At 47.3% G+C, this 57,671-nt stretch carries 45 protein-coding genes, 1 tRNA gene and 1 pseudogene (1 of these 47 running past the window's edge); 32 read left to right on the top strand and 15 right to left on the bottom strand.

The window, feature by feature from the left end; translation table 11 throughout:
• Positions 1-36, bottom strand: the start of a protein-coding gene (locus ACN081_RS07500) for a TetR/AcrR family transcriptional regulator (RefSeq protein WP_419103599.1). Its footprint begins 627 nt before the window's first position; only the first 36 of its 663 coding nucleotides appear in the window; its start codon is at positions 34-36; its stop codon lies off the left edge, out of view.
• A gap of 111 nt (positions 37-147) precedes the next feature.
• Complete coding sequence (locus tag ACN081_RS07495; RefSeq protein WP_419107418.1) at positions 148-1,452, bottom strand: glutamyl-tRNA reductase; 1,305 nt, start codon at positions 1,450-1,452, stop codon at positions 148-150.
• Between the two features lie 157 nt (positions 1,453-1,609).
• On the opposite strand from ACN081_RS07495, the gene hemE reads away from it, so the two are divergent.
• The 8 genes from hemE to hemL all read left to right on the top strand — a co-directional run bounded on the left by hemE (position 1,610) and on the right by hemL (position 10,596).
• On the top strand, positions 1,610-2,731 hold the full coding sequence (hemE, locus tag ACN081_RS07490; RefSeq protein WP_419103561.1) for a uroporphyrinogen decarboxylase: 1,122 nt from the start codon (positions 1,610-1,612) through the stop codon (positions 2,729-2,731).
• Positions 2,732-2,736: 5 nt separating this feature from the next.
• On the top strand, positions 2,737-4,188 hold the full coding sequence (hemG, locus tag ACN081_RS07485) for a protoporphyrinogen oxidase (protein WP_419107417.1): 1,452 nt from the start codon (positions 2,737-2,739) through the stop codon (positions 4,186-4,188).
• Between the two features lie 109 nt (positions 4,189-4,297).
• Positions 4,298-5,071 carry a hydrogen peroxide-dependent heme synthase gene (gene hemQ, locus ACN081_RS07480; protein WP_419103559.1) on the top strand — a complete coding sequence of 258 codons (774 nt, stop codon included), beginning with the start codon at positions 4,298-4,300 and terminating at the stop codon, positions 5,069-5,071.
• The gene (locus tag ACN081_RS07475) at positions 5,068-6,381 is read left to right on the top strand and encodes a ferrochelatase (protein ID WP_419107416.1); all 1,314 of its coding nucleotides are present in this window, start codon (positions 5,068-5,070) and stop codon (positions 6,379-6,381) included. Before hemQ ends, ACN081_RS07475 begins: the two co-directional genes overlap by 4 nt.
• A gap of 5 nt (positions 6,382-6,386) precedes the next feature.
• Positions 6,387-7,346 carry a hydroxymethylbilane synthase gene (gene hemC, locus ACN081_RS07470; RefSeq protein WP_419107415.1) on the top strand — a complete coding sequence of 320 codons (960 nt, stop codon included), beginning with the start codon at positions 6,387-6,389 and terminating at the stop codon, positions 7,344-7,346.
• 5 nt (positions 7,347-7,351) lie between these two features.
• Positions 7,352-8,158, top strand: coding sequence for a uroporphyrinogen-III synthase (locus ACN081_RS07465; RefSeq protein WP_419107414.1), 807 nt, complete (start codon positions 7,352-7,354; stop codon positions 8,156-8,158).
• 52 nt (positions 8,159-8,210) lie between these two features.
• On the top strand, positions 8,211-9,209 hold the full coding sequence (gene hemB, locus ACN081_RS07460) for a porphobilinogen synthase (protein ID WP_419107413.1): 999 nt from the start codon (positions 8,211-8,213) through the stop codon (positions 9,207-9,209).
• A 55-nt stretch (positions 9,210-9,264) separates the two neighbouring features.
• Positions 9,265-10,596 (top strand): glutamate-1-semialdehyde 2,1-aminomutase, encoded by a 1,332-nt coding sequence (gene hemL, locus ACN081_RS07455; RefSeq protein ID WP_419107412.1) that lies wholly within the window; start codon positions 9,265-9,267, stop codon positions 10,594-10,596.
• A gap of 114 nt (positions 10,597-10,710) precedes the next feature.
• Here hemL and ACN081_RS07450 read toward each other — a convergent pair whose 3' ends face one another.
• Both ACN081_RS07450 and ACN081_RS07445 read right to left on the bottom strand, forming a co-directional pair.
• A complete protein-coding gene (locus ACN081_RS07450; RefSeq protein ID WP_419107411.1) occupies positions 10,711-12,066 on the bottom strand; it encodes a threonine/serine ThrE exporter family protein in 1,356 nt (451 codons plus the stop codon).
• Between the two features lie 59 nt (positions 12,067-12,125).
• On the bottom strand, positions 12,126-12,812 hold the full coding sequence (locus ACN081_RS07445; RefSeq protein ID WP_419103553.1) for a 3'-5' exonuclease: 687 nt from the start codon (positions 12,810-12,812) through the stop codon (positions 12,126-12,128).
• A gap of 227 nt (positions 12,813-13,039) precedes the next feature.
• On the opposite strand from ACN081_RS07445, the pseudogene ACN081_RS07440 reads away from it, so the two are divergent.
• The 3 genes and pseudogenes from ACN081_RS07440 to ACN081_RS07430 all read left to right on the top strand — a co-directional run.
• Positions 13,040-13,849, top strand: a pseudogene (locus tag ACN081_RS07440) (UvrD-helicase domain-containing protein); the annotation flags it as partial.
• A gap of 78 nt (positions 13,850-13,927) precedes the next feature.
• Positions 13,928-16,288 carry a PD-(D/E)XK nuclease family protein gene (locus ACN081_RS07435; RefSeq protein WP_419107429.1) on the top strand — a complete coding sequence of 787 codons (2,361 nt, stop codon included), beginning with the start codon at positions 13,928-13,930 and terminating at the stop codon, positions 16,286-16,288.
• Between the two features lie 18 nt (positions 16,289-16,306).
• On the top strand, positions 16,307-19,891 hold the full coding sequence (locus ACN081_RS07430) for an ATP-dependent helicase (RefSeq protein WP_419107410.1): 3,585 nt from the start codon (positions 16,307-16,309) through the stop codon (positions 19,889-19,891).
• A 74-nt stretch (positions 19,892-19,965) separates the two neighbouring features.
• Here ACN081_RS07430 and ACN081_RS07425 read toward each other — a convergent pair whose 3' ends face one another.
• Positions 19,966-20,937, bottom strand: a complete 972-nt coding sequence (locus tag ACN081_RS07425) for a phosphotransferase (protein ID WP_419107409.1) — start codon at positions 20,935-20,937, stop codon at positions 19,966-19,968.
• A gap of 217 nt (positions 20,938-21,154) precedes the next feature.
• Between ACN081_RS07425 and ACN081_RS07420 the strand changes: the two genes are divergently transcribed.
• Positions 21,155-22,981 (top strand): ATP-dependent helicase, encoded by a 1,827-nt coding sequence (locus tag ACN081_RS07420; RefSeq protein WP_419107408.1) that lies wholly within the window; start codon positions 21,155-21,157, stop codon positions 22,979-22,981.
• A 26-nt stretch (positions 22,982-23,007) separates the two neighbouring features.
• Here the strand turns inward: ACN081_RS07420 and dcm are convergent, their stop codons facing one another.
• Entirely contained in the window at positions 23,008-24,186 is a 1,179-nt protein-coding gene (dcm, locus tag ACN081_RS07415; RefSeq protein ID WP_419107407.1) for a DNA (cytosine-5-)-methyltransferase, read from the bottom strand.
• 111 nt (positions 24,187-24,297) lie between these two features.
• On the opposite strand from dcm, the gene ACN081_RS07410 reads away from it, so the two are divergent.
• Positions 24,298-25,212, top strand: coding sequence for a type II restriction endonuclease (locus tag ACN081_RS07410; RefSeq protein ID WP_419107406.1), 915 nt, complete (start codon positions 24,298-24,300; stop codon positions 25,210-25,212).
• 48 nt (positions 25,213-25,260) lie between these two features.
• Positions 25,261-25,467: a M48 family metallopeptidase gene (locus ACN081_RS07405; protein WP_419107405.1), complete on the top strand. Its 207-nt coding sequence runs from the start codon at positions 25,261-25,263 to the stop codon at positions 25,465-25,467.
• A 24-nt stretch (positions 25,468-25,491) separates the two neighbouring features.
• Here the strand turns inward: ACN081_RS07405 and ACN081_RS07400 are convergent, their stop codons facing one another.
• A complete protein-coding gene (locus ACN081_RS07400; protein ID WP_419107404.1) occupies positions 25,492-26,901 on the bottom strand; it encodes a zinc-dependent metalloprotease in 1,410 nt (469 codons plus the stop codon).
• 213 nt (positions 26,902-27,114) lie between these two features.
• Here ACN081_RS07400 and ACN081_RS07395 point away from each other — a divergent pair, with 213 nt between their 5' ends.
• Positions 27,115-28,218 carry a PDZ domain-containing protein gene (locus tag ACN081_RS07395; RefSeq protein ID WP_419107403.1) on the top strand — a complete coding sequence of 368 codons (1,104 nt, stop codon included), beginning with the start codon at positions 27,115-27,117 and terminating at the stop codon, positions 28,216-28,218.
• Positions 28,219-28,323: 105 nt separating this feature from the next.
• Here the strand turns inward: ACN081_RS07395 and ACN081_RS07390 are convergent, their stop codons facing one another.
• Positions 28,324-29,928 carry a helicase HerA-like domain-containing protein gene (locus ACN081_RS07390; protein WP_419107402.1) on the bottom strand — a complete coding sequence of 535 codons (1,605 nt, stop codon included), beginning with the start codon at positions 29,926-29,928 and terminating at the stop codon, positions 28,324-28,326.
• Positions 29,929-30,144: 216 nt separating this feature from the next.
• On the opposite strand from ACN081_RS07390, the gene ACN081_RS07385 reads away from it, so the two are divergent.
• Both ACN081_RS07385 and ACN081_RS07380 read left to right on the top strand, forming a co-directional pair.
• Complete coding sequence (locus ACN081_RS07385; protein WP_419107401.1) at positions 30,145-33,159, top strand: UPF0182 family protein; 3,015 nt, start codon at positions 30,145-30,147, stop codon at positions 33,157-33,159.
• A gap of 177 nt (positions 33,160-33,336) precedes the next feature.
• Positions 33,337-33,413: transfer RNA gene (locus tag ACN081_RS07380), tRNA-Met, on the top strand.
• Here the strand turns inward: ACN081_RS07380 and ACN081_RS07375 are convergent.
• Together ACN081_RS07375 and ACN081_RS07370 are read right to left on the bottom strand one after the other, a co-directional pair.
• Entirely contained in the window at positions 33,370-33,714 is a 345-nt protein-coding gene (locus ACN081_RS07375) for a helix-turn-helix transcriptional regulator (RefSeq protein ID WP_419107428.1), read from the bottom strand. The two genes, ACN081_RS07380 and ACN081_RS07375, sit on opposite strands and share 44 nt — an antisense overlap.
• Before the next feature lie 205 nt (positions 33,715-33,919).
• Positions 33,920-34,165 carry a hypothetical protein gene (locus ACN081_RS07370; protein WP_419107400.1) on the bottom strand — a complete coding sequence of 82 codons (246 nt, stop codon included), beginning with the start codon at positions 34,163-34,165 and terminating at the stop codon, positions 33,920-33,922.
• Between the two features lie 105 nt (positions 34,166-34,270).
• Here ACN081_RS07370 and ACN081_RS07365 point away from each other — a divergent pair, with 105 nt between their 5' ends.
• Positions 34,271-34,720, top strand: a complete 450-nt coding sequence (locus ACN081_RS07365; RefSeq protein ID WP_419107399.1) for a hypothetical protein — start codon at positions 34,271-34,273, stop codon at positions 34,718-34,720.
• A gap of 107 nt (positions 34,721-34,827) precedes the next feature.
• On the opposite strand, the gene ACN081_RS07360 is transcribed toward ACN081_RS07365, so the two are convergent.
• Together ACN081_RS07360 and nagB are read right to left on the bottom strand one after the other, a co-directional pair.
• Positions 34,828-34,950 carry a hypothetical protein gene (locus ACN081_RS07360; RefSeq protein ID WP_419107398.1) on the bottom strand — a complete coding sequence of 41 codons (123 nt, stop codon included), beginning with the start codon at positions 34,948-34,950 and terminating at the stop codon, positions 34,828-34,830.
• Between the two features lie 1,024 nt (positions 34,951-35,974).
• Positions 35,975-36,769 carry a glucosamine-6-phosphate deaminase gene (gene nagB, locus ACN081_RS07355; protein WP_419107397.1) on the bottom strand — a complete coding sequence of 265 codons (795 nt, stop codon included), beginning with the start codon at positions 36,767-36,769 and terminating at the stop codon, positions 35,975-35,977.
• Positions 36,770-36,841: 72 nt separating this feature from the next.
• On the opposite strand from nagB, the gene ACN081_RS07350 reads away from it, so the two are divergent.
• Genes ACN081_RS07350 through udk form a run of 3 tightly spaced genes read left to right on the top strand, consistent with a single transcriptional unit; the run spans position 36,842 to position 39,452 of the window.
• Entirely contained in the window at positions 36,842-37,609 is a 768-nt protein-coding gene (locus ACN081_RS07350; RefSeq protein WP_419107396.1) for a GntR family transcriptional regulator, read from the top strand.
• Between the two features lie 9 nt (positions 37,610-37,618).
• Positions 37,619-38,734 (top strand): N-acetylglucosamine-6-phosphate deacetylase, encoded by a 1,116-nt coding sequence (gene nagA, locus ACN081_RS07345; protein ID WP_419107395.1) that lies wholly within the window; start codon positions 37,619-37,621, stop codon positions 38,732-38,734.
• Positions 38,735-38,786: 52 nt separating this feature from the next.
• Positions 38,787-39,452, top strand: a complete 666-nt coding sequence (gene udk / locus ACN081_RS07340; RefSeq protein WP_419107427.1) for a uridine kinase — start codon at positions 38,787-38,789, stop codon at positions 39,450-39,452.
• Between the two features lie 86 nt (positions 39,453-39,538).
• Here udk and ACN081_RS07335 read toward each other — a convergent pair whose 3' ends face one another.
• Positions 39,539-40,255 carry a PspA/IM30 family protein gene (locus tag ACN081_RS07335; RefSeq protein WP_419103539.1) on the bottom strand — a complete coding sequence of 239 codons (717 nt, stop codon included), beginning with the start codon at positions 40,253-40,255 and terminating at the stop codon, positions 39,539-39,541.
• Between the two features lie 132 nt (positions 40,256-40,387).
• Positions 40,388-42,337 carry a TPM domain-containing protein gene (locus ACN081_RS07330; protein WP_419107394.1) on the bottom strand — a complete coding sequence of 650 codons (1,950 nt, stop codon included), beginning with the start codon at positions 42,335-42,337 and terminating at the stop codon, positions 40,388-40,390.
• 284 nt (positions 42,338-42,621) lie between these two features.
• Here ACN081_RS07330 and ACN081_RS07325 point away from each other — a divergent pair, with 284 nt between their 5' ends.
• Positions 42,622-44,052: a S1C family serine protease gene (locus ACN081_RS07325; protein WP_419107393.1), complete on the top strand. Its 1,431-nt coding sequence runs from the start codon at positions 42,622-42,624 to the stop codon at positions 44,050-44,052.
• A 99-nt stretch (positions 44,053-44,151) separates the two neighbouring features.
• Here the strand turns inward: ACN081_RS07325 and ACN081_RS07320 are convergent, their stop codons facing one another.
• Positions 44,152-44,619: a tRNA (cytidine(34)-2'-O)-methyltransferase gene (locus ACN081_RS07320; RefSeq protein ID WP_419103536.1), complete on the bottom strand. Its 468-nt coding sequence runs from the start codon at positions 44,617-44,619 to the stop codon at positions 44,152-44,154.
• A gap of 151 nt (positions 44,620-44,770) precedes the next feature.
• Between ACN081_RS07320 and ACN081_RS07315 the strand changes: the two genes are divergently transcribed.
• The 10 genes from ACN081_RS07315 to secA all read left to right on the top strand — a co-directional run.
• The gene (locus tag ACN081_RS07315) at positions 44,771-46,006 is read left to right on the top strand and encodes a cysteine desulfurase family protein (protein ID WP_419107392.1); all 1,236 of its coding nucleotides are present in this window, start codon (positions 44,771-44,773) and stop codon (positions 46,004-46,006) included.
• 74 nt (positions 46,007-46,080) lie between these two features.
• Positions 46,081-47,283 carry a tRNA 2-thiouridine(34) synthase MnmA gene (gene mnmA / locus ACN081_RS07310; RefSeq protein ID WP_419107391.1) on the top strand — a complete coding sequence of 401 codons (1,203 nt, stop codon included), beginning with the start codon at positions 46,081-46,083 and terminating at the stop codon, positions 47,281-47,283.
• A gap of 48 nt (positions 47,284-47,331) precedes the next feature.
• Entirely contained in the window at positions 47,332-47,721 is a 390-nt protein-coding gene (locus ACN081_RS07305; RefSeq protein WP_419103533.1) for a chorismate mutase, read from the top strand.
• 49 nt (positions 47,722-47,770) lie between these two features.
• On the top strand, positions 47,771-48,799 hold the full coding sequence (locus ACN081_RS07300) for a methionine synthase (RefSeq protein WP_419107390.1): 1,029 nt from the start codon (positions 47,771-47,773) through the stop codon (positions 48,797-48,799).
• 80 nt (positions 48,800-48,879) lie between these two features.
• Complete coding sequence (mtrA, locus tag ACN081_RS07295; RefSeq protein WP_419103531.1) at positions 48,880-49,569, top strand: MtrAB system response regulator MtrA; 690 nt, start codon at positions 48,880-48,882, stop codon at positions 49,567-49,569.
• A gap of 8 nt (positions 49,570-49,577) precedes the next feature.
• Positions 49,578-51,287: an MtrAB system histidine kinase MtrB gene (gene mtrB / locus ACN081_RS07290; RefSeq protein ID WP_419103530.1), complete on the top strand. Its 1,710-nt coding sequence runs from the start codon at positions 49,578-49,580 to the stop codon at positions 51,285-51,287.
• On the top strand, positions 51,288-53,012 hold the full coding sequence (locus ACN081_RS07285) for an LpqB family beta-propeller domain-containing protein (RefSeq protein ID WP_419107389.1): 1,725 nt from the start codon (positions 51,288-51,290) through the stop codon (positions 53,010-53,012).
• A 102-nt stretch (positions 53,013-53,114) separates the two neighbouring features.
• On the top strand, positions 53,115-53,921 hold the full coding sequence (locus ACN081_RS07280) for a ComF family protein (protein ID WP_419103528.1): 807 nt from the start codon (positions 53,115-53,117) through the stop codon (positions 53,919-53,921).
• A gap of 181 nt (positions 53,922-54,102) precedes the next feature.
• On the top strand, positions 54,103-54,747 hold the full coding sequence (gene hpf, locus ACN081_RS07275) for a ribosome hibernation-promoting factor, HPF/YfiA family (protein ID WP_419107388.1): 645 nt from the start codon (positions 54,103-54,105) through the stop codon (positions 54,745-54,747).
• A gap of 308 nt (positions 54,748-55,055) precedes the next feature.
• On the top strand, positions 55,056-57,671 hold a 2,616-nt coding region (secA, locus tag ACN081_RS07270), incomplete at its 3' end, for a preprotein translocase subunit SecA (protein WP_419107387.1).

Genomic DNA, 57,671 nt, shown 5'->3' with positions numbered 1-57,671 from the left:
ATGTGAATCTGGTTCTTGGAGTGGCTCAACGGTCACAGAACTCAACGCTTGTTCCTGAATCTATCTAAATAACGGACGAGTGATAAGGGCATAGACATCTACCGTGAATGGCTGATACCTCTGTATGAGAGGTATCGTCCATGACAGTTAGGAGGCGTCCTTATGTTTTTGCTCCATCTGAAGATGAGAGGGCTCTGCGGTGTTTACCTCAATACCGTAGAGCGCTTCAAGAGCTGCAACGTAATCAGCTTCACGACCGTCTTTGGCTAAAGAACGTGCACGGACCGTAGGGGTGTGAAGTAGTGATTTCACCATACGCCGCATCGTAAGCTCTAACTGGTCTACGGCAGCACCACACCCATACTGGTTGCGAACCTTCTGCAGTTCATTGTCCAAAATAGACATCGTATGTTCCCTGAGAGCTACAATAGCAGCATCTACGTTGCGAGCCTTCTCTTGTACCGCAAAATGAGCAGCTTCATTGTCCACAATTGCGTGGGCAAGTTCAATAGAATCTTGAGTTTCGTTGGGGGCAGCCAGACGAACAGTCTCCAACGTAATCAACTCAACATCTGGCATATCTGCAACATCTGGAGCGAAATCTCTACTCAACGCCAAATCGAGAATAATGCGTTTCCCTGCAGGAACCTCATCAGCGCTCAACGGAGCGGCAGAACCAGAACACCCAATGAGAATATCTGCTTCTTTGAGAGCTTCGTGAAGAGCGCCCTCAGGAACAGCTCGTATGGAGCGCTTGTCGGCAAAAGTAGCTGCACGACCAGAGGAAGAATATACACTAATATTTTGACAACCACGCTCTCTCAGAGCCGCAACTGTAGCACCAGCGTAAGCGCCAGTACCAATAATGAGTGCGCGACGGGCATCCCACGCTAACTCTGATAGCTCATACGCTAAATCGAGAGCGACCGAAACAACTGAACGCCCTTGAGAACCAAGCAGAGTCTGCTGACCCACCTCTCGAGCAGTGCGAGCAGCACGATCAAAAAGCCGCACTAAATTACCGGTGGCTGTGCCTTCTTCGCGTGCAGTAGCAATAGCTCGACGTACCTGTCCGGTAATCTCTCGCTCTCCAACCACTGCCGACTCTAAACCAACCGCTACCGTAAATAAGTGTTTGACGGCCCCATGCTGAGTGAACACTTCAAAACTGCTTGCAACAAGTTCGTACGCTAAAGAAGACTGGTCGGCAATGCCACGATATATTTCCTGTGAAGTTTCTTCTAATATCAGCTGTATTTGCTGAGACGTTGCACCGGGGGATACAGCAAGCTCCCCATAAATCTCTAAACGGTTACACGTCGAAAGAACAACGCTTCCTCGAACCCGCTGCGCCGAAACATTTTTGAGCGCAACACTAGCACCGTTGGCCAATAATGCCACGGTGTTCAAATCTACAGTCTTGTGTGATGCAACGAGCGTAAATATAGTCACGACTGACTTATCATAAACATGTTTGCCCCTCAGACGCGAATAAAAACGGGAAATATCACTATTTTTCCTCGTAGATTCCCCTCTCAACCAGCAGATACCAGCAAAGAATGACATGGTGTCGGCAAACAATGCGCAATAATTTGGCACAATGGGAAACATGAGTAGCACTTTGAATCAACGAGAACTACTGAACACACACCAGCTAGATTCTCTTCCCACCACTCACCCACTCAAAACTACAGGCGTGGCAGAGTCACCAATGCTCAAAGCCCTCACCGGACAAAAAGGCTCACACCACCCCGTATGGTTCATGAGGCAAGCCGGACGCTCCCTACCCGAATACCGAAAAGTACGTGAAGGTATTCCCATGCTAGAGGCATGTTTAACCCCAGAACTTGCCTGCGAAATTACATTGCAACCCGTACGACGCCACAACGTAGACGCCGCAATCTTCTTCTCCGACATCGTCGTCCCCATGAAGCTAGCCGGTGTAGACGTAGACATCGTCCCTGGCAAAGGCCCCGTACTATCCCAACCAGTACGCACCGCTGAAGACGTCAAAAACCTCCCCGAACTCGAAGACTGCGCACTCGACCCCATCCGAGAAGCAGTCAGCCTAACCGTCAAAGAACTCGGCGACACACCGCTCATCGGTTTCGCCGGAGCACCATTTACCGTCGCCGCTTATATGGTTGAAGGCGGACCCTCCCGAGACCATCTACGACCACGCACCATGATGCACTCAGACCCCGACACTTGGCATGCACTCGGACAATGGGCAGCCCGAACCGCAGGACAATTCCTTCAAGCACAAATCGAAGCAGGCGCCAGCGCCATCCAACTCTTCGACTCTTGGGCAGGGTCCCTCTCCGAAAGCGATTACCGCACCTACATCCAACCCCACTCCGCCCACGTTCTTCAGAGCGTGGCACATTACGGTGTTCCTAGAATCCACTTTGGTACCGGAACTGCACAACTGCTCAAAGCTATGCACGAAGCCGGAGCCGACGTCATCGGCGTAGATTACCGTCTCGACCTGACCGAAGCCCAACACCGTCTTGGTGGGGGAGTACCACTTCAAGGAAACATCGACCCTGCACTACTTAGCGCAGGATGGGACGTCCTCAAAGAACACGTAGACCACGTCCTCGCTGAAGGCGCTTGTGCCCCATCGCATATCGTCAATCTTGGACACGGCGTGCCACCAGAAACAGAGCCTGAAATACTCACCCGCCTCGTGGAATACATTCACACTCAAACTGCTCGGGAAGTAGCCTAAGAACAATGTCACCTGTCGATACTCGTTCCCCTAAAGAAACCGCAATCGTCGTCGGCGGTGGAATCTCCGGACTACTCGCCGCCCGAGAACTCGCTCAACAAGGACTCAAAGTCACCCTGGTCGAAAAAGAAGACCATCTCGGTGGTGCAGTAGGCGCACACCAACTCGATGGACTCGTTCTCGACTCCGGCGCAGAATCCTACGCAACAAGAACCACCGCCGTCAGCGAGCTACTCGAAGAACTCAATATCAGCGAAAAAATCGTCACGCCACGGCAAGACGGCTCTTGGCTTTGCCTCCCCAACGGGACACATAAAGCACCAAGAACAGGGATTCTCGGCATCCCCGGAGACCTCAACGACCCTGACTTCAAAAAAATTATGAATAGAAGCGGTCTACGACGTGCTAAACTCGACCGTTTCTTACCCGCCTCCGCAGGGGAAAACGCGCGTACCCTTGGCGACCTTGTACGCGTGCGCATGGGACAACAAGTGCTCGACAGACTCGTCTCACCCATCGTTTCTGGCGTCCACTCCACACACCCCGACCACCTCGACATCGATTCTGTTGCACCAGGACTCAAAAAAGCGTTAAGCACTTACGGTTCTCTTGCTACCGCGGCAGCATCACTACGTAAAAGCTCCCCAGCCGGAGCACAAGTCGCAGGACTCATCGGCGGTATGCACCAGCTATCCGAAGCGCTCGTTGACGATATCCTGCGACGTAAAGTACGTATCCTCACCGGCTACGACGCCATCGCCGTCGACCGCGATCACTGCCATAACCTCTGGACACTTATCCAACGCCAACCCGAAATCGGTGAAAAAGCTGCCGCCATCCACGGAAAATACCTCGTCATGGCATCAGACGGGCCTTCAACTCTTCGAATGCTCGGATCACACCTGAACAACGCAGACCTACCCCAAATTTCAGCAGGACCAGAAGTCGCCCTCGTAACACTCATCATCGAACAACCAGAGCTCGACTCCCGACCACGCGGCACCGGAGTGCTCGTTAGCGAAGAAGTCACCTCAGTACGAGCCAAAGCGCTCACCCACGCCAGCGCTAAATGGGAATGGATGAGCGAAAAACTAGGACCACACCGACACGTATTACGCCTATCCTACGGCAGAGGACAAGACACCAGCCCACTACAAGAAGTCAAACTCTACGACGACCAACTCATCACCTTGGCCATCCACGATGCCCAAAAACTTCTTGACGTCTCCATCTCACGAAACCAGCTCCTCGCAGCAGACGTCGTGCGATGGAAAGGGTCCTTACCTACAGCCAGCCCCGAACACCGTACAACAGTACAAAGCTTCCGCAGCGCACTCACCGAACTAGATAATGTCACCGCTGTTGGCGCATGGCTCAGCGGAAACGGGTTAGCTGCCGTCACCGCAGACACCCGCAAAACCCTCAAAAACTTTATTGAACAAAACAACATCGGATAGAACCTCAACGCTACAACTACCTAACGCCACGAGATTCACCGTAAAACACACAACAACTAGGTTTCTCCCCATCACACCTGATAGAGAGGAACCTCTGAGGAAGGAAAACATGTCACACCAACATGGCTCACATGGAAACTACTCCCACACACACGGCTCAGATGCAACCTCATCAAAAATTCAAGGTCAAGTTCCGGGAGCACCAGCTGAAGGAGACGATAAACTCTACTACGCGCTATACACCGTATTTGCACGTACCGGAGCCACAAACACCCAAGCACAAACTCCCGAAGCTGAAGAAGAACTCAACCACGTAATCTCAGCTCTTGAAGAACAAGGCGTAACCATTCGCGGATTCTACGACGTATCAGCCATGCGTGATAACGCAGACATCCTCGTATGGGCTCACTGCGAAGTCCCCGAAGACCTCCAAGAAGCAATCCGCAAACTTCGCCGTACCAGCGTTTTCTCTGAAACAAAGATTGTATGGTCCACTATGGGCGTACACCGCGATGCAGAATTTACACGCCGCCACGCCCCAGCATTTGCACTCGGTAAAGAAGCACAAGACTGGGTCTGCGTATACCCCTTTGTTCGCTCCTACGAGTGGTACTACATGAACCCCGAAAAACGTGCTGAAATGCTCAAAAATCACGGCATGAAAGGCTACGACTTCCCCCAAGTACTAGCCAACACCATCGCAACATTCGGACTCAACGACTACGAATGGGTTCTCGCCCTTGAAGCACCCGAACTCGTCGACCTCGTCGACCTTATGCGTCATTTCCGAAACACTGAAGCCCGTCTACACGTCCGCGAAGAAACCCCCTTCTACACCGGACGCCGTATTCCCTCCCACGAAATTGCAGGAGTTCTTGCATGAGCACCCGACTACCACATGACGTAGCCCCCAACGTCACCGACCCCAACAACACTGCTAGCAACGGACCTGCCGTACTCGATGCAACAACCATCGAAACATTCCACGGCGAAGAAAAGATCTCACGCCCTCGTAACAAAGCACCACAACCCTACGATATGGTGATTCTTTCATCCTTTGGTGGCCCTGAAGGGCAAGAAGATGTCATCCCATTCCTGAGAAACGTCACGGCAGGACGAGGCATCCCCGACGAACGACTCGAAGAAGTCGCAACACACTACCGCGCCAACGGCGGTATCTCACCTATCAACGAACAAAACCGTGCACTCTTGAATGCCCTTGAACAGGCCCTTCAAGAAAAAGGCCCACACATCCCCATCACATGGGCTAATCGTAACTGGAAACCCTACGTCAACGACGTAGTACAAGAAGCCTACGATAACGGTGCACGAAAAATTTTGGTACTTGCCACAAGCGCCTACCCTGGTTATTCTTCATGCCGTCAATACCGTGAAGATTACGGTATGGCATTAGAAAAACTTGAACTAGAAGGAAAACTTCAGATTGATAAAATCCGTCAGTTCTATGATGCACCAGGGTTCGTGCAAGCCTTCGTCGATGGACTTGTAGACGGACTACGAGAAGTTCACCAAAAAATTGCGCAGAACACCGACCCTGCTGCTGGAAACGGCGCTATTCGCATCATGTTCTGCACCCACTCCGTACCAACCAGCGCAGCGAACGAAGCCGGACCACGAGATGTCGACTACGAAGGCGGCTCCGCCTACGTCGAAAAACATCTTCAAGTGGCTCGACGAGTCCTCGAAAAAGTCTCTGAACTTGACTCAAAACTCCTCGAAAACGTTGATTGGGAACTGGTCTACCAGTCCCGTTCGGGCCCCCCATCGATGCCATGGCTAGAACCAGACGTCAACGACGCCCTAGAAGCCCTCGAAGGTCAAGTTGATGGCATCGTCCTCGTACCTCTGGGCTTTGTCTCTGACCATATGGAAGTCAAATGGGACTTAGACACCGAAGCTCTAGACACTTGTAAAAATCTCGGCTTTGAAGCGGTACGCACACCAACACCCGGAACTCATCCGGCCTACGTTGAGTCTTTGCGTCAGCTCATCCAAGAACGCGTACAATCTGCAAACTCAACACCGTTTACCGCACCCAAAGAGCCACTTTTTGGTGGTTGCTCTAACCGCGGATGGTTCGACGAATGCGACCCTCAATGCTGTAAACCAGCACGTGCTCAACAACATCGAGCAACGATTGCAACCTACCATATGAAGACTACGGAGGACTAAAACCTATGGGCTACACCGTTGGCACCCGAGGCTCGGCGCTAGCACTCACTCAAACAGGTATGGTTGCTGACGCCATCGGACGTATCTGCAACCAAAACATCGAACGAGTAACCGTCAAAACTGAAGGCGATATCCTGACCGGTCCGCTTTCACAGATGGGTGGTACCGGTGTATTCGCTGCAACGTTAAGACAACGAGTACTGGACGGCAGTGTCGACATGGCTGTTCATTCCCTCAAAGATTTGCCCACCCAGCCCTGCCCTGGACTCAACATTGCGGCAATTCCTGAGCGCGAAGACCCACGAGACGCACTATGCGCTCGCGATGGACTCACCTTAGAGACACTGCCAGAAGGTGCAAAAGTTGGTACTGGATCTCCTCGACGAGCAGCCCAGATTAAGGCGTTACGCCCAGATATCAATATCGTTGATATTCGAGGTAACGTGGGCACACGTCTTGCACGAGTCCCCGGTCTAGAACATTATGGCAATGCAGAAGCGGTAGGGGACTGCGATGCAGTTATCCTTGCGGCTGCTGGTTTGCACCGGCTAGGTTATGAATCTGCTATTTCTGAATATCTTGACGTTTCTCGTGTGCTTCCTGCCCCTGGGCAAGGTGCCTTGGCTGTAGAAATACGTGAACAAGACGTCCACAACAACACTGAGCTAGCTCAAGCTGTCGTTACCGTAGACCACCTACCAACACGTTACGCGGTTATCGCTGAGCGTGCTGTGCTACGTCGTCTAGAAGCAGGTTGTGCTTCGCCCATTGGAACATACGCGAGATATGAACAAGACCAGCTGATTCTTGATGCTGTAGTGGCTTCTGCTGATGGTTCTCAGGTGCTAAGACATCATGCAGCAACCGTACTTTTGAGTCAAGAAGCAGCTGAACAGCTTGGTATTCAAGTAGCAGAAGACCTCCTGCAAATGGGCGCTGACCGTTTAAACGGATTGAATAGTTAGTGTCCATGGCCAACGCAATGACCTCTACTCGGCTGCTCATCACTCGTTCGTTTGAACAAGCACAACCGTTTGTTGAGCTTTTGTCTCATACGTCTTTAGCGCCGGTAGAGGTCGATTGTGTCCCTATCCGCCAAGCTGTCGCTCATACACCAGATAGTGAGCTCATGAGCCGTCTGCCTCATGGTGGCTTTTCTTGGGCTCTTATCAGTAGCGCGAATGCTGTGCTTTCTTTGAAAAAATATGCTGTTGAATCTCAGCGTACGTTGCCTCAATTACTAGCAACAACAAAAGTTGCTGCTGTTGGTGCCTCCACGGCACAAGTTTTGGCTGATAACGGTGTTGTGGTGGATTACATTCCTTCGGTGATGGACGCCCAACATTTGGGGCAAGAACTTCCGTATGACGACGATCAACCTGTTCTGTGTGTTTTGGGAAAGACGTCACGGCCGACTCTCAACCATGTTCTAGCATCACGGAATATACCTACAGAAACGGTGATTCTTTACGATATGGAACCTTACCCCGCTACAAACCCGTTAACGCCGTTGAGAGCACCCGAAAAATCTTTTGCTTTGGGGCAGGTGAGAGAGCGTTGGCAAGAATATGCGGGTGTTATCGCAACGGCTCCTTCTCTATTAGAAGAACTCGTCACCTATATTTACGGTGAGGAATCTCCGGTATCTTTTCCCCCTCTTATTGCGATGGGAAGAACAACCGCATCTCATGCGCAGCGTTTAGGTTTGGATGTTTATATTGCGCCTGCTCCAACCCCTGGCGGATTATGCGAAGCGGTTCATCATTATTTTTTGTAATTTTTTGGTTATCACGCAAAGAAAATACATGTTTTATGAGAGGAGAACTCCTATGACGGCACTCAACCTTCAGTATCGTCCACGGCGTCTACGCGCAACTCCTGCGTTGCGTAAACTGGTATCTGAAACACAACTACGCCCAGAGCACCTCATTCAGGTTCTCTTTGTGCGAGATGGAATTGAGGAACCTCAGCCTATCGCGTCTATGCCTGGACAATATCAGCACACGTTAGATTCTCTGCTAGAACAGGTAGAACAAGCCGTATCAGCAGGGATTCAATGTATTGATCTTTTCGGTGTTCCTCGTGAAGAAGACAAAGATGCAGATGGAACTCACGCATGGCTACCGGAGGGTATTTTAAACCGTGCTATTGCACAGGTTCGTCAACGTTTTGGGGATACCATTACGATTATGGCGGATACCTGTCTTGACGAGTTCACCAGCCATGGACATTGTGGGCCTCTTTCGACAGACCGGTTCGGTCAGCCGATTGTCGATAACGATGCCTCTGTACATGCTTATTCTCAGATGGCGTTGGCTCAGGCTCGTGCCGGTGCACATATTGTGAGCCCATCGGGCATGATGGACGGGCAAGTACAAGCAATTCGTCAGGCGCTTGATGCAGAAGGGTTCTACGACGTCGCTATTATGGCGTATTCGGCAAAATACGCTTCAGCATTCTTTGGTCCTTTCCGTGATGCTGTCGGTTCTTCATTAGAAGGCGACCGTAAGAGCTATCAGCAAGACCCAGCTAACCGTCGTGAAGGTCTACACGAAGTACGGCTAGATATTGAAGAGGGCGCAGATTTCGTTATGGTTAAACCGGCGATGGCGTACCTTGACATTGTGCGTGAAGTCGCTGATTTCTCTCCGGTGCCGGTAGTTGCCTATCAAGTTTCTGGAGAATATGCCATGATTGAGGCTGCCGCTGCAGCAGGGTGGGTCGACCGTGAAAAGATTGTTCTTGAATCGTTGACAGGTATTCGTCGTGCCGGCGCTGACATTATTTTGACGTACTATGCAACAGAAGTAGCCTCTTGGCTTTCATAATGTTTTGTAGACTAGAGAAAACATTACGCAACAGATATGAAGAAAGTTCTCACCTATGAGTAGTATCTCCGAAGACTTATTTAACCGTTCTCGTGCTGTCATCCCTGGGGGAGTGAACTCACCGGTTCGAGCCTTCAACTCCGTTGGCGGTGTACCCCCCTTTATGGTTGAAGCACAAGGCCCTTATCTGACCGATGCTGATGGCAGAAACTACGTTGATCTTGTGATGAGCTGGGGCCCTGCACTTTTAGGACACCGCGATTCGTCTGTAGTTGAGGCAGTTCACGAAGCTGTAGAGCACGGTTTATCTTTTGGTGCCTCTACCGAAGCCGAAGCTGAACTTGCTGAGCTTGTTATTGAGCGTATCAACGCTGTGATTCCAGGAAGTATTGATCAGATACGTATGGTGTCTACGGGTACCGAAGCAACCATGACGGCTATCCGTCTAGCTCGCGGTTATACCGGACGAGATAAAATCATTAAATTTGCTGGTTGCTATCACGGACATGTTGATGCTTTACTCTCTGAAGCTGGTTCTGGCGTAGCAACCTTAGCAATGCCCGGTTCAGCAGGAGTAACAGCTGCAACAGCAGCTGAAACTATTGTTCTCCCTTATAACGATACCCAAGCAGTTCAACGTGCTTTTGAACAGCACCATGGACAGATCGCGGCTATTATCACCGAAGCAGCACCGTGCAATATGGGTGTGGTAACACCCGAGGCCGGATTCAACCGGTTCTTACACGATACTGCCCATGAGAATGGTGCATTGCTCATTTTTGATGAAGTCTTAACAGGTTTCCGTGTATCTTCTGCCGGCTATTGGGGATACACCACAGAAGATGAGGGAGGCTGGGCTCCCGATATCTTTACCTTCGGAAAAGTTATTGGTGGCGGTATGCCCATTGCCGCATTGGGTGGTAAACGAGAAGTGATGGAGTACCTTGCCCCGTTAGGGCCAGTCTATCAGGCAGGTACGCTCTCTGGTAATCCCATCTCTCTTGCTGCAGGCATCGCAACGCTCAAAGCCGCAACAGAAGACGTCTACCAGACTATTAATCAGCGTAGTGAAGAACTTCAAAAAGCTATCCACTCCTATGGCGGAAAACTTGGTTTAAACTACTCGATTCAACGCGCCGGAAACCTGTTCTCTCTATCATTTGGTACAGCTGAGCACGGCGTACATCATTATGACGATATCAAAGCAAGTGAAACGTTCCGTTATCAGGCATTTTTCCATAGCATGTTGAACTCTGGGGTGTACCTCCCACCAAGTGCTTTCGAAGCATGGTTCTTATCTGCCTCACATAACGACACCGCTATGGACCGTATTCTTTCTGCACTGCCTGAGGCCTTAGAAGAAGCTGCTCAGGCTCAACCCGCATAAATAATACTATTTAGTGTTCTCTTCACTGAAAAAACCTTTGGGGTTGTATCCTCCACATCAGAGGATGCAACCCCAAAGGTTTTTTGATGTTATATAGGTGATAACGTATTCGCCTTACCGTAGATGATAGTCAATATTAAAATGACGAACTTTTTGCAAATCTCGGTTATAGAACCAGTTCTTATCCATGAGGAAACGAGCAAATACAAGCCCCATACCAATGGCGAAGAATAATAACCATACCTCTACCATCCCAACCGCGGCTTCTGCAATATCACCATCGGAGAGGTGAGCCATGGAACGATAGAACGTCACCCCGGGAACCATCGTGACAACCGCTGGGACAGACAACGAAACACGCGAATACTTCCGGTGATATAACGGCGCGATAATTTCAGCAAGAGTCGCTGCCAAAAGAGCACCTGTAAATACTGCCAGTTGCGGGGCCAAACCCACATCAGTAGCAAGGATACGAAGAGGGTTCACCACAGCAGCAATAATTCCTGCCCATAAACAGCTCGTGGGCATTGCCGAGAAAAGCATTGCAAACCCATACGCTGCAATAAAAGACGCCGCAACTCGCAACGAATATAACGTCATAGGCGAAAACTCTAGGGGAACAGCTTTTTGCAGAGGAAGCTCAAACGTAAAAGCAAGAATCCACACCGCAAAAGAAGCACTTGCAAGTAACAACCCCACGTAGGTAAGACGTCCAATAGCCGCCGAAAAATCAAAACGAGCTAAATCTAACATCGCGGTTACCAGCGGGAAACCCGGCACTAAAAACAAGATAGCAGAGATGAAACCTACAAGATGATCAGAAGACGTTAACCCTAAAGCAGTCAGCGCACTAACTGCGCAAATATATGTTCCTGCAGAGAACACTCCACATAAAAACCATATCGCAAGGTGATTAACCTCTTTACTGAGCAGAAAAGAACGTAATAATTGTCCTAGACCTGAACAGAAGAAAACAATACTGCACTCAACAACACCACCATTATTGAGAAAAGCAAATCCCGCACATGCAAAAGCGGCAGCAAGAGAAAGCAACCATTGAGGGTATAGGTGCGGCAATCGTGCAATACGATCAATCTCCTGACCTGCTTCAAAAGGAGAAATCTTTTCAGGGAGGTTCGAGACAAAATCGCTGAGCAAATCAATACGATAAGCGCTAATACCCATCGCCCTCTGCTCACCAATTTCGGTACGAAAATTACCAGCAGCATAAGCAGTTGTGGTGAGCTCCGTAAACGTCACCTGCGAATGATGTTCCTCTAAACCTACAGCTCTTGCCAGACGTGCCATTGAAGTTTTCACACGGAAAGCACTAGCCCCCGACTTCAACATAAGCAAACCAAGCTTCATCACCACAGCAGACTGCGATACAAGATATTGATGTTGGCGTCGTGAAGAACCTAGATAGATACTATTAGTGGGCGGCTCTGCAGAGAGATTCTCAGACATCATGCACCTTAGAAAATATATTGAGTAAAAATATTTATGAAAACGCTCCGCACAAGAACGAACTAACCATGGCGTATAGGCCACGAACCATCAATGACTTGATTCTTACCTTGACGCTTGAGATATTCTTGAAACTCCGCAGCCTGCTCTTGCGCCCACAGAATCTGCTGCTGATGTAAGAACCTCGCATCTTGGGCAAGGTCGGGGAAAGAAGCTGCCATAGCCGTGAGCAGGCGTTCTGCTGCTATCGCATCATCCTTAGATGTATGAGCATTCTCTAAGTTCACACCATATTCTTCGCTGAGTACCTCTAGAGTACGTTTGCCTCGTTTAAACTGATGAAAATGCTTATTCAAAACATAAGGATCTAGCACCGGCTCACACATCAACTCTGGGTACCCATACCGTTGCAGTTCATAATGCAATACCGAAAAATCATAGGCAGCGTTGAAAGCAATAACGGGGATACCATCATGAAAGAGAGAACCCAGAGCAGACGCCACCTGAAACACGACGGTAGAAGCATCCTGTCCATGTTCTTGCGCATATTCAGTGCTAATACCGTGAACTGCTGAAGCCTCTGCTGGGATATCAATACCAGGGTTCGCTAACCACTCTCCAGCGCGAATAACCTGTCCATCTGCCCCCACCAAAACCAAAGAAGCCGTCACAATACGTGCCGTACGAGGATCAACCCCCGTCGTTTCTAAATCAAAAGTTGCCCGAGGATTATCTAGCCAAGAAGTCATACTCCACACTATATCGCTTTTTCGATAAGCCCAATAACCCCACCCCATGTATCAGAGACTTACCGCTATCAAATGTGATAACACTCCTTCCACCCAAGACATATCGCAGAGCATCGACATCTTTTAAACCTCTGAGATACATCGTTCCCCCTATAACATAAAAATCGTTAAACTTATGGGGGAGAGGCTAATTACTAAAACCTCGATAAACAACGCAAGAAGGAACCCAAACGATGAGCAACACACCACGGATCATTCTTGGTGCAGCAGGAACGGGCAAAACCACCCAACTCCTTGAACACGCCCAAAACTACCTTGACTCTGGTGCCGAAGCTGATGGCATGATGTTCCTAACGCCCTCCCGTACCAGTGCTACAAGAATGAGAGAACTCATCGCCAACCACACTCAACGAACCCTCTCAACCGTACCAACTCGCGCATGGCAGTCCTATGCTTTCGACATCTTACGACGCGCCCAAATCCAAGGCCTACTACCGGGGGTAGAACTATCACCCAAACTTATCTCAGGGCCAGAACAAGACGTCATCATCTCAGAACTGCTCCAAGGACACACACAAGGTTACGGAAAAATAATTATTTGGCCCCAAGAGCTTAAAGAGGCCGTACACACTGAAGGATTCCGCCACGAAATACGCGACTTCTTCGACCGCATTGCAGAATACGCTATCGACACACAAGACATCGAAAACTATGCCCAACAGCTCAATATCCATACATGGGCTCTAATCGCTCAACTATATAAGGAATACCAACAGATTCGTCGTCTACGGATGCCCAATGCCTTCGACCCCGCAACCCTCATCCATGAAGCTCAACAGGTTCTGACCCGCAACCCAACCTTTCTCGCAGAAGAACGCGAACGTTTCAAACTCTTACTCATCGACGATTTCCAAGAGGCAACACCCTCCATCTACCGTCTACTCGAAACACTCTGTTCACCTGAAACCTCACCAGCTCCAGCACCCCAAACAGTTATCGCTTTATGCACCGATACTGTGGTTCAAGGTTTCCGTGGCGCTCGCCCCGATAAAGCAAAAGAGCTTCCTCGTATCCTCGGCGACTATGAGACCCTATCTCTCAATCTCTCCCATAGGATGCCCAAAGATATTGTTTGTGCCTATTCCACCGTCACAGAACGTATTCCGCCGGTTGCCCACATGCGCTACGACCGTCAACCACAATGCGCACTAGCTACCGAGCCTACCGCAACAGCGGAAGAAACCTCTCAACAAGAACCTGCTGTGGATGGGTATCTTGTTCAGAACGTTCAACAAGAAAATCGACTGTTAGCACAGATGATTCTTGAAAAACACCTATATGAGAACGTCCCCTATCACCAATGCGCCATTATTGTGCGCAACACCGGCGCAATAGCACGTATTGAACGTACCCTCATGAGCCACGGCATCCCTGTATCGAGCGCTCGCACCCTTAACGTGCTGAGTCAAGAACCTGCAGTACGCCCCTTCCTTGACGCATTAGCTATAGCGATACACCTATACGAACAAGAGCAGGACCTCAACAGTGATGCCCACCCTGTTAGTGAGTCTGGAATATCTACGGATATTATCTTGTCGTTATTACAGTCTCGCCTAGGTGGCGCTACCGCAATGGACGTGCGTCGCCTACGACAACAGTTACGCGCTGAAGAACTAAAATCTGGTGGAACACGCCCCAGCGATGAGCTGCTCCTTGAAGCGCTCTACCAACGTCCTCATATCGCTGCTAGGGGAGCAGACCGTGCCGTACACCGTATCCACCATGTGCTCTCTGCCGGTGTCAAAGCACTCTCACAAGAAGGAGCAACAGCTGAAAGCGTTCTGTGGGCGTTATGGGAGTCTTCAGAACTTGCCCACACTTGGCGTCAAGAATCATTAAACGGTGAAGGATTGAACGCGCAACGTGCTCACCGAGATTTAGATGCCATGCTTGGTCTTTTCGAGGCTGCCTCACGTTATACCGAGCAGATGCCTGGTGCGAGTGCCTTCCAATTCTTGAACTACATGATGGCTCAAGACATTCCGATGGACACACTGACCCGAACAACACGCGTACAAGGGCACGTTGAAATATTGACTCCAGCTTTAGCTGCAGGACGTGAATGGGACTACGTTTACATTGCAGGATTACAAGAAGGTATCTGGCCGAACACTACTGTGCGCGGTTCTCTACTTGAGACGCATAAACTCACCGATATTCTTGATATCGGGTTAGACGCTGCACGACACATAACTCCCACTGATCGTGTGCGACAAACCCGTCACGATGAACTACGCATGTTTGCCACTGCGCTCTCACGAGCGAAGAAACAGGTTCGGTGTACAGCAGTGATGTCTGAAGACGAATTTCCTAGTGAGTTTTTTGACCTTGTTGTTCCAGGCTCTCATGAGGGACGAACAACTACTGAGGTTCGACGTCCGATGACTCTTCGTGCGCTGGCGGCAGAGTTACGTCAATGGGCAGAACAATATGAGCAAAGCCCCGAACCCGCTCACCACGCGATACAGATTCTTCGCAAGTTCAACGACCTAGGACAAACACGCGGGTATATTGTGCCCGGTGCCTCACCTGATAGCTGGTGGGGGCTGAGCCCTCTCTCCTCTCAAGGCAGTGCCTTTGGAGAAGAGGCACCTATTCCGATGTCACCTTCACGACTAGAGACGGTGCACCGTTCCCCGCTGGAATGGTTCGTTTCCGAATCACGTGCAGAAGCTGCTACCGATGCTTCACGTTCTTTAGGAAACGTTGTACACGAACTTGCAGAACAGTACCCTCACGGGCCAGGTTATGTTTTGGAAGAACAACTTGCTCAGACCTTCCAAAAAATGAATCTTCCTGATACCTGGGAAACTCAAAAAATCTATGAACGAGCACAAAAGATGGTACGAAAATTTGCCTCCTATGTGGCTGAGCTATCCCAGCATCAGCGGGAATTGAGTAATGTTGAAGGCAGTTTTAAAGTTTTTGTTCCAGGAAAAACACGTGACGCGTTATTGGTCGGCAGAATTGACCGTTTAGAGAAAAATCAAGAAACTGGACGCTACGCCATCATCGATTTGAAAACGGGGAGAACTGCGCCCTCTCAGAAAGAGAAAATACCTCGTCACCCACAACTTGCAGCTTACCAAGTTGCTTTAGAAGCTGGTATCGGTGAAAAACTTGCTCAGGGGGAAGACTCACCCGAAGCGAGATTTAGCGGGCTTACATCACGCTCTGGCGGTGCCTTCCTCATACAGTTAGGTACCGACACGAAAACTTACCGTGAACAGCAACAAGAGCCTCTCACAGAAGAAGATTTATGGGCAGTAGAGCTCATTCAACAAGCAGCAGAGCTTATCGCTCAAGAATATTTTCAGGCACGCCATACTTCAGCCCAAGCTAGTGGCTACGGTATCCAATGCAAACTTCCCGAAATCTGCCCGTTATGTGCTCGTGGTAGACAAGTGACACAATAACGAAAAGAGACGATAAACATGACGGAAAAAACTCAAGAAGACTTCAGCCCAGAAAAAATAGCCAAACTGCTTGGCAAACCAGCGCCCACCCCTGAGCAGTCTGAAATTATTCGCTCAGATTTACGCCCTTGTCTCGTTATTGCGGGTGCAGGCTCTGGGAAGACCGCGACCATGGTCGATAGAGTTATCTGGCTCGTTGCGAACCAAAAAGTGAGGCCAGAAGAAATTTTGGGAGTGACCTTCACCCGAAAAGCTGCTGGAGAGCTTCGTGAACGTATGCGTATCGCGCTGAATCAGCTACGTCATCAAGGCATCATCAAAAGAACAGATCAAGACGAAGAAATCACCGACCCTGTTGTCTCAACCTACCATTCATATGCGAAGAGTCTTGTCTCTGACTATGGTCTACGCCTTGGCATAGAACAAGATGCACAGCTCTTAGGTCAAGCTCAAAGTTGGCAGCTGATGGCACAGATTGTGGAGCACCTCCAACCAGAGATTGCTTTAGAAGACCTCATGTCTAAAAGCACCATCATTAAAGATGCGCTGACTCTTGCCAGTGAATGTTCTGAACATCTTGTCACACCTGAACGTCTACAACAATGGTGTGAGGACGAAGAACAAAAAGTACGCAATATCAGCGGAAACAGAATCTCTAGTGAACAAAGAAATCTTTTAAAACGTCTTCAACAGCGTCGTTTTTATGCTGGCATCATCCAAGAATACCGCAATGTTAAAAAACGTATGCAAGTGATGGATTACGGGGACCTTGTCTCTTTAGCTGCGCGTATTGCAAAAGAATTTCCAATGGTGTCAAAAACTGAACAAGAACGCTATAAAGTTGTTCTCTTAGACGAGTTTCAAGACACCTCCCACGCTCAAATGCAACTTTTCTCAGATCTTTTTGGGCATAGGGCAGACCCCCAACACGAACATGCTGTGATGGCCGTGGGCGACCCGAAACAGTCCATTTATGGTTTCCGTGGGGCTTCTGACGGCCAGCTCTATAACTTCTACCAGTACTTTCCAACAGCCAACAAAGACACAAAATTCTTAACAATAGCGTGGCGTAATGATGTTTCGATTCTTACCTGCGCTAATACCCTCGCAACACCTTTATCAAAACCTGCAGATTGGTCGAGAGCAAAACCTCTGGGCAAACCTATTCCTCATCTTCAGCCACGTCCAACCGCAGAAGCGGGAAAAGTTCTCCTCGGTGGCTACAACTCAACCGAAGAAGAAGCCCAAGCTATCGCCCAAAAAATCTATGAAGAACGCCACAAACCAGAATATTCTGCGCTCAACGGCAGCATGCCAACGATGGCAATTCTGTGCAAAAAACGGGCAATGATGGAACCCATCCGCAAAGAACTTGAAGCGTTGTCTATCCCATATCAGGTGGTGGGTCTTGGTGGTCTGCTAGATACCCCAGAAGTCGTCGAAATGGTCTGCTACTTGAGGGTACTCTCTGACCCTGGGCGTTCTGACGCGCTCATGCGCATCCTCAGCGGTGCACGCTGGCGTCTAGGCACCCACGACCTCTTAGCGTTAGGGGACTGGGCACGGCATCTAGCACGCCGTCGTGAACACGCCATCAAAGAAGGCATCCGAGAAAAACTGACCTCGGACGAGACTCACTCACCTGCCGGCAGTGAAGGAGACGAACGCCCCCTCAACACTGTTGAATCAATACTTTCTCGAGCATGCCTTGATAACACCGATGACGCTTCACTAATTGAAGCCATCGAAACGTTGCCTCCAGCAGAATGGGTATCTGCTCAAGGCCGTCAGCTGAGTACAGAAGGACTTAACCGCCTACAACGCTGCGCCGAAGAACTAACAGAGCTCCGTCAATACATGAACGAAGACCTCACCACACTTCTATACGAGATAGAACAGAAAATACTGTTAGACATTGAGTTAGCTGTCAAACCAGATACCAGCTCTCACCATGCACGGCGTAACCTCGACGCTTTCTACGAGTCGGCGGCAAACTATATGCTCACCGCACCGCGCCTTTGGGCAAGTCTTCGAGCAACACAAGAACAACCTCACAACTCCGAGAAAGAATCACCATCAACCTCACAAAAAATTTCACTCTATGCTGGGCTCAGTGGCACCAGCATGGTGAGCGGATTTTTAGCATGGTTAGAAGCCGCAGCCCAAGAAGAATCTGGACTAGAGATGATGGTTGATCCTCCTAGCAGAGAAGCCGTACAACTCTTGACAGTCCATGCCTCTAAAGGACTCGAATGGGACCACGTATATATTCCAGGACTATGTGAAGGGGACTTCCCCATCACAAAAGACCAACGCTGGACACAATGCTCCGACTCACTCCCTACTCCGCTACGTGGAGACAACGACTTTATGCCACCGTGGATTAGCGCATGTGAAAATACCAAAGAGCTCAAAGAATCACTAGAGATTTATCAAGAGCAAACTCTCGAACACACCACGACTGAAGAACGTCGCCTCGCCTATGTGGGGGTAACACGCGCTCGCTCACTACTCATGCTGACTCATGCGGTATGGAAAGGCAGTAACAAAACTAAAAATAAGGTATCTACCTTCTGGGAAGAGTTGTACAGACTGACCGAAGGGCACTCTGGTGGGGCAGAAGATTTTGCTTTTGAGGTTCTTTCTACAAGTAGTGTTCCTGAAGAACAAAAAACAAACCCACAATCAGAGAAAATTTTAAGCGCATTATGGCCGTTTGACCCCATCGACGGACCTGTGACATGTAGCTGGGATTCTTTAGAAGAGCTCGAAGAAACTCCCGAACCAAAAATACGAGAACTACACCAACATACAAAACCATCACGCCGCCAACGGGTAGAGCATGCTGCCCAAGAAATAACGAACTCTATAGAAGAACACTCGTCGCTTGAAGCATCTGATAGTGAAAACCCGCTTATCCGCCAATGGGGCGAAGAAAGTAAGCTACTTTTATCGCTTCTGCAACGTCAAGAGGAAGAAGACCCTCTTGGCATCCCTCAACACCTGAACACGTCAACGGTTGTGTCTCTCATTGACGATCCGCAGAAGGTCCTTGACAATACTTTGCGCCCAATACCGCAGCGGCCGACTATCTCAGCGCGCCAAGGAAATCTTTTCCACTCATGGATTGAAAATTATTATGAGAAACCGGCGACCTTAGAATTTGATGAGGAATACGCGGAAGAAGAGAATGACGAAATTATTCATTTTGAGAAGTTCACACAAAACTTCCTTGCAAGCCCTTGGGCGAACACTAAACCGTGGGCTGTAGAGTACCCTTTTGAAACTCCTTTAGCAGGTACTTCTGTCAGGGGTAGAATCGACGCAATTTTTAGGCATGAACAACCTGACGGTAGCGTACGCTGGGAATTAGTAGACTGGAAGACAGGGCGAGTTCCGACTACAAAACAGCTCGCACATCTTAACTATCAGCTTGCTGTATACCGTATTGCTTTCTCTCGACTTCACAATATTAATCTTGAGGACATCGATACAGCATTCTGCTATGTTTCGACAGGAGACATTATCCGCCCAGAAAAACTAGCAACCGAAGATGAGCTAGAAAAAATTATCCGTGAGAAATGGAATAGAACCATCAACTAACGTTCTATCTCTCATAAGAAACTGTGGGGTGCATACCACCGATGGTATGCACCCCACAGCTTGTATCAGAACTTTTATTGCGGTGGTGCAATCTTAAGAAGACGCAACTCGCCAGAGGCAAGAAGCGAATCCTCAAGTTCGCGAAGAAGCTCTAACGCCTGCTGGAACATCTCCTCATCTTCACGCTCTACAGCTCGTAGAAGCCATTGTGCTAACGCAAACTCTGCATAAAGATGGGCTCGTAAAGATAACGCAGAATCTGGAAGCTGCGGCATCTGCTCAATATATACATTGAGAACTTCTTCAGAGAACCGTTGGTCTTCACACCCTAAAAGCCATGAAAAGTCAAGAGCCGGATCACCAACACACACTTCAGACCAGCCGGTTACTGCGGTGACTTTTTTCTGGTCTAACACAAGATTATCTTCGTTCAAATCGCCGTGAATCACACGCGGTCTAAACGACCACATCGCATCATCATTAATTTGTTCACGCCACCGTTGAATGAGCAAAGGCGAAATCTTATTGAGAGCCTCAACTCTATCCAACTCTGCACGACGGCGTTCTCGTATCTGCTCCGCCGAATACACCGGAAGATTTGCGTCCTCAATAATCGTCTCAGGCATCACATGAATAGTGGCAATGAGACGACCTAAAGCGGTCGCTAAGTTTTCGGTATCTTCTTTTGCATGAGAAGAAATCTCTGCCAACTCATCAATATCGTGCGGAGAACCGGGGATATGAGTATAAATGAATGTTTGCATACCGTTAACAAGAACCGACCCGACGATGGTTGGTACAAGAAACGGTAAACGTGCCCTGAGCCCTGCTGAAAAAGATTGTAAGATGACATGCTCAGCTTCAAGACGAACGCTTGCCTCGGGATTCTTCGGCGAACGCACACGCCAGCGCTTACCCGCAGAATCGATAATAATAGCTGAATCAAAGTCTGTCGTATCGTCGGCAGAAGGTAACGCCGCAACAGGATACAAACCTGGTACGCCAGCAGAAACAATAGCAGCAAGTTGAAGGGGAGTAACAGTCACATCACAAGAGTACAAGAGAAATGCCAACACCTCGAACGAACATCGCCAGATACTCTAAAATAGTGACATCTTTTATACGAAAACTCTATAAAACTATCAGCTATGCCACAGCGAAGAATGACAACAGCGCTTCTTCACAGTAGCTACTGTCAAAACACTGAACTACACTGGAACACAGAACCCACCATCCAATAACGATAAAACGCACAGGAGCCCGATGTCTTTTCTCCCCTTTTCTGCAGAATCGACAGCTAGCACCCCTCAACACGTACTATACGGTGCTCCTGATTCCCAAAAAATTCTTGAAAACCTCGATCCCGAACAACGTCGAGTCGGTAGCGAACTTGACGGACCCATGTGCGTATTAGCTGGCGCTGGAACAGGTAAAACCCGAGCCATCACCCACCGTATCGCATATGGTATAGCTATTGGACGGTACGTACCTCAACGCGTTCTTGCGCTGACCTTCACCGCACGAGCCGCTGACGAAATGCGTATTCGTCTCCGTGCATTAGGCGCTGACGGTGTTCAAGCACGAACCTTTCACTCTGCGGCTTTACGACAGCTCCGGTACTTCTGGCCAAGAGCTGTTGGCGGAACCGAACCAACCCTTATCAGCCATAAAGCACCCCTCATTAGCGAAGCTGCACAACGCCTTCGACTTAGCACCGATAAGGCAGCTTTAAGAGATTTCGCCTCAGAAATTGAGTGGGCAAAAGTCAACTTACATACTCCTGATACTCTCAGCACCGTAATAAGAGGACGCTCTCTACCTGCCGGATTAGACGAACAAACAATGGTGCGTCTCTTCCGTGCCTATGAAGAACTCAAAGATGAACGCAACATCATTGACTTTGAAGATGTTCTTCTCCTCACCATTGGAATCCTCGAAGACGACCCATCCATTGCTGCAGAAGTACATAAACAATACCGGCACTTTATCGTCGATGAATATCAGGACGTTTCACCTTTACAACAGCGCTTACTAGATGCTTGGCTGGGAGACAGAGACGACCTCTGCGTTGTGGGCGATGCTTCACAGACCATCTACACTTTTACCGGAGCAACCAGCCGATATCTTCTAGAATTTCGTAACAAATACCCCCATGCAAACATTGTTAAACTGGTACGTGACTACCGTTCAACACCACAAGTAGTTCATCTTGCCAACTCTTTGCTTAAAACTCGACGGGCCCTCCCCGACGCAACGCCTGGGCGGTGGGCAGAACCTCTAGAACTCATCTCACATAAACCACGAGGACCAGAGCCACAATGGTTTGGATACAACGACGACGAAGAAGAAGCACAAGGCATCGCTGAAGATGTTCAAGACCTCATCACCAAAGACGGGATTGCCCCCTCTGAGATTGCGGTGCTTTTCAGAACAAACTCACAATCTGCAACTATTGAACAAGCCTTCAACGATGCGGGGGTACCCTATCAATTACGCGGAGCCGAACAGTTCTTCTCTCGTCCAGAAGTAAAAAATGCCTACGTACAACTACGTTCAGCAGCAAGCTCTGCTGAAAGTGGATCTGTTATGCAGAACGTCTCCGATATTTTGTATTCTCTAGGATATACACCTAAAGCACCCAGCTCTTCGGGTGCTGTACGTCAAAAATGGGAATCACTGGCAGCACTTGTTTCTATGGCTGAACGTATGGAACGTGAACGTCATAAAGCTCAAGAACAGAACCCCGATTTACCTGATTTAACTTTGCAAGAATTTGTTGGACGCCTACACCAACGAATGGAACACCAAGACGCCCCCATCCTCAACGGTGTAACTCTGGCATCCTTACACTCTGCAAAGGGACTGGAATGGGAGGCTGTATTCTTAGCTGGAATGAATGAGGGGCTTATGCCTATTAGCTATGCCCAAGATGCAGACGACATTGATGAAGAACGCCGTCTGTTATACGTGGGTATTACACGTGCTAAAAGCTACTTGACGTTGAGCTGGTCTCGTTCACGAACACCGGGCGGACGAGGAAATAGACGCCGTTCACGGTTCCTAGCGCCGATTGCTCCCGTCCCTGAATAGGGGAGTATTAGAAGAAACATAAAATTTTATACTGTTTGATTATCTAGTACCTCTAAAATCTGTTTAGCAATAGCATTAATAACTGGAACTGCTACAGAATTACCGAATTGCTTGTAAGCTTGTGTATCACTGACAGGAATAATAAATTCTTCTGGGAATCCTTGAAGTCTACTAGCTTCTCGAGGAGTTAATTTACGAGGATTTTTACCATCTTGTTTGATTAATATTTCACTACCGTCTTTATAATATCGAGCAGAGATAGTATTCGTATAAGGGCTATTTTCATCAAATAACGAGCAGCCGAACCCATTGCCGTTTTCCTTGTGTTTAGCTTTTCGCCTTTGGTGCCCTTGCCATAACTTGTCAGATATGGTGTATTTATCTGATACATTATCTTCTAAGATTTTGCCAAGACGTGTTTCAATAAATAAAGGAGTTGGAAATCTAAAATCATTAAAGTTACCAATTTGTTCTTTATCGAACCCTACAATATAAATGCGTTCACGATTTTGTGGAAGGCCAAAATCTTTAGCTTTAAATAGAGTGCTATAAACTCCATAACCTAGATTACATAGAGTGTTCTCTATAGTCTGAAAGGTGCGACCCTTATCATGGCCTTTTAAGTTTTTAACGTTCTCGAGAAGGAAAGCTTTGGGTCGTTTTTCTTTGATAATGCGGGCAACTTCAAAGAATAATGTTCCCCTAGTATCTTCAAATCCAAGTTTTTTTCCTGCTTGGCTAAAAGCCTGACACGGGAAACCTCCTACTAAGATGTCATGGGAAGGAATAGAGTCTCCGGCAATTTTAGTGATATCGCCAAAGGGTGCTTCGCCATAGTTGGCTTTGTAGGTTTTTGCTGCAAATTTATCTATTTCGCTGCTAAAAATAGATTTGGTACGGCCTGTAAGTTGGAATCCTAAACGAGTGCCACCTATCCCCGCAAAAAGGTCAATCATGGTGTAGTCAGCGGCAGGAGGGTTTTGAAAAGGAATTTCTTCTGGGAAGTTGAGTATGTGGTCTAACTCTATACTGGAAGGTTTACACTCACCGTTTTCCCATCGCCTGATTGTCCTGTCTCCGAATTTAGGCAGACCTATAGCGTCTGCCAGTTCTTTTTGTGTCATATTGAGGCGAGACCGCTTACTCTTTATGAGAGCGGAAGGGTCATTATCTAAGTTGTTTTTTTCTAGTAGCATAGATTTCATGGGATAGTTCTCTAGTGGCTCAGTCTGATGATTGGGTGAATATTAGGGCAAAGTGTCCTCTTTCTGACACAATATTATCAAAAAATCTGGATATGTGAAGTGAGAAGTTAAGTGGAATTAGAACTCTATAAAATTTTTGTAAAAACTCAAAGGAAAAAGTATTTTAAAGAAGATATGCCTTATGACTTGGTGTACAGGAATTTTGAAAAATTAGGGTTAACCAATCAGTCTGTAGAATATTTTTTAAAAAATGCTAGTTCTGTAATTGAAAAACTTAGAAGTAACTCTTGGGATGAGTTTCAAGAAAAGGAACAAGAATTTACTTCAAAAATGCTGTCCTCCCTCTACTCTAGAGACGACATTAAAGGTATGGACGCTAGTGAAGCAATTTCTTGGTTTGTAGATAAATTTCCTATGCATATTTATAGTCTTAATCTTTCCAATACACAAAGTCGTAGAAGTAGGGCAGGGAAAGAATTTGAGGCAATTATAGAATTGATTCTAATTGGTGCTGATATTCCAATGGATAGTCAAGGAAATATTGGCAAAAAATTCTTCGAGGATAAAGATCTAGGAAAAATGGTTGATATTGTATCACCTGGTTCTAGCGAATATTCTATTTATAAACGTGATACTGTTTTGATTAGTGCTAAAACAACGTTAAGGGAGCGTTGGCAAGAAGTGCCTGAAGAAATGGGTAGAACGGGTGCTAGAGAAATGTTTTTAGTTACTTTGGACGAATCTATTAGCCAAGAAGTAATAGAGACATTAGATGAGGCTAATATTCAAGTTGTAACTACAAGGTCGGTAAAAGAAACAAACTATAATACTAATAACAATGTAATCACGTTTGAACGCCTTTTAGATATTTTGAAAGAAACCGCTAGTAAATGGGATGACTATAACTATCCACAGGATGTTATAAGGCAAAATAAAATAAATCTTGAGAAACAATTAAAAAGCCATCATAATCATAGTTTCGTGGAAGAATATTATAATCGCCGGATTGAAAAATTCTCAATATAATATAGGGGGGGCAACGTGTATGTTGCCCCCCTATATTATTGGTGAGTTTTGTGCGTAATAAATATAATTCCTATTTCTCACTTACTGCAAGGTGCACCCGAATATGTAATAGATCAGGTCATTCACCATGAGCTATGCCATTTTGTAGAGCCTAATCATAGTCCTGCTTTCCGGATGCTAGAACGCCGTTACCCCCACTATGAGAAGGCAACGGCGTTCTTATCAGGAATAATCTTCGCTACGAGAAATGAATAATCATTTTACCTATGGATAAATCCGCTAATTTTGTGGCTTATCGTCATCTTCAGAGGTATCTTCTGGTTGGTCGTACCCTCCAGAAAGTAGCTTCTCTAAAGCAGCATCAAACTCATCTTCGCTGGCGGTCACTAATGCCGTACGAGATGCGTATGCTTCTGGGTTATCTAGCTCTTCTAAGGTGGGGAGCATCTCTGGTGCTTCCCATAACTGGTCTCGTGCTTCTAAACCGTGTTCTTGGGTGTAGTGACGCCAAAATTGTGCGGCTTCTCTATTCTTCCGCGGGTGTAGTTCAAGACCTAGAAGGGCTGCAAAAATATGTTCTGTTGGCCCACCTACTGCATGGCGACGGTTCATGACCTCAGCTAGCTGAGAAGACATCGGAAGGTTCTTCGTGGCATCTTCTGCGACGACGGTAACCCAACCCTCGACCAGCGCTAAGAGCATTTCTAAACGTTCTAGAGCAAGTTTTTGGTCTTCTGTGTTTTGAGGAGTGAAGATATTGCTTGAGAACGCAATTTGTAAGGCTTCTTGATCCATAATGTCAATCTGCTCTGCTTCTTGTTGCATGCGTTCAATATCAACGTGGATACCGCGGGCATAACGTTTAATCAAAGCGACAATATCTTCGCGAAGCCACTTGGCTGCTTTATACAATCTGGTGAGTGCAACTTCGCGTACAGCAAGATAAATCATGACTTCTTGCGGTGGAATCTCTAACCCATCGCCAAAGTCTTTAATAGCTGACGGCAGTAATGCTGAACGTCCTTCTGCCATGGGCAGACCAACATCTGTTGAGGAGACGACTTCTTGAGCAAGTCTGCCGATGGCTTGTCCAGCTTGGATGCCGAACATCATGCCACCAACACCAGAGAGAATATTCGTTTGCCCGCCGAGAAGATGTTTGATTTCTTCAGGGAGCTGTTCTGACATTGACTGGTTCATTGCTTCAGAAAGGCTGGTGGCAATAGGGCCAGCAATTTCTTGGAAAATATCAAAGGTGTTATTGACGTAGTCAGCTTTAGACCATGATTCTGTGGGGTACCCTGTAGGGCTAAAAGCGGTTGCGGGGTCGACCCATAGTTGAGCAAGCTGAATCGCGTCTGCTACCGCAGACTCCTGAGCCGTTGTGAGCTTTGGATCTTCCCCTTGAGAGACGGCTTGATGAGCGTGACTTTTAGCTAGTTCCCAGTTGACAGGTTCGTCTGTTGAGGCCCCGGCAGACATTGATGTGAGTCCTGAGAAGACTGCCGCAATTTGTGCGGGGTCGATGGGAATCCCCATATTTTTCATCTGTTCAGGGTCAAGGGGCCATTCTGCTGGGTTGCCTTGTGCTCCTGGAAAACCATTTTCTGAGAGTTTTTTGAAGAACTCTTCAAAAGGGTTAGAGCCGTCGTCAGATGGCATTCCCCACGGGTTATTGTTTGAAGTCATCATCATCTCCCAAAAATGAGTTAGTACGGGTTCAATCTCTACTGCATACTACGTTACCTAAGGAATATCGGTGGTGCGATGTTTTTAGGGGGTTAGATATCAAAGCGAGACATAATTCTATGCTAACTCAAAGACAACTGACTCTCTGCTGAGAATCAGTGAATCTTTGCGTCATATCACTGTTGGTAGGAAGAATACGGGTACTCTAGAACAATGCAGTTCCGAGAAAAAATGTTTTCCTTCGCTTCTTTTTCTTCTCATAAGAGGTCACGCCGTGATTCTGTTCAGAGTCTATGTGCGTTCTCCACGATTGGACTTGCTTTCTTGGGGCTATGGGTTCCTGTCAATTTTGTGACGGAAGAGCCTGGCCCCACCTTTAACACTATTGGTTCATATAAAGATCAACAACTTATCAGTATTGAGGGCGAAAAAACATACCCTGTAACGGGTGCTCTAGATATGACAACTGTGTCTGTTGCTGGTGGACCTAACACTGATATTTCTGCAGTACATGTATTATCGACGTGGCTGATGCCAGATACTTTAGTTCTCCCTAGTGACTTGGTCTATCCTCATACGCTCACTCGTGAAGAAGTGACTGAACAAAATACTGTTGATATGGCAAATTCTCAAGAGGTTGCGCAGGCTGCAGCACTCAAATATTTGGGGAAGCCGTTTAAAGAAAAGATGACGGTAGCTCGACTGACTAAAGATAATCCCAATAGTGACCTTATTAAACCTGGTGATGTTCTCATCTCTTTAAATGGTCAGAAGATTGAGCATTATGAGCAGATTGCTGAGATTTTGTCGAGAACAGGTGATAAGACTCTTGATGCTGTTATCGAAAGAGAAGGGAAAGAAGAACATCTTTCTCTTAAACCTAGCTATGACGAAAAAAAGCAAAAATATATTCTGGGGTTATTTCTTGGTGCAACTTATGAATTCCCTTTTAAAGTGAATTATGGGTTAGAAGAAGTTGGCGGGCCTAGCGCCGGCATGATGTTTGCTTTAGGAATTATTGACGAACTAACGGAGAAGAATCTGACCGGTGGAAAACATTTTGCTGGTACCGGAACAATCGACGCTCAAGGTCATGTTGGAGAAATTGGTGGTATCGCACAAAAGATGGTAGGTGCTCGTCAGAGTGGAGCAACAACGTTTATCGCACCCGAAAAAAATTGTGGTGAAGTAATCGGTCATATCCCTGACGGTCTATCTGTTGTTGCTGTATCAACTCTAGATGAAGCAGTACATGCAGTGGAAGGCATCGCGGCGGGAAAACCTGCAGATAGTTTTAGACAATGTACCGATTCATAAGATTTTAGCCTTTGTCGTTAAACAATAGGTGGTGTGCCCTAACAAGAATGTTGGAGCACACCACCTATTGTTTATGTAGAACTCTTCTCAGAGGCATCTAGCGGTTTAGAAGAATCCTCCACCTCGACGGCGTGAAGAACGTTTGGTTCCAAAGATAGAACGTACCAGCTCACGGCCTAGAGTAGAGACGATATTAGTGCCGATACGCATTGCTGCGTCGTTACGTTTTTGGCGTTCACGTTCTTCTGCCCGCGCAATACGCTCAGCTTCTTTGGCCCGTTCTTTTTCAAGCTTTTCTTGTTCTTTAGCTAAACGTTCAGCTTCTTTTTGCTGTTCTGCACTAAGCGTTTGCTCTTCTTGCTTCTGCTGAGTTTCAGTAAGTTTTTCGTATGCAGAATAAGAATCCACGACGGTTGCGTAACGGTCGTTCAATGAGCTTGCCGCAACTACTGAGCTGATAGCTTCGGGGGCAGGAGCCATGAGTGATTCTGGCGCAAAAATCTTAGTCTTTGCAACCGGTGAGGGTGCACCTTTTTCGCTCATGACCGTGACCAAGGCTTCGCCAATTCCTGCACTCGTGAGTGCTTCTTCCATATCGTAGGCAGACTTTGGGAAAGTCCGTGCGGTAGCCGTCAATGCTTTCTGATCATCTGGGGTAAATGCACGTAGAGCATGTTGCACGCGGTTGGCTAACTGACCTAGTACTTCTGCGGGGAGGTCTTTAGGTGTTTGAGTAATGAAGAAGAGACCTACACCCTTGGAACGAATGAGTCGAACCGTTTGAGTAATAGCTTCTTTAAACGCTTTAGAGGCACCATTAAAGAGTAGGTGCGCTTCGTCAAGGAAGAAGACAAGTTTTGGTTTCTCTACATCGCCAACTTCGGGCAACTCTGAGAACAAGTCTGCAAGGAGCCACATTAAGAAAGTGGAGAATAGTTTAGGATTAGCCTGCACATCTGCTAATTCCAAGATGCTGATGACACCGCGCCCGTCTGCTGCGGTGCGTAGGAATTCTTGAGGTTCGAACTCTGGTTCGCCAAAGAACTTTTCCATTCCTTCAGCTTCTAACGTGACTAATTCACGAAGAATGACACCAGCTGTTGCACTGGAGATGCCGCCGATACCAGATAGTTCTGCTTTGCCTTCGGGGGAGGACAGAAACTGAATCACTGCACGAAGGTCAGCAAGGTTATATAGTTCTAGGTTCTTCTGGTCTGCGTAATGGAAAATTAGCTGTAGTGCAGACTCTTGAGTGGAGTTAAGGTCCATAACACGCGAAAGCAGAATCGGGCCAAAGGACTCAACGGTAGCTCGGATAGGGACACCAATACCTTCGCCACCGAGTGTGAAGAATTCTGTGGGGAATGATTTTGCTTCCCATTGTTGGCCCAGAGATGCCGAACGTGCAGCTAACTTTTCACTATTTTCTCCCGGCGCCGCTAAACCAGAGAGGTCACCTTTCATGTCAGCAAGGAATACTGGCACGCCCTGCGCGCTGAGCTGCTCTGCAAGAACCTGTAGAGTCTTAGTCTTTCCAGTACCTGTGGCACCGGCAACGAGACCGTGCCGGTTCATCATAGATAGGGGGAGTGAGACTTTTGCTTCTGGGTCGGGCACGCCGTCGCAGGTTGCTACGCCTAAGGGGATGGTTTTCCCTTCAAAGGAATATCCATTTTTAATTGCTTCAAGCTGTTGTGCATCATTAGACATGGCTTCAGTATAACGGGATTAACCACCATATATAACACATCTATTCAGCGTATTTTCAGGTTAGAGGTAAAACCTGTCATCACGGGATGTTCTCGTACCAAAGGCCCTTGTTATTTGGCACAATAGATACATACCTTTGAGCTTGTCTGCTGATAGCAAGAAAAGCTCCTATGACCGGCGAACTGAATTCGCGACGCAACCATCATCGAGGAAGATGTGAGTACCGGACCTACCTCTCAAAAACCCCGTCCTGCACAACGTAGCAATAGCACACTTGTTATAACAGCAACCATTATTGCTGTTCTCATTGCCCTATTCGTTGCAGGCACCCAAATCTATACGGACGTACTGTGGTATAACCAGCTTGGTTATCTTGGAGTGTTCATCACCGAAAACGTTTATAAGATAGCTATTTTCGGTGTAGCTGCCCTTATCGCAGGAGTTTGCTTGTGGGCAAGCATGTTTTATGCTTTCTCGCACGGTGAACCACCTAAAATGCCGCGTCCTCAAAGACCACGCCCCACAACAGAAAACTCTGGAAACAACCCAGACCCCTTCGCTGAGATCCAAGATTTGTGGGAACAAAGCATGGGACGTTATCGTGACTCCGTTGAGCGTCTACGAAAACTGATTCTCATTGTTGTTCCCCTCGTTGGAGCTATCATCGTTGGTAGCGGAATGAGTGCACAATGGGACACCATCGCACTGTTCTTTAACGGGGTTGGATTCTCTCAAGAAGACCCAGAATTTGGTAAAGACCTCGGTTTCTTTGTCTTTTCTCTTCCTTTTTGGAAATTACTCGTCGACTTCTTGAGCACTATCGTGATTTTCTCTGCCATTGCTGGAGGAGCCGTACACTACTTCTACGGTGGTATTAAAGTTCTCGATAAAGGTATCGAAACAACCAAAGCTTTCCGCATTCAAGCTGCCGTTATCGCCTGCTTGTATCTTCTGTTACGCGGGGCAAAAATCTGGTTAGAACGTTATATCTCAACCCAAACCACTAGCGGAAAATGGGTGGGTGCGATGTTCACTGACGTCAATGCCATTATCCCTGTGAAAGGCATCCTCGCGATTGCAACGTTGCTTGTTGCGGTACTTTTTGCCATTACTGTTGTTACTCAACGTTGGCGTATTCCTCTTGTAGGAACCGCCGTTTTGGTGATTGCTTCGTTACTTGCAGGCAACTTATATCCCACCATTATTCAGCGTTTTCAGGTGCGCCCTAACGAACAAGCATCTGAAACTCCTTATATCCAGCGCAATATTGATGCAACACGGGCTGCATACGGTTTAGACAACATCAAAGTTGAAAGCTATGACGCAACCACTGCAACAAATGCTGGTGCACTTACAGGGGAATCTGCAACAGTTTCTAATATCCGCCTTCTGGATCCTAACGTTGTTTCTAGTGCTTTTGCTCAGTTGCAGCAGTTCCGCCCGTACTATCGTTTTGAGCCAACGCTTTCTGTCGATCGATATACGATTGATGGAAAAGTGCAAGACACTGTACTTGCTGCACGTGAGCTGAATCCTCGTCAAACTGAAGGTTCTTCGTGGATTAACCGTCACGTGGTGTATACCCACGGGTATGGGGTAATCGCTGCATACGGTAACCAAGTAGAAGCTGATGGAAAGCCCAAATTTATGCAGGGCGGTATCCAAGCTCAAGGTGAAATTAGCGATACTTATGAGCCACGTATCTACTTTGGTATGAGCTCTCCTGAATATTCCATCGTTGGCGGTTCTCAAAATGATGAGCCTTTGGAACTAGACCGCCCACAAAGTTCAGATGATTCTGGAAACGCAGACGCTAAATACACTTTTAGTGGTAATGGTGGACCTAATATCGGTAACTTCTTTAACCGTTTGTCCTATGCGATTAAACATCAGTCCTCCGATATTTTGCTCTCGGACGCTATCCGCCCTGAGTCTCAGATTCTCTATGACCGTAAACCAACTGAACGTGTTAAAAAGGTTGCACCGTATCTGACGGTGGATGGAAACCCTTATCCTGTGATTGTTAACAATCAGGTGCTATGGGTTATTGACGCATATACGACAAGCGACCAGTACCCGTATTCTCAGGCAGAAGAGCTGCAACGAGCCACCACTGACTCTGAGACAGAATCTGGTGCTACTGCAGCTTTGCCTCAGAAGAAAGTGAATTACATCCGTAACTCCGTAAAAGCTACAGTCAATGCCTACGATGGTTCTGTTACCTTATATGCGTGGGATGACCAAGACCCAGTGCTTAAAGCATGGCAGGGAGTGTTCCCTCAGACGGTCAAACCTTATAGCGAGATGAGTGCAGACCTCATGGCTCATATGCGTTACCCTCAGGACCTGTTTAAGGTTCAGCGTGAAATTCTCAATAAATATCACGTGACGAATGCTGGTAGCTTCTACGCTGAAGACGATGTGTGGTCTATTCCTAACGACCCAACAGTTAAAGCTGCTCGTCCATTGCCTCCGTACTATCTGTCTTTGCAGATGCCTGGTGAAAAGGATGCTTCTTTCTCTCTTACCAGTAGCTTCATCCCTCAGCAGTCGGACTCTAACACCCGTAACGTGATGTATGGGTTCCTTGCTGCCAACGGTGATGCCGGAACTGGTAAGGATGGTGTGAAGAGTGAAGAATACGGCAAACTCACTCTTCTGGAGTTACCTCGTTCTTCTGTTGTTCCTGGCCCTGGTCAGGCGCAGAACGTGTTCAACTCTGATACTGAAGTATCAACTGAGCTGAATCTGCTACGGCAGGGTGCTTCATCCGTTATTAACGGCAACTTGCTGACTCTACCTGTGGGTGACGGTATCTTATATGTTCAGCCAGTTTATGTGGAGTCTTCTGGGGATGCGGCGTATCCGACGTTGCGTCGTGTGTTGGTAGGTTTCGGCGAGAAGGTAGGATTTGCTCCTACTCTCGATGAAGCGTTGAATGAACTCTTTGACGGATCTTCTGGTGCCCAGACTGCTGCAGACGCTGGTGTTGATCCTTCGAAGGTTGACTCTGACACAGCAGAGGGAAGCTCATCCGGCGAGTCAAAAACTTTAGCGGATGCTCTTCAACGTGCAAATCAGGCACTTAAAGATTCTGATGCTGCACGACAGAAAGGTGATTGGTCTGCATATGGTGAAGCTCAGAAGAAGCTTGACCAAGCAATTAAAGACGCGTTGAAAGCTGATGGGGTAGAAGTGGAGCAATCTGCTGATAAGCCCACTGATAGCTAACAGGCGTTTTGAAAACAGCGTTGAATCGTTCTATAAGGTTGTGACGTTGTTTTGCTCAGGGGTTGGTTGTTGTTCTTGAACGAGAGTTAACAACCAACCCCTGAGTGTATCCTCTCTCACAAAAAGCATTTTAGGTTTGCGTTCAATCGACAAGGTGTGTATAGTTATATAAGTCGCCGCGGGGTGGAGCAGTTCGGTAGCTCGCCGGGCTCATAACCCGGAGGTCGCAGGTTCAAATCCTGTCCCCGCAACCACGTGATAAGTAGCCCCAGTTGGTATGAATCTGATTGGGGCACTTTTCTTTTCCCCTTCATTGTTAATCATCGCAGTGGAGGGGATTTTTGCGTTAATGATATTTTCCCCAAGTAATTCTCCTAACGTAATTCCTAGCATTCCCGCTGTAACAATTAGATCTTCTAAGGAAAATAGTGTTTTCCCTCGAAGTTTTTCGGAGATTGAAACTGAGCTTAAGCCTAGTGTTTGGGCTAGATCTTTCTGCTTTATGCCAGCTCTTGTAATCCATACTTTGATTTCTCTGCCGACTACAGCCAGCATACTTAAGTAATTTTTTCATTGTTCATCATGGTTGCATGATTAGCAAGTTTTACTTTCTTAATCAACGATAGAGAAGAAAGAATTTAAGCTGAACCAAATTTTTACTTGAAAAGTTCGGTTTAACCGTTTGATGATTTGCTTTGTTATTTGCCTGTCAAGCTTTTTATGTGCTTACGTGAGTTCTCTGTAAATTCAACACTCCAACTCATAGACCTAATTCAGCTTTGATGCTATCAAGGGAGTATGTTTTAGCTTTTCCAGAACGTGTTTGCTCCGCGTCTTGGCGAAGCCCATAGGCGTGCTCAAGTTCTCCGAGGTGCTCTTCGAGTAGGGAATTGATGTAGAAGGAAACGGTTCGGTTAGTTTCTTTGGATAGGCTTGCTAAGCGTTCTTGAATGTCTGGGTCAGCCTGGAAGGTTATTACTTTTTTGGAAGGTACTTGTGTGCGCATAAGAGCAGTGTATTACACTGCATACAATACGTTTTCTTTCTTATAGCCAACAATAGGCAGGTTTGTATATCCAAAATTTTCATAGAATGTTAGGAATGTTTTGGTATGTCGTCGAGACCCCCACTAATTCCTGCTAGTTCGCTGATTTCTATGCTCTCTATCTTCCGTCAGCTTCTCGTTAAAGCCGGAAAATTAGAGTGTTCAGCTATAGAAGTAGAAAAAGTAAGCGAAGATGCTTTTTCTCGGTGGATTGAAAAATACAGCGGTGAGTATTCTCGAAAAGAGATCGCTGATTTTATTGAGATGGATGCTGCTAATCTCTCCCGCCAGATCAATAATCAGACGCTGAGCTTTGATAGGTGCTTAGCGGTTGCTGAATTCTTAGGTGCAGATGCTCGAATTCCCCTTATCTGCTGTGGGCATTTAGGGTTAGAAGATTTTTCCGATGGGCTAAGTCAAATGCTTGCAAAGGCTTCTTTGGGCGCTCTTGTTGACGTTGTGATGACAGGTCAGAAGTTTCTCATGAGTGAGATAAACGAGCTTGGGAATAAATAAAGCCATCTATCACCTCCTTGTGGGAAGTAACAGACGGCTTTACATCATCAGCGTCAATAGCTTTAAGCAACAGGCGACTCTACTCTAAGGTAGAGCCACCTGCTGTTTTAGGCCATCTTAGGTTCGTACTTCTTGACATCCAAGAACAGACGAACTTCTCCAAAAACTGCTAATAGCATCAAAGCAGTACCGATGAGTGGGTTTTGGTAAAGAACGAAAATGTTATTCAACTCAATATCTTTTGTAAAGAGGAAATATCCAAAGCAAAATACTGAGATGAAGCCAAAGAAGTTGTATGTGAACGACCGGCCAGATTTTGTTTTTAGTTTTTTATCTAAGTTGTACATATACGTAACCGTAGTCCTATGGTGTGCATGCAATAAGAGTGGTTGAGGTTAGGGTATCCCTGTGAGTGAATGCTGCATCAGGCATGATTTCTCCGATGGGTAATTAGGTGGCTTTTCACTAGCGAAAGTTACTTATATGGTAACAGTCACTAATGTATGCGCTAGTGAAGGGGGTGTCAATGATTTTTAGAGTAAAAATTATTTAAAATAGTGATTACGTCATAATCTGCAAAAATGTAGATTAACGCCTTTTGTGTGCGTAATGTAGACAAGTTCTAAATTGTTTAAAATCATGTTTAAAACAGTGGTTACCTACCTGTATCTATAGGTGACCAAGTGTTCTAACTAGGGCTAGAAAACTTTTTCTTATCCCTCGATAAGGGCTCAGGAACATCTGCTTGGTACCATTTCGCCGAGCTTTCTCTCTTTCAAGCCTTGCCTCTGCCGTTAACTAAAACGTTGGGAGCAAGGGATATTTGTGTAAGCTGCCTCAAGAAGGGCAGGACTACTTAGGCGAAGCTGTTTATTGGCTTCTATGCCTTGATAAATAATGGGAGATTTTTTCGCTGGCAAAAATTGCTGCAGTAAGGGTGCAACTACTTGGACTGTGCTCTGTTGTGACACTGCATAAATAGTGTTTATGAGGTTACGTCTTTTATGCTCTTGTTCTCGCTATGAATTGCTTTCTCTGGCAGGCTGTTTTCCTGCAAATATTAGGTGACTAGAGAAAAATTAATAACTGAATCACGAATAAATATGGTGCGCAGATGAAATAATAAAAATAGGCAGAACACACAAATACATTGTTACTTTCAGTCCCAAGCGTGGGTCAATATATACAGTTAGAGGGCGTTACCTACCTGTAGTAGGTAACGCCCTCAACTATAGGTGCGGTGAGGTGATGACATTATTGATCGTATCGAGGTTTCTGCCACTCAGGTTTTTCTTGCTGAGCATAGCGATAATACTCGGTGTACGTTAGCTCGCTAGCTGCATCTTCGTCAATAACAATGGTGACCTCAGGGTGCATTTGAAGAATCGAAGCAGGACAGTACGTTCCAATAGGTCCTTCCACCATCTGTGCGATGGCGCGGGCCTTACTCTTTCCTTGAGCTACGAGGACAATTTTTTGAGATTCCATGATGGTGCCAATACCTTGTGTGAGACAGTGGATAGGAACCTGCTTAATATCATCATCGAAGAAACGTGCGTTATCTTCTCGGGTACGAGGAGCTAAGGTCTTAATGCGTGTACGAGAGACAAGAGAAGAACCTGGCTCGTTGAATCCAATATGCCCGTTGGCGCCAATGCCTAGAAGTTGAACATCGACACCGCCAGCATCTTTAATGCGTTGTTCGTATGCTGCGCACTCTACTTGGACATCCTGAGCTTGGCCGTTAAGAACGTGCACGTTCTGAGCTTGAAGACCAATTTTTTCAACAATTTCACGGTTGATGACAGCGCGGTATGACTCTGGGTGCCCTTCGGGAATTTCAACGTATTCGTCCAACGCAAAAGCCTTGACTGCGCTTACGTCAAGCCCGTCGCGCACCAGCTCTGCTAAGTGTTCATAGGTTTTGATGGGGGAAGAACCTGTAGCGACACCCCATACAGCTTGTGGGTTGTGGCGTACAGCGTCTGCCATGATTTCTGCGCTGTATGTACCAACTTCTTGTGCTGTAGAGAGAATGATGATTTCCATAAGTACAGCATAAACCACAAATCATTATTTGTATGAACCAATAAAATCTTTTTCTCGTATAAACTAGAAAATATGCGAACCAAAACGACCAATAAGCAGACCAATTCCCGTCGGCAGGGCGCTAATTCCCTACCCGCAGAACCTAAATATCGTTCGCTAGCTCGAATTATTGAAGAACGTTACGTTCTCGAAGGTAAACCACACGACACGCTACCAACAGAACGAGAGCTACAAAATATTTTTAACGTCTCACGAGACACTATCCGAAGAGCGCTCTACTCACTATCCGTCCGTGGACTCATCTACAACATTCAAGGCTCTGGCACATACATCGCAGAATGCCAAAGGATCACTAAAAAACCACACCTCACCTCCTTTACCGAAGACATGACAGCTCGAGGACACCTGCCTGCTTCAACCACCGAAAGCTGTAGCATTGTGCCAGCATCGGCAACCGTTGCCCGTAACCTCAACATCTCTGCAGGAGAAGACGTATACGAAATCATCCGTCTCCGAACCGCCGACGGAGTGCCTATGGCCTATGAAAGAGCCTATTTTCTCGTTGAAGCCTTCGCCGGACAACAACCCCAAGTTCATGCATCCCTCGATGAACAACTACAACGTACCGGCTACCGTATTGTGAGCGCCCACCAAAGGATTAGCGCAACCAACCTCAACGCAGAAGAAGCACTTGCACTCGAACAACCCTTTGGGATTGCTACGCTCAAGGTAGAACGTATCGGATATACCGAACGAGGTATCGCCGTGGAATCAACACAAACGCTCTACCGCGCAGACCGCTATGATTACGAAATGCGAATTATCCGAGACGACGCTTAAGGACACACCATGAAAACACTGATTCACTCAACCCGTATTTTCTCCCCACAAGACCAAAAACTTTTCACAGGATGGGCCATTATTGAAAACGGAAAAATCACCTCCCAAGGTGTAGGAGAACAACCTCAGCTAAAAGAAGAACACGAAATACTCGATGGTACCGGAAACATCCTAACTCGCGGATACACCGATATTCATTGCCACGGTGGCGGGGGAGTAGCCTTCGAAGACCCCGAAGAATGCCATACCGCATTAAAAACGCATCGAGAACAAGGCACACTACGTGTTATCGCCTCGTTGGTAACGAACCAAGTTCCTGACATGTGCGATACCGTTGCCGCACTAGCCCAACGCTGCCAAGAATATGCTCAACCAACACAAGAGCATGCAGCACTTGTCGGAATTCACCTTGAAGGCCCCTTCCTCTCACCCCTACACAAGGGTGCGCACCGTGAAGACTACCTCACCGCACCAACACCAGAACTTGCAGAACAACTGATTGAAGCTGGCCAAGGCTACATTAAACAAGTCACTTTAGCTCCTGAAACTGACCGCGATTTAGCTGCCACAAAAACTTTTGTGCAACATGGTGTTCGCGTTGCTGTTGGACATACGGACGCTAACTATGAACAAGCCAAAGCTGCTTTTGAAGCAGGCGCTACACTGCTCACACACACTTTTAACGCAATGAGCCCTTTGCACCATCGTGCACCAGGCCCCATAGCCGCCGCTTTAGACACCCCAGGGGTAACCTGCGAAGTCATCGTTGACGGTACTCACGTGTATGCGCCAATGGTCAGAATGCTATTTGCTCAAGCTCCTGAACGTATAGCACTGATTACCGACGCTATGGCAGCGGCTGGTTGCTGCGACGGAAACTATAAACTAGGTAGCCTTGACGTTACCGTTAAAGACTCCGTAGCACGGTTAGATTCTAATGGTGCTATTGCAGGGAGCACACTTACCCTAGGAAGAGCAACTCGTACCGCGTATTCCTTTGGGATTCCTCTAGAACAAATACTCTCTTCAGCAACCACAATACCTGCTCAAGCCTTAGGCATATCTGATGAAACTGGCTTGTTGCTATTGGATGAAGAACTGAATCTCGTACGTTCTTTCATCTAAGAGCCTCGATATCGTTAAAGAACTTGCACGAGCACACTAAAAACATGAAACAATATACGAGGAATACACAGATGAGGAAACCCTAGGGACGTTCATGAAACCGCTTGTAATAGGAATTGCCGGAGGAACCGGCTCAGGAAAAACTACGCTGACGAACGCTCTCGTAGACTCCTTCGAAGGTCAAGTCGCCGTAATATACCACGATAACTACTACAAACGTCACGACGAGCTCAGCTACGAAGAACGCTGCCAACTCAACTATGATGCCCCCGAAGCCTTCGATAACGATCTTCTTATTGAACACCTTGATGAACTACTCAACGGGCAAGACATCGAAACTCCAGTATACGATTACACGGTACATAATCGTTCGGACCAGACGATGTCTGTCAATACCCGACCTATTATCATCATTGAAGGTATTCTGATTTTCGCTGAAGAACGTATCTGCTCACGTTGCGATATTAAGATTTTTGTTGATACTGATGCAGATGTTCGTATTCTTCGTCGTATGCGTCGAGACGTTCTTGAACGTCAAAGAACTATCGAATCGGTAGAACAACAATATCTCACCACAGTAAAGCCTATGCACGAGCTCTACGTGGAGCCTTCAAAACGACAAGCTGACATTATCGTCCCAGAAGGCGGCAGCAACCTCGTCGCTTTAGAAATGCTCATTCATCGGGTGCAGAACCAACTAGCTATTTCCCAACCATAAAACGTTCTCCACAGAATAATGCTGGGGTGCGAAGAAAACTTTTCGGTTTTCTCCGCACCCCAACATTATCTGAACGATACGATAATTTAAGAATTCTTGTTCTTAAGAGCTGCCAGACGTGCCTCTAACTCACTTTGTTTGCCGAGTTCTTCTAACTCATTAAACTGGGCATCAACAGAAGAAGCTGCCAATTCCTGTGCACCACGAACACGCGCTTCTTCACGGCGGACTTTCTCTTCAAAACGTGAAAGTTCTGACTGAGGATTCATAATGTCAAAGGACTTTAGCGAATCATGAACCTGAGCCTGAGCTGCCGCATTCTTTTGACGAGCAACAAGCTCATCACGCTTCGCAGAAAGCTCACGTAGCTTCTCTTGCATCTTTGCTAGACCGTCTTTGAGCTGTGCTACCGCTTGAGTCTGAGACTCAATCTGCGGTTTAGCAACGGCCATCTCTTGCTCAAGGCTCATCTGACGGCCAAGAGCGACTTTTGCAAGATTATCGAACTTATCTGCATTAGCAGTATCCCCAGAAGCACGGAACTGGTCTGCTGTACGTGAAGCAGAGAGCGCCTTATCTCCCCATTCTTGCGCTTCACGCTCATCAGAAGCATAGTCTTCTTCAAGGAGGCGAAGATTACCAATGGTCTGCGCTACTGCTTGTTCTGCTTCGGTGATATTAGCGGAATAGTCACGCACCATCTGATCAAGCATTTTTTGGGGATCTTCTGCAGCATCTAGCAAAGCATTAATATTTGCTTTTGCTAACTGTGCGATACGGCTAAAAATAGATTGTTTTACCATTGGGTCACTTCCTCAAAAGTTTCCTAGTATTATCGAGCCTCCACAAGGAGACAATAACTATATTGTGTCAGTGTTTCTTCATAAGATACCGAGAAAACACCTAAAAATCATAGGGTTTATCAAAAATTAACTTTAGAAATTTCCGCCAGTACCAGGTCCATCGAAACCACCAAAGCCACCATCAAAACCATTATCAAAACCTCCACCAAAACTCGTATTACCAGAAGAAGAACCTCCACCGTTGAGCAATGTTCCTAAGAGGATTCCTCCCAACATTGCAGAAGGATAATCCCCATGCTGTTGCTGCCCGAAACCTTGAACATCCTGCGAGGAACGGTCTTTTGCCTCTGTTGCTAAACGAATTGCCTGCTGCGCATGTTCTAGTGCGCTAACAGGGTCTTGATGCTGTAACTGTTGAGCCTGCTGAAGATAACGTTGTGCCTCTTGTAAGGCAGTGCGCGCCGGCGTTTTGACACCACCGCGACGTGCTCGTACAAATTCAGAAGCACTATGAACCTGCGTCTGGGCAGAGAAGAGAGTATGTTTGAGACTCTCACGGGCACGTTGCGTCTGCTCCTGAAATTCTCTAATCTCTTTGAGAGAATCATCAAGATGAGTACGTGCATTCTCTAAACGACTCAACATTGCTAAAGGATCAATCTGTTGGTTCTGAAGATGCGCACGAATCTGCTGAACAACACTTTGAAGACCATCCGCTGCGCTCGCCATGTGTGCACGGTCTTGGTGCTGAGCAAAACTTTGTGCTTCGGCAATATCTCGTTCTGCTAGAAGTAGTGCGTCTTCGACAGAGCGCTGCGCTTGTCTTAACTGTTCGGGCGATGCCATGACTGACTCAAGCAATTTTTGTGCTTGAGAGAATGCTTCTTGGGTAGCATGGATGTCTGCTGAAGCTTGATCGTATTGTTGCTCGGAGACTTTCTCCTCAGCAATTTTTAGGCTACGACGACCGAACTCTAAACGCTCTACAGCTTGTTGATAGTTATCGGTTACCTGCTCTAAAGCAGATGCTGTGTAATGGTTCTGTAGCTGCTCTATCACTGCTAGCGCCTTGGGTTCTTGGGTGCTAAGACTTTGAGAAGACTTCTGCAACGTGGCAATGAGTTCTGGAGCGTTACGAGCGATTTGTCGTAGCTGGCTAATGCTACGTAATTCTTGATGGAGCTGAGTAATAATGTCTTGGCAACGAGAAATAATATCTTCAAGCCACTGACGTTGGTCTTCTTCGGTGTCGGGAATATCGTCGTCAAGCTGCCGTTGTAATTGGAAAGCTTTTTGAAGACTATCTTTTGCGGTAGAGATTCTTTCGACGAAGCTGTGAACCGTAGAATCCCCATATTGCATGCGCGCAAACTCGAGTTCTTGTTCTGCCTCAGCTATAGAGTTATCGGCCTGTAAGAGAAGAGAATCGGCGTTGGCACGTAATTGCGGTAGCGGGGTAGAAGGGGTACGTCTTTCATGTGAGGAGGCTGGGACTCTGCGTAATTTTCGAGAGTTCTTTCGAGAAGCATAGTATGCGGCACCGCCGACTCCTAATACCGCCAGACCACCGAGCATACCGAAGGTTCCTAGTGAACTGTCTGAACCTTCTCTGGCCTGTTCGATGGCTGTCATTGCTGCAATAGCAGCCTGCTGATAGTCAGATTTTTTGAGGTAAGGAAATACCTTATTCTGGTAGATATCTTGAAGTTGCTCTTCGGAGAGAACCTGTGAACTACCTGCTTGGAAATAGGCTTGACGTGAATCGGTGGCGACCGCTAAAACAACGTCATTAGCTCCCATGTTATTGAGCTGTGCTAGTTCCTTGACCCATGCTTGAGCTTGGTGTGGGTGTTCAAAATTCTTGACTAAAACAAGATAAAAATTCATATTCTCTTTTTGAGAGAATTGTTCAATCTCTTCGGAGAGCCCCTGATGCTGAGATACAAGGTGAGCTTCATCAATGATTCGAGTACCGGCGGGGATTTTCATGGGTTCTTCTGCGAATGCAGGTACCTGAACACATGCCAGAAATACCACGGAACTTGTGAGAAGTGTCCTGAGAAAAGTGCGATTTTTTGCCATGTCTTCCTCTGTGCCCCTTATCTGACGGTGATGAAGAATCTTATGCTCATTCTAAAACGTTATTTTTTCTTTGGTAGAGCAGTGGAAGACAATTCGTCTTGAGCGTAGAAAAAATAACACCAAGAAAACTTGCAAGAACCTCCCAGAAAATAACCAGAGTAAGTTCAATAAAACTCCAGATAAATGATAGATAGTAAAGATACGTAAAAAATAGTAGATATTTGAACAGGTATACACTGAGGATATCGACACAGGCCTTTAAAACAAGAAAGAAGAATAACAATATGTCACAAGAACCTTGGAACCAACAGCACAATTCAAACACTGCCGGATACCAGCAAAACCCTTATGCCCCTACCTCGCAGAATCAACAACCCTATAACACTTCCGAAAACCAACACGGCTACACTGGCGCATACCACACCGAATCACCCTACTACACCTCATATAACACCCCCTACTTTGAAGAACACCCCAAAGCATCTAAAAAATATGCAGGTGGCGTACTCCTCGGCGCTGCACTCATCGCCTCACTCATCGGCGGAGGAGTCGGAGCAGGTGTTGTTGCTCTCTCACAAAACACCTCATCAACTATCACCACCACCAATGCCGGAACAACCATCGTTAATAACAAAGACTCCGTCAACGCCATTACCGCTGCTGCAGAAAAAGCAATGCCGTCAGTTGTGACCATTGGTGTTGTTGCACCAGGAGCTACAGGCTCTGGGTCTGGAATCATCCTTGACGGAGAAGGCCATATCCTCACCAACACACACGTTGTAACTCTTGATGGAAAAGTCAATAACCCAGCAGTTGAAGTCCAACTTTCAAACGGACACACTGTTAGCGCAACCATCGTCGGAACAGACCCCACCAGCGATCTTGCCGTCATCAAAATAGACCCCAGCGGACTAACCCTCACACCAGCAACCCTAGGAAACTCCCAAAAGCTTAACGTCGGAGAAACAACCATCGCAATTGGTGCACCGCTAGGGCTACAAAACACCGTGACTGACGGAATCATTTCAACCCTATCCCGAACTATTCAAGTAGCATCCTCAGAAGCACCCGAAGAAACACCTCAAGAAGAACACCAGCGACCCAACCTCGGAAACCAAAACCTTCCCTTCCAATTCCAAATCCCCGGACAAGATATTGACGGAGTATCAGCGCCAAAGAAAACTATTTCTTTGAACGTCCTCCAAACAGATGCCGCTATTAACCCCGGAAACTCTGGCGGTGCACTCGTCAATACTCAAGGCGAAGTAATCGGTATCAACGTCGCCATCGCCTCAGCACAATCAGGCCCATCCTCAGCAAGCTCGGGAGGAAACATCGGCGTTGGATTCTCCATTCCCATCAACTATGCCCACCGTATTGCCCAAGAAATTATCAAAGACGGCGTAGCAACTCACGGATTCCTTGGCGCTAACGTCTCTACCTCACCAGCCGATAACGACCAAAGTGAAATGTTCGGCGACGGTGCTCGTATCGAGGCAGTTGTCCCCGACAGCGCAGCAGCAAAAGCCGGATTGCAAAAAGGTGACGTTATCACCATGTTTAACGGGCATCGTATTACCGACTCTACAGAACTGACAGCTAGCGTCAGAGAAGCAGCAGCCGGACAAACCGTCAAAGCAACCATTTTGCGTAACGGCTCATCTGAAGAAAAAGAAATCACTCTCGGCAACGCCGCAGACGCCCAGAAAAAATAACACCAACACCTCAACAAAAGCTATAAAAATAGAGGGGGTAGCAGTCTAACCTGCTACCCCCTCTCATAAAATCCCATTGATATGAGACGAAAACACTCCTTAAAGCAGTGCCCCTGAGAAATCATTCTGACGCCACGCCTCATACACCGCAATAGACGCAGAATTTGCAAGATTTAGCGAACGACGTCCTTCTAACATCGGAATACGAACCCTCTCCGTGACTTGCGGGGCGTTCTGAACATGCTCGGGAAGACCAACAGATTCAGGGCCAAATAAAAGAACATCGCCGGGACGATACGATACCTGCGCAAAATTCTTCTGCGCCGTCGTCGTAAAAGCAAAAACACGTTCAGGCTTAAGCTCTTCCCACGCTTGCTCAATATTTTGATGTACTTGAACAACCGCAAGATCATGATAATCCAAACCAGCACGACGCAAATGCGCATCATCAAAGTTAAACCCTAAAGGCTCCACAAGATGTAACTTTGCCCCCGTAATAGCCGCTAAACGAATAACATTTCCAGTGTTACCCGGAATCTCAGGAGTATAGAAAAGAATATTAAACACACCTCTAGTGTATGCCTTCCCTCATCGCCTTTGTCATCATCAGCCTTGACCCGCCACAGAGAAGGTGAAACATCTCATGTGCTCGTCTAGGATGATAAGCGTAAAATAGTGGAGGCCAAGTACCGCTAGATAAACCAAAGGACCTGTTCTCATGAAACGTACATACCTTGATCATGCGGCAACCACACAACCACTAGCATCCGTAATTGACGAAGTAACAGAACACCTAAAATACAGCGGAAACGCTTCAGCCTTACACTCCGCAGGACGCAGAGCACGTGCGGTTGTAGAACAAGCCCGCGAACGTATCGCCCAAGCTGTAGGCTGCGATAGTGCAGAAGTAATCTTTACCGCAGGCGGAACCGAAGCCGACAACCTCGCCATTAAAGGTATCTACCGTAAAAGAACTCACATAAACCCCCAATGCCGGCGTATCCTCATCAGCTCCATAGAACATCATGCGGTCAGCGAATCAGCAGAATGGCTCGAAGCGCATGAACAAGCGCAACTATGCTGGATACCCGTAGACTCACACGGCCTTATCGACATGAAAGCACTCAAAGCACTCATCGAAGAAGACCCCGAAAATACGGCTCTTATCACCGTCATGTGGGCGAACAACGAAGTTGGTACCATACAACCAATCCGCGAAATTGCAGAACTCAGTGCCACCTACAATATTCCGTTTCACACCGACGCAGTACAAGCCTTCGGCGCTATCCCCATCAACTTCCGCCAAACAGGGGCAAACAGCATGGCAATATCTGGACATAAAATGGGCGCACCTCAAGGTATTGGCGCACTGATTGCTACCCGAACTACCGCCCTAACGCCAGTCCTCCACGGTGGGGGACAAGAACGAGCCGTCCGCTCAGGAACACTAGATACCGCAAGCATTGCCGGATTTGGTGTAGCGGCTCAAGAAGTCACCCAACACCTCGCTGAAGAAATGGTGCGCCTTGGGACACTCCGGAACACTCTCATTGAACGTATCCGCCACGAGATACCCAACGCAACACTACGCGGGGCAGAACCCGAATCAATTGAAGAACTGGAACAAGAAGGCGCCACCCGCCGGCTACCACATAACGTACATTTCACCTTTGACGGCTGCGAAGGAGATTCTTTGCTCTTTCTCCTCGATATGGCCGGTATAGAATCTTCTACTGGCTCTGCCTGCAATGCCGGAGTTCCACGCCCTTCCCACGTGCTACTTGCCATGGGAGTTGATGAAGAACACGCACGTGGCGCACAACGTTTTACCCTCGGACATACCAGCACCAGCGAAGACATTGACGCCCTCATGGAAGCGTTGCCCGGAGCTTATGAACAAGCCCATAAAGCTGGTTTAGCGGCGCACGTACCGAATGAACACATCTGGCATTAGCAATTTGGTAAGTTGAAGACTGTCTTATACGTTCAGAGCATTCACACACAGCAATACGAAGGAAAAATATCTTTATGAAAATCTTGGCTGCAATGAGCGGTGGTGTTGACTCTGCCGTTGCCGCTGCACGCGCGGTAGAAGCCGGACACGACGTTGTTGGCGTCCACCTCGCACTATCACGCATGCCCGGAACCCTTAGAACCGGAAGCCGCGGATGCTGCACTATCGAAGACTCCATGGACGCACGTAGAGTCTGCGACCAGCTAGGCATCCCCTTCTACGTATGGGACTTCTCTGAACGATTCAAAGAAGACGTCGTTGACGATTTCATCTCCGAATACGAGGCCGGACGCACACCTAACCCTTGCATGCGTTGCAACGAAAAAATCAAATTCGCTGCACTCCTTGAAAAAGCGGTAGCGTTAGGCTTTGATGCCGTTGTGACTGGGCACTATGCAAAAGTCATTAGCGACGAAAACGGAAACCGCGAACTGCACCGTGCCGCAACCTGGGCAAAAGACCAATCCTATGTTTTGGGCGTACTTACTCATGAACAGCTCAAACACGCATGGTTCCCCCTCGCAGACACACCGTCTAAAGATGAAGTTCGTGCAGAAGCTGCACGACGAGGATTCTCCGTCGCTAAAAAACCAGATTCTTACGATATCTGCTTCATTCCTGAAGGTGATACTCGCGCATGGCTTGAAGACCATATCCAGATGAGCGAAGGCAACATCAAAGATACTCAAGGGAACGTTTTAGGCCAGCACCCTGGAGCTCAAGCCTATACTGTAGGGCAACGTAAAGGACTTGCTATCGGACGTCCAGCACCCGACGGAAAACCTCGTTTCGTACTAGAAATTCGCCCCAAAACCAATGAAGTCATCGTCGGTTCGAAAGACTTACTCGCTATCGATCGTATCCGTGGTATTAGAACTACTTGGGCAGGGCTACCCATTGATTGCGTACAAGAATTTCTTCACAAAACACCCGAACTGAACGCTCGAAGCGATAGCTTTGAAGTCACAACCCAAGTACGGGCCCACGCTGATCCTGTTGCCTCAACCGCATATATGCAGTGGGTTCTTGACGACGAGAACACCACAGACACAGAAAAAACTTCATTACGGTTAGAAACCGTCGTACATCTGAATGAGGGGTTGCGCGGAGTAGCGCCCGGACAGACTATGGTGATGTACCAAGGAACACGCGTCCTTGGACAAGCAACTATCAACTGTGCATATTCTACGGAAAGAGAAGATATTAACGCTTCATAAAAATAGTCATCACATAACAGCGCACAACAACTCACCAAAGGTAAAAACATGCCTGACTCACAAGACATCCAAGCACATAAAGAATTCGACCAGCGCGCATCATCGTTAAGAGGACAGGTTCAACCAGAAGTCCTTGAAGAGCTGTACAGCATTCGGAAAATTATTGATAATCTTGACGCTGCACTGATGCATATCTTGGCAGAACGTTTTAGGGCAACACAACGTGTCGGACACCTTAAGGCTGAACACCAGCTACCAGCTGGAGACCCTGCCCGAGAAGCTGCTCAAATTAAACGTTTGCGTTCTCTTGCGGAACTATCTGATTTAGACCCAGAATTTGCAGAAAAATTTCTGAATTTCATCATTTCAGAGGTGATTCGGCACCACGAACAAATCGCGCAAGAAAATAACACCACCGCGTCCCCGCAAGCTTGTTAAAACTGCTACCAGCAATAGCAGATGCCAGAACATCCCAGCCCTCAACACCGTGAAAATACAAACTATCACTGAAGCACCTATTAGGGTACGCGCCAGCGCAACCGGAACTCTCAGCGGAGAAAACCTCCTTGACAGCATTTTCCGCGTCCGAGGAGAGCTCGGAAACCCACACCTGCCCTTTTTACCCGAACTACCACAACGTGGATACGCCGCAACCACACTTGCCAGAACCATCGCAACCCTCGATGAACTCCACGCAGAAGGGGCCTCCTATGGGTGGCGGTTAAGTAACGGCACCTCTCGAGAAAGCGAACTGGCCCGCTCCACATTCCGTTCGGATATCAACCTATTAGCTGACGTTATTGGGCAAGAAGAAGATCGAGGGAAAAACCTCAAACTCCAATTCATGGGGCCTATCTCTTTGGCTGTATCGCTCTACCTACCCAACGGAGAACGCGCTATCAGCGACCACGGAGCTAGACGAGACATCCGAGACTCCTTCCTCAACGGGCTCTCCAACTGGATTGACACTATCGATACCGCAACGGGATCTCAACACCTCTACCTGCAACTTGAAGAGCCATATCTTGAAACAGCACTGCACGGAAACATTCCCACCGCAAGTGGGTATCGAACCATTCGACACCTACCGCAACATGAGCTTCAAGAAACATATGGTCTCATTCAACAACACTTACAGCAACGTTCCATTTCACTAGCTATCACCAGATGCGACATTCAAAACCTCAACACCATACAATCAATACCCGACGCCCTCTGGTTCGACACCACAAACTACACACAACATGACTGGGAAAAAATTGCTCCTCATGCTGAAAGAGGCAAAGAACTCTGGCTAGCAACCACCGGTAACAACCTGAAGAGCCATATCCCAACTCAGGCCTACCACCTCTGGAAAAGCTGGCGCACCATCGGACTACCCGCGCAAGCCTTATCACAAGTGACCCTCTACGATAATGCAACACTTCACCTCATGAACATCGAAGATGCTACCAACCTCTTTACAGAACTCGTTCAAACAGCTCAAGCCCTCAGCGAGATAGCCCAAGACTCATAAAGAATGTTCCACCATGATGCCCCACCCCATGAAAAGAACACGATAGACTAGGGAAGACGTCGCGACCCTATGGGAGAAAAATGAACTCTACAATTCTCATTGTTGATGATGACGAAGCTCTCGCCGAAATGGTTGGCATCGTCCTAGCACAAGAAGGCTACGAAACAGTATTTTGCGAAGCCGGAGACAAAGCACGGGACGCTTTTAATAGCAACCAGCCAGACCTCATCCTGCTTGACCTTATGCTTCCAGGGATGAGCGGTATCGAAGTCTGCTCCAAAATACGTGAAGACTCAGACGTGCCCATCATCATGCTCACCGCTAAAAGCGACACCGAAGACGTCGTCCGCGGATTAGAAGCAGGCGCAGACGACTACATTGCCAAACCCTTTAAACCAGCTGAACTTTTGGCACGTATTCGCGCTCGCCTACGTCCGCGTGAAGATCACAGCAACGAGCCACTTCGTGTTGGCGGTCTGATTATTGATTTAGCGGGGCACACTGTCTCTCGTGATGGTGCGCTGATTCCTTTAACCCCCTTAGAATTTGAGCTTCTTGCTAACCTTGCGCAGCAACCGGGTCAGGTACTCACCCGCGAAACACTTTTGGGGAATGTATGGGGATACGAGAAGACTGTTGATTCCCGTCTCGTGAACGTACATATTCAGCGTCTACGCTCAAAGATTGAAGAGGACCCCGAAAATCCTAAGATTGTTCTAACTGTTCGTGGTGTGGGATATAAAGCTGCAGCTGATAGGACCCGCCGTTAGGCAAAGTTGTGGCTAAACATTTTCCTCAGGCACCCCCTATTACGGCACGGCAATACCGCAATAGTGAGTGGTTCTCGAACCCTCTTAGGCGTTTTCGTTTGTATTGGCACCAATCTTTGCAATTTCGTGCGATTGCTGCTGCTATTGTGCTGCTGATTGTCACCTTCATTTTTGTTGGTTCTTTCTTGTCCTCGCAGATTGCTAATTCTCTCTTCCGAGGTAGAGTAGATCAATCATTACAGGACTCAGCAGCTGGGTTCTCGAATGTTCAATCACTACTTGATAGTTCTGACGCTACGGGACGCTCTGAGATTCACCGTAACGTCCTGCGGTTCTTAACAGTTCTTGAAGCTGGGGGAGAAGAATCAGAAAAGCAATGGGTGCTTGCCCCTAATAAGGGAACCTCTGCTCAAGGATTTATCTCTGAACAGAGTCAGCATGGCACAATCAGCACCTCTGACATTCCCACCGAGCTACGCGATACCATCAGCCGTAATGAAGGTATTTACTGGCAGTCTGCAAGTTTGAATATTGACGGTCATCGACAGCCTGTTATCTTTGTGGGAACGAGTATTCGTATCCCTCAAAACCCTGCATACGGTTTGTATCTGGTCTACGACCTGTCCTCCTCACAAACAACGTTGCGATATATCAACCTCGTGGTGTGGGTTGCTTTCTTTATCTTGTTGCTTATTGTTGTCACGATTGTCTGGTACATTACGCGTTCTGTGATTCGTCCTATCTCTTCTACCGCAATTACTGCTGAAAAACTTGCCGCGGGGGACTTAGGGCAACGTGTCATCGTTCGAGGGCATAACGAGACTGCTCGTTTAGGTAATTCTTTTAACCGTATGGCTGATAGCCTTGAAAATCAGATTTCTCGTCTTGAAACTCTCTCTACGATGCAACAACGTTTTGTATCGGACGTTTCTCATGAGTTACGTACACCTTTAACCACCGTGCGTATGGCAGCAGAAATGCTATACGATGGCCGCGACGAATTTGGGGTAGCATATCGTCGCCCCACGGAGTTGCTCTATCATCAAGTAGACCGCTTCGATGCGTTGCTTGCTGACCTTCTAGAAATTTCTCGTTTTGACGCTGGTTCTGCAACGTTGGATGCTGTGTCTGTGCAGTTTATGGCGGTGTTTGAGGAAGTTCTTATCTCAGTAGAACCTCATTTACAACGTACCGGTACTGAGCTGAGAGTTCATCATGATAATAGTGATATCTCTGTAGAAATGGATCACCGTCGCATTGAACGCGTGCTAAGAAACTTGCTGTTTAATGCTGTTGAACATAGTGAAGGCCAGCCGATTGACGTATATATTGCAACATCTGAGACAGCGTTAGGTGTTGCTGTTCGTGACCATGGTGTTGGGCTCAGTGAAGAACATGTAACGCAGGTCTTTAACCGTTTTTGGCGGGCAGACCCTTCACGTAAACGTACTCTTGGCGGTACCGGTTTGGGGCTTTCTATTGCAGCTGAGGACGTACGTTTACACGGTGGTACTCTCGAATGTTGGGGGCGTCCGGCAGAAGGTGCGTGTTTCCGTATGACCTTACCTCTCCGTCAAGGAGAACCTATGGGCAAATCTCCCGTACGGTTATCGGGGGATGCTCTTCCTCCCGATGAATATCTAGATATTGACGTTCCGACTTCTACCGATTCCGATGTGTCTGACGCTGAGGATAAGAACCAGCATGGTGAAAATTAGATGAAAAAAATATATTCTTCTACCAAGGTTCGTTATCTTGGTGTGGGTTTATGCTTTCTTGTCGGCGTAAGTGGCTGTGCAAGTATTCCACAAAGTGGTGCTGTTAGCCACTATGCTGATTCTCAAAGTACAAGTCCTGATACTCAGAGCAGTATTGTGCTTGATCCTCCTCGAGATGGTGCAAGTCCGCAGGAAATTATTCAAGGCTTTTTGCGTGCTGGTGCTGGTGCGAAAGATGATTATCAAGTAGCCCGTGAATATCTGACGGAAGAGTTTTCAAACTCTTGGATACCTGATGAACGGACCTTAGTATATCGGGATTCTACAACTTTAGAAGTCACCTCAGATACTGCTCATGAGGGTGCTCAACACGGCGATGAATATTCGGTCACGGTTCCTGTGGCAACTTCTATTGACCGGCGAGGAATCGCAACATCATATGCGGAAGTCTCCCCAGAAAACCTTAGGTTTAAGGTGGTTCAGGTCAATGGGCAGTGGCGTATTGCTCAGGCACCGCAAGGTACTGTGATGAACCATCATGATTTTATTCAGGTTTTTGCGACATACACCTTGTACTTTTATGACCCTACATACACCTATGCCGTACCTGACATCCGTTGGTTTGCCGACCGCCCAACGGTTGTTACCTCAATTACGAAGGTTCTTCTAGAAGGGGCCGCACCGTACCTTGAGGGTGCTGTGAGTAGTGCTATCCCCTCGGGGACAACGCTCACTCGTAACTCTGTTCCGGTGGAGGAGACTGTTGCCCAAGTGAGCTTACACGGTGAGGGGCTAGGTGCCGATATCTCACAGCTCGATATTGAACGGATGAACTCTCAGCTGACGCAAACGCTATCACTTTTGGGCGGTATCGACTCTGTCAAATTGACCTTTGACGATCAAGATGTCAAAGCTGGTCCTCTCGATAATTATGTTGCTCCTCAGGTCAACCCTAGTGTATCGGGCAATATCGTTGCTCTTGACGGAAACCAGCTAGTTACTCGTAGCGAAATTTTCAATGATGCTGACCAGAACAAAATTGTTGATATTGCGGTGGCTAATCCTCGGGATCTAGCGATGGATTACACTCGTAAAAACTTCGCGTTCTTAGACTCTCTACAACAGTCACTCTTTTGGGTCTCTGATCAGAAGATTACTCATATGTTTGATGGTGTTGGACTAACACACCCATCTTTTGACCAGTTCCAATGGCTATGGAGCGCTGATTCTACAGGCCGGTTGCGAGCTGTTTCGTATGTAAACTCTCAGGAGAAAAAACAGGTTGATGTTCGTTCTCCATGGTTAGAGGGATACGACGTGAAATCTGTTCGTATTTCTCGTGATGGTGCGCGTGCGGCGGTTGTTGCAACTCTTGACGGCGAAACATATGTGTGGGTATCTGGTATTCATCGTAGTTCTGATCACCAACCACTTGAGCTGACTTCTCCCGTCCGTTTAGGGACGACTCTTGACGTAACTGATGTCTCTTGGACAAGTGATCAGAGCCTTATTGCAGCAGATGAACTTTCGGGCGAATCTGAGATTATCTACCTATCGGGGGAGATTACTTCTGTTGAACGGCTAGATGGTTTATCTCTTATCGCTTCTGGTGCAGGGAATAACCAGATTGTTGCTCAGACAAAGGACGGGCGTCTTTACACTTTGGTCGATCGTGGTTGGTCTCGTATCGACATCCCATTGCATGACGTGAACTATTCAGGTTAGTCGCCAATTACTGCTAAAACGTCAGAAAAATATTTCATATCTTTATCCACAGATATGAAAAATCCTAAGAGTCTCTCGCCCCATAGAGAGATACTTAGTGCTGTGCTATCTTCAATGGGTTTTTATCTGCGCTTATTGTGCTCTGACGCCCTAGAACTGATTCGACCTCGAGTCTGTGCAAGCTGCGGGGCATATGGGACGAAGGCTGTGAACCGTTCTTTATGCTCTCATTGTGATTTTCAGGTTCGCCATTCACTACTGAACGTTCATTGTTCTAGAGTTGATGGAGTCGGGTGTCCAATATATTCTGCTGGGGCGTATGAACATGAGTTAGCACGCAGCATTTTGGCGTATAAGAATCATTCACGCACGGATCTTCTCGATATTCTTGCTACCGGTCTGGTTCGTGCAGTGGTGGAATGTCTCCAACAGGCTGAAGATGTTAAACGTATAGTTCTTATTCCCATGCCTTCTGACCCAAGTGCAACACGAAGACGCGGTTATGTCCCTGCTCAATTATTGGCAGAGCGTGTGTGCCGGTTGATGGGGGAGTACGCTGGTGTGTCTTGTGTATCGTATGGTCTTCTCTCCAAGAAAAAGCGCTGGGGTAGGGGAGATAAGTCGGGGCAGAAACTTTTGACGGGGGCTCAACGCCGTCAACGGCTGTCTCATTCTATGCGTTTATCGTCACCACCTCTGTCTTTTATGGGGTTCTATTATGATGTTCGTGGTGTGCATTGTCTTCTCGTAGATGACGTATTGACTACGGGAGCGACTTTAGCGGAGGGGTATCGTGTTATTTCTTCTGCTGGGGGCAAAGTGATAGGTGCGGTTACGGTTGCTTATGTTCCTTATCGGGGTGGCACCTCTACATATACTGTGGGGTATCCACCTATATCTCTTGATTAAAAGATGGTGAATGTTCGCTGTGGGTAGCGTATATATTCTCACCTGAAAAATCTTTTGCGTGACACGAGACATCTTTTGAACTAGGCTAGTGATAGGGAATCAAAGACGAATTCCTCGGCTTAGCTCCTCTTCGGATGGAGTCGCAGCTAAGTACACGCCCCCAAATATGCTGGAGGGAATTGTGGAAATTAACATCATCGGACGAAACGTTAAAGTTACTGAACGTCTGCGTGAACATGTTGAAGATAAAGTTGCAAAGTTTGAGCAACTAGGTGACCGCGTCAGCACCATCGAAATAAAATTCACTAAAGAAGGCCATTCTGGTCCAGAAATTATTGGCGCAGAAATTACTGTTATCGGTAAAGGCCCTGTTCTTCGTGCAGAAGCTACTGGAGAAGATAAATTCGCGGTCTTTGATGACACCTACGGAAAACTCCTTGAGCGTTTACGCCGTGCACGAGACCGACGCAAACCTAGCAAATCAGGAACAAAACGTCCTATCTCAGTTTCTGAAGCAACCGGATCTCTCCCCATCGTGACGGAACAAGTTGCTATCTCTGAGATACATCTAGATGATGTGCCCGTCGAAGAAATTGCTTTTTCTACCGAGTATTCTCTTGAAGATGAAGTCTCTTCACCCGTAGAAATCCGGCGTAAGACCTTCCCTGCAACACACTTAACGGCAGAAGAAGCTGTGGATCACATGGAACTCGTTGGGCATGACTTCTTTGTCTATCTTGATAAAGAAACGGGTGCACCATCTGCTGTGTACCGTCGTAAAGGATGGACGTACGGCGTGATTTCTTTAGAAAACACTCCTGAGTAAGATTCTTATTTAGTCTTTATCAAAGTAGTGTTTAAAGCGCCTAAGGATTTTGCTCAGGTGCTTTAGCCTAGCTGAAACGGCATCAAATACTGGACAGCTCACAAAACGTGGCGCCAGCTATTTGATGCCGTTTTTGTATTCTAAAACCCTTATTTCTAGGGGTTGTCCTCTAAAAATAAGGCTTAGCTGAGAGAGTAATACGAAAAGCGTTCTCATATTGACTAGTTTTTAGCCTAGAATAGTGATGATGTGCTGACATAAAGTGTCGGTACCGTATTTAAAGTTTTCGTCTCAAGGAGTCAGTTTTCGTGGCATCTTTCTTAGAGAAGATTCTTCGCGCAGGGGATAAAAAAATTCTCAAACAGCTTCGTGCGTACACTGATGCAGTGAACTCGCTCGAAAGCAGCTTTGAAAATATGAGTGACGCCGAACTGCGTGCAGAAACAGACTCGTTCCGCGCTCGCATTAAAGATGGCGAATCTCTTGACACCCTCTTGCCAGAAGCGTTCGCTGTTGTACGTGAAGCCTCAAAGCGTACCCTTGGAAAACGCCACTATGACGTTCAGCTGATGGGCGGGGCAGCCCTACACCTCGGCAATATCGCCGAAATGAAAACCGGCGAGGGTAAAACTCTTGTCGCCACCGCGCCGGCATACCTTAATGCGCTATCTGGTAAAGGCGTGCATATCGTAACCGTTAACGATTACCTTGCCGAATATCAAGCAAACCTCATGGGACGAGTATTCCGTTTTTTGGGGATGGAATCGGGCGTTATCCTTTCGAACCAGACTCCAGAAGAGCGACGTAAACAATACGCAGCAGACATCACTTACGGCACCAATAACGAGTTTGGGTTCGACTATCTACGCGATAACATGGCGTGGAGTGTTGAAGAACAGGTTCAGCGTGGGCACAACTTCGCCATTGTCGACGAAGTTGACTCCATTTTGATTGACGAGGCTCGTACCCCGCTGATTATCTCCGGACCAGCTGCAGGAGAAGCACACCGCTGGTACGCTGAATTTGCACGTTTCGTACAGACTCTTCTTCCTGAAAAAGATTACGAAGTAGACGAGAAGAAGCGTACCGTCGGTATCCTTGAATCCGGTATTGACAAGGTAGAAGACCACCTCGGAATTGAGAATCTTTACGAGCCAGCTAATACTCCGCTCATTGGTTTCTTAAATAACGCTATTAAAGCTAAAGAACTCTTTAAGAACAATAAAGACTATGTCGTCATGAATGGTGAAGTTCTCATCGTCGATGAACATACTGGACGCATCCTCCCCGGACGCCGTTATAACGAGGGCATCCATCAGGCTATTGAAGCTAAAGAAGCTGTCGAAATTAAGCCTGAGAACCAGACCATGGCAACGATTACTTTGCAGAACTATTTCCGCATGTACGACAAGCTCTCCGGTATGACAGGTACTGCAGAGACTGAAGCAGCAGAGTTCATGAATACTTACGAACTTGGCGTGGTTGCTATTCCTACGAATAAGGAAGTTCAGCGCGTTGACCACCCCGACCGCGTACATAAGAACGAAATTGTAAAATTCAACGCTGTTGTTGAAGACATCAAAGAGCGTTTTGAAACCGGGCAGCCTGTTCTAGTAGGTACAACCAGCGTAGAAAAAAGCGAGTACCTCTCTAAGCTTCTCAAACGTGAAGGTATCCGTCACGAAGTGTTGAACGCAAAAAACAACGCACGTGAGGCTGCTATCGTAGCGCAAGCAGGTCGTAAGGGAGCTATTACCGTTGCGACGAATATGGCAGGTCGTGGTACCGACATCATGTTGGGTGGTAACCCTGAGTTTAATGCTGTTGAAAAAATGGCAGAACTCGGCTTAGATCCAGAACAGAACACCGAAGAATACGAGGCGAAATGGCCTAGCATTCTTGCTGAATGTGAGGATGCGGCTCGTGCAGAACACGAAGAAGTTATTGCTCTTGGCGGGCTGTACGTTCTTGGTACTGAACGTCATGAATCTCGCCGCATCGATAACCAGCTACGAGGCCGCTCTGGACGTCAAGGCGACCCCGGCGAATCACGTTTTTATCTCTCTCTATCAGACGAGCTAATGCGTCTATTCAATGGTCAAGCAGCTGCTCGTCTGATGGCTAATGCTCCTGACGACACTGTGCTTGACTCCAAACTGGTTTCTCGTGTTGTTGCCTCAGCTCAGGGACAGGTTGAATCTCGCAACGCTGAACAGCGTAAGAACATCCTTAAATACGATGATGTTTTGAATCGTCAGCGTGAAGCAATGTATAAAGACCGTAACCAGATTCTGCATGGAGATGATCTTAAAGAACAGATTCAAATCTTTACGCGTGAAGTTCTTACCTCTGCGATTGATGCACAGGTAGGGGATAACCACGCAGAAGATTGGGACTTTGATAAACTCTGGGAAACTCTCAAGAGTATTTATCCTGTCACGATTACTGCTGAGGACTTGGCAGAAGATGCGGGAGACCGCACAAAGATTACTCGTGACCAGCTAGTTAAAGAGATTATTGCTGATGCCGAGTTAGTCTACCAAGAACGTGAAGAAACTATCGGTGCGGATTCTATGCGTGAAATTGAACGCCGTGTTGTTCTTTCTGTGATTGGGAAGCGTTGGCCTGAACATCTTTACGAGATGGACTACCTGAAAGAGGGTATTGGTTTACGTGCTATGGCTCAGCGCGATCCCCTCATTGAGTATCAGCGTGAAGGTTATGCACTGTACCAGACGATGATGGACGCTATTCGTGAAGAATCTGTCAGCTACTTGTACCATGTTGATTTGGCAAAGCAACGTACGCAGTCTTCTCCTCTGGGGATGAAGATTCCTGCTCAGCCGAAGTTCTTACAGTATTCTGCACCTTCAGAAGATGGTGGAACTGAAACTGAAATTCGTAAAAATGATTTGATGAACCAG

Source organism: Rothia sp. P13129, assembly GCF_048512865.1.
GTDB lineage: Bacteria > Actinomycetota > Actinomycetes > Actinomycetales > Micrococcaceae > Rothia.
Note: the sequence above shows the minus strand (reverse complement) of the source record. Positions and strands in the feature narration are given on the sequence as shown.

Coding starts and splice junctions, on each gene's coding strand:
- hemE (WP_419103561.1), top strand. CDS start 1,610: ATGAGTAGCACTTTGAATCAACGAGAACTACTGAACACACACCAGCTA.
- hemG (WP_419107417.1), top strand. CDS start 2,737: ATGTCACCTGTCGATACTCGTTCCCCTAAAGAAACCGCAATCGTCGTC.
- hemQ (WP_419103559.1), top strand. CDS start 4,298: ATGTCACACCAACATGGCTCACATGGAAACTACTCCCACACACACGGC.
- ACN081_RS07475 (WP_419107416.1), top strand. CDS start 5,068: ATGAGCACCCGACTACCACATGACGTAGCCCCCAACGTCACCGACCCC.
- hemC (WP_419107415.1), top strand. CDS start 6,387: ATGGGCTACACCGTTGGCACCCGAGGCTCGGCGCTAGCACTCACTCAA.
- ACN081_RS07465 (WP_419107414.1), top strand. CDS start 7,352: ATGGCCAACGCAATGACCTCTACTCGGCTGCTCATCACTCGTTCGTTT.
- hemB (WP_419107413.1), top strand. CDS start 8,211: ATGACGGCACTCAACCTTCAGTATCGTCCACGGCGTCTACGCGCAACT.
- hemL (WP_419107412.1), top strand. CDS start 9,265: ATGAGTAGTATCTCCGAAGACTTATTTAACCGTTCTCGTGCTGTCATC.
- ACN081_RS07450 (WP_419107411.1), bottom strand. CDS start 12,066: ATGATGTCTGAGAATCTCTCTGCAGAGCCGCCCACTAATAGTATCTAT.
- ACN081_RS07445 (WP_419103553.1), bottom strand. CDS start 12,812: ATGACTTCTTGGCTAGATAATCCTCGGGCAACTTTTGATTTAGAAACG.
- ACN081_RS07435 (WP_419107429.1), top strand. CDS start 13,928: ATGCCCAAAGATATTGTTTGTGCCTATTCCACCGTCACAGAACGTATT.
- ACN081_RS07430 (WP_419107410.1), top strand. CDS start 16,307: ATGACGGAAAAAACTCAAGAAGACTTCAGCCCAGAAAAAATAGCCAAA.
- ACN081_RS07420 (WP_419107408.1), top strand. CDS start 21,155: ATGTCTTTTCTCCCCTTTTCTGCAGAATCGACAGCTAGCACCCCTCAA.
- dcm (WP_419107407.1), bottom strand. CDS start 24,186: ATGAAATCTATGCTACTAGAAAAAAACAACTTAGATAATGACCCTTCC.
- ACN081_RS07400 (WP_419107404.1), bottom strand. CDS start 26,901: ATGACTTCAAACAATAACCCGTGGGGAATGCCATCTGACGACGGCTCT.
- ACN081_RS07395 (WP_419107403.1), top strand. CDS start 27,115: ATGCAGTTCCGAGAAAAAATGTTTTCCTTCGCTTCTTTTTCTTCTCAT.
- ACN081_RS07390 (WP_419107402.1), bottom strand. CDS start 29,928: ATGTCTAATGATGCACAACAGCTTGAAGCAATTAAAAATGGATATTCC.
- ACN081_RS07375 (WP_419107428.1), bottom strand. CDS start 33,714: ATGCTGGCTGTAGTCGGCAGAGAAATCAAAGTATGGATTACAAGAGCT.
- ACN081_RS07370 (WP_419107400.1), bottom strand. CDS start 34,165: ATGCGCACACAAGTACCTTCCAAAAAAGTAATAACCTTCCAGGCTGAC.
- ACN081_RS07365 (WP_419107399.1), top strand. CDS start 34,271: ATGTCGTCGAGACCCCCACTAATTCCTGCTAGTTCGCTGATTTCTATG.
- nagB (WP_419107397.1), bottom strand. CDS start 36,769: ATGGAAATCATCATTCTCTCTACAGCACAAGAAGTTGGTACATACAGC.
- ACN081_RS07350 (WP_419107396.1), top strand. CDS start 36,842: ATGCGAACCAAAACGACCAATAAGCAGACCAATTCCCGTCGGCAGGGC.
- nagA (WP_419107395.1), top strand. CDS start 37,619: ATGAAAACACTGATTCACTCAACCCGTATTTTCTCCCCACAAGACCAA.
- ACN081_RS07335 (WP_419103539.1), bottom strand. CDS start 40,255: ATGGTAAAACAATCTATTTTTAGCCGTATCGCACAGTTAGCAAAAGCA.
- ACN081_RS07330 (WP_419107394.1), bottom strand. CDS start 42,337: ATGGCAAAAAATCGCACTTTTCTCAGGACACTTCTCACAAGTTCCGTG.
- ACN081_RS07325 (WP_419107393.1), top strand. CDS start 42,622: ATGTCACAAGAACCTTGGAACCAACAGCACAATTCAAACACTGCCGGA.
- ACN081_RS07315 (WP_419107392.1), top strand. CDS start 44,771: ATGAAACGTACATACCTTGATCATGCGGCAACCACACAACCACTAGCA.
- mnmA (WP_419107391.1), top strand. CDS start 46,081: ATGAAAATCTTGGCTGCAATGAGCGGTGGTGTTGACTCTGCCGTTGCC.
- ACN081_RS07305 (WP_419103533.1), top strand. CDS start 47,332: ATGCCTGACTCACAAGACATCCAAGCACATAAAGAATTCGACCAGCGC.
- mtrA (WP_419103531.1), top strand. CDS start 48,880: ATGAACTCTACAATTCTCATTGTTGATGATGACGAAGCTCTCGCCGAA.
- ACN081_RS07285 (WP_419107389.1), top strand. CDS start 51,288: ATGAAAAAAATATATTCTTCTACCAAGGTTCGTTATCTTGGTGTGGGT.